This is a genomic window from Mesorhizobium sp. PL10, assembly GCF_053714315.1.
This window is the reverse complement of sequence record NZ_JBSKBR010000003.1, coordinates 221,650-277,685: the sequence shown is the minus strand read 5'-3', so window position 1 is coordinate 277,685 and position 56,036 is coordinate 221,650. Positions and strand designations below refer to the sequence as shown.

The 56,036-nt window shown below is 62.1% G+C and carries 51 protein-coding genes, 2 tRNA genes and 1 pseudogene (1 of these 54 running past the window's edge); 39 read left to right on the top strand and 15 right to left on the bottom strand.

Annotation, left to right across the window (positions count from 1 at the left end; all coding sequences use genetic code 11):
- Nucleotides 1-172: 172 nt before the first annotated feature.
- The 9 genes from ACWGTO_RS07515 to ACWGTO_RS07475 all read left to right on the top strand — a co-directional run bounded on the left by ACWGTO_RS07515 (nt 173) and on the right by ACWGTO_RS07475 (nt 12,003).
- Nucleotides 173-433, top strand: a complete 261-nt coding sequence (locus tag ACWGTO_RS07515; protein WP_454574231.1) for a hypothetical protein — start codon at nt 173-175, stop codon at nt 431-433.
- A 440-nt stretch (nt 434-873) separates the two neighbouring features.
- Nucleotides 874-947 (top strand) — tRNA-Cys (locus ACWGTO_RS07510).
- 109 nt (nt 948-1,056) lie between these two features.
- Entirely contained in the window at nt 1,057-1,731 is a 675-nt protein-coding gene (locus ACWGTO_RS07505) for a protein-L-isoaspartate O-methyltransferase family protein (RefSeq protein ID WP_454574230.1), read from the top strand.
- Between the two features lie 185 nt (nt 1,732-1,916).
- On the top strand, nt 1,917-3,305 hold the full coding sequence (locus ACWGTO_RS07500) for a TolC family outer membrane protein (protein WP_454574229.1): 1,389 nt from the start codon (nt 1,917-1,919) through the stop codon (nt 3,303-3,305).
- 370 nt (nt 3,306-3,675) lie between these two features.
- The gene (locus tag ACWGTO_RS07495) at nt 3,676-4,578 is read left to right on the top strand and encodes a PopZ family protein (RefSeq protein WP_454574228.1); all 903 of its coding nucleotides are present in this window, start codon (nt 3,676-3,678) and stop codon (nt 4,576-4,578) included.
- Nucleotides 4,579-4,802: 224 nt separating this feature from the next.
- Entirely contained in the window at nt 4,803-7,586 is a 2,784-nt protein-coding gene (locus ACWGTO_RS07490; protein WP_454574227.1) for a valine--tRNA ligase, read from the top strand.
- Between the two features lie 358 nt (nt 7,587-7,944).
- Nucleotides 7,945-9,180, top strand: a complete 1,236-nt coding sequence (locus ACWGTO_RS07485; protein ID WP_454574226.1) for an outer membrane protein transport protein — start codon at nt 7,945-7,947, stop codon at nt 9,178-9,180.
- A 287-nt stretch (nt 9,181-9,467) separates the two neighbouring features.
- Nucleotides 9,468-11,192: a dihydroxy-acid dehydratase gene (gene ilvD / locus ACWGTO_RS07480; RefSeq protein WP_454574225.1), complete on the top strand. Its 1,725-nt coding sequence runs from the start codon at nt 9,468-9,470 to the stop codon at nt 11,190-11,192.
- The gene (locus ACWGTO_RS07475; protein ID WP_112564806.1) at nt 11,179-12,003 is read left to right on the top strand and encodes a tetratricopeptide repeat protein; all 825 of its coding nucleotides are present in this window, start codon (nt 11,179-11,181) and stop codon (nt 12,001-12,003) included. The genes ilvD and ACWGTO_RS07475 overlap by 14 nt, the downstream gene beginning before the upstream one ends.
- Nucleotides 12,004-12,200: 197 nt before the next feature.
- Here the strand turns inward: ACWGTO_RS07475 and ACWGTO_RS07470 are convergent, their stop codons facing one another.
- From ACWGTO_RS07470 to erpA, 4 genes are all read right to left on the bottom strand, one after another.
- Nucleotides 12,201-12,455 carry a hypothetical protein gene (locus tag ACWGTO_RS07470; RefSeq protein ID WP_454574224.1) on the bottom strand — a complete coding sequence of 85 codons (255 nt, stop codon included), beginning with the start codon at nt 12,453-12,455 and terminating at the stop codon, nt 12,201-12,203.
- 116 nt (nt 12,456-12,571) lie between these two features.
- The gene (gene xth / locus ACWGTO_RS07465) at nt 12,572-13,366 is read right to left on the bottom strand and encodes an exodeoxyribonuclease III (protein WP_454574223.1); all 795 of its coding nucleotides are present in this window, start codon (nt 13,364-13,366) and stop codon (nt 12,572-12,574) included.
- An 8-nt stretch (nt 13,367-13,374) separates the two neighbouring features.
- On the bottom strand, nt 13,375-13,767 hold the full coding sequence (locus ACWGTO_RS07460) for a VOC family protein (RefSeq protein WP_454574222.1): 393 nt from the start codon (nt 13,765-13,767) through the stop codon (nt 13,375-13,377).
- A 4-nt stretch (nt 13,768-13,771) separates the two neighbouring features.
- Nucleotides 13,772-14,119, bottom strand: coding sequence for an iron-sulfur cluster insertion protein ErpA (gene erpA / locus ACWGTO_RS07455; RefSeq protein WP_027050337.1), 348 nt, complete (start codon nt 14,117-14,119; stop codon nt 13,772-13,774).
- A 76-nt stretch (nt 14,120-14,195) separates the two neighbouring features.
- Between erpA and ACWGTO_RS07450 the strand changes: the two genes are divergently transcribed.
- From ACWGTO_RS07450 to ACWGTO_RS07390, 13 genes are all read left to right on the top strand, one after another.
- Complete coding sequence (locus ACWGTO_RS07450; RefSeq protein WP_454574221.1) at nt 14,196-15,410, top strand: deoxyguanosinetriphosphate triphosphohydrolase; 1,215 nt, start codon at nt 14,196-14,198, stop codon at nt 15,408-15,410.
- 62 nt (nt 15,411-15,472) lie between these two features.
- Nucleotides 15,473-17,236 carry an arginine--tRNA ligase gene (gene argS, locus ACWGTO_RS07445; protein WP_454574220.1) on the top strand — a complete coding sequence of 588 codons (1,764 nt, stop codon included), beginning with the start codon at nt 15,473-15,475 and terminating at the stop codon, nt 17,234-17,236.
- Nucleotides 17,237-17,339: 103 nt separating this feature from the next.
- Nucleotides 17,340-20,642, top strand: a complete 3,303-nt coding sequence (locus ACWGTO_RS07440) for an SPOR domain-containing protein (protein WP_454574219.1) — start codon at nt 17,340-17,342, stop codon at nt 20,640-20,642.
- A 132-nt stretch (nt 20,643-20,774) separates the two neighbouring features.
- On the top strand, nt 20,775-21,794 hold the full coding sequence (gene nagZ / locus ACWGTO_RS07435; RefSeq protein WP_454574218.1) for a beta-N-acetylhexosaminidase: 1,020 nt from the start codon (nt 20,775-20,777) through the stop codon (nt 21,792-21,794).
- Nucleotides 21,795-21,857: 63 nt separating this feature from the next.
- Entirely contained in the window at nt 21,858-22,661 is an 804-nt protein-coding gene (locus ACWGTO_RS07430) for a segregation and condensation protein A (protein ID WP_454574379.1), read from the top strand.
- A complete protein-coding gene (gene scpB / locus ACWGTO_RS07425; RefSeq protein WP_454574217.1) occupies nt 22,658-23,431 on the top strand; it encodes an SMC-Scp complex subunit ScpB in 774 nt (257 codons plus the stop codon). Before ACWGTO_RS07430 ends, scpB begins: the two co-directional genes overlap by 4 nt.
- 180 nt (nt 23,432-23,611) lie before the next feature.
- Nucleotides 23,612-23,833 (top strand): twin-arginine translocase TatA/TatE family subunit, encoded by a 222-nt coding sequence (locus tag ACWGTO_RS07420; protein WP_023667688.1) that lies wholly within the window; start codon nt 23,612-23,614, stop codon nt 23,831-23,833.
- Nucleotides 23,834-23,918: 85 nt separating this feature from the next.
- On the top strand, nt 23,919-24,665 hold the full coding sequence (tatB, locus tag ACWGTO_RS07415; RefSeq protein WP_454574216.1) for a Sec-independent protein translocase protein TatB: 747 nt from the start codon (nt 23,919-23,921) through the stop codon (nt 24,663-24,665).
- Nucleotides 24,662-25,537 carry a twin-arginine translocase subunit TatC gene (tatC, locus tag ACWGTO_RS07410; RefSeq protein WP_454574215.1) on the top strand — a complete coding sequence of 292 codons (876 nt, stop codon included), beginning with the start codon at nt 24,662-24,664 and terminating at the stop codon, nt 25,535-25,537. Before tatB ends, tatC begins: the two co-directional genes overlap by 4 nt.
- Before the next feature lie 99 nt (nt 25,538-25,636).
- Nucleotides 25,637-26,941 carry a serine--tRNA ligase gene (gene serS / locus ACWGTO_RS07405; protein ID WP_454574214.1) on the top strand — a complete coding sequence of 435 codons (1,305 nt, stop codon included), beginning with the start codon at nt 25,637-25,639 and terminating at the stop codon, nt 26,939-26,941.
- Nucleotides 26,941-27,702 (top strand): 5'/3'-nucleotidase SurE, encoded by a 762-nt coding sequence (gene surE, locus ACWGTO_RS07400; RefSeq protein ID WP_454574213.1) that lies wholly within the window; start codon nt 26,941-26,943, stop codon nt 27,700-27,702. The genes serS and surE overlap by 1 nt, the downstream gene beginning before the upstream one ends.
- A 26-nt stretch (nt 27,703-27,728) precedes the next feature.
- A complete protein-coding gene (locus ACWGTO_RS07395; RefSeq protein WP_454574212.1) occupies nt 27,729-28,382 on the top strand; it encodes a protein-L-isoaspartate(D-aspartate) O-methyltransferase in 654 nt (217 codons plus the stop codon).
- Between the two features lie 243 nt (nt 28,383-28,625).
- Nucleotides 28,626-30,125, top strand: a complete 1,500-nt coding sequence (locus tag ACWGTO_RS07390) for a peptidoglycan DD-metalloendopeptidase family protein (protein WP_454574211.1) — start codon at nt 28,626-28,628, stop codon at nt 30,123-30,125.
- Nucleotides 30,126-30,241: 116 nt separating this feature from the next.
- Here the strand turns inward: ACWGTO_RS07390 and ACWGTO_RS07385 are convergent, their stop codons facing one another.
- Nucleotides 30,242-31,117 carry an ATP-binding protein gene (locus ACWGTO_RS07385; RefSeq protein WP_454574210.1) on the bottom strand — a complete coding sequence of 292 codons (876 nt, stop codon included), beginning with the start codon at nt 31,115-31,117 and terminating at the stop codon, nt 30,242-30,244.
- A 272-nt stretch (nt 31,118-31,389) separates the two neighbouring features.
- On the opposite strand from ACWGTO_RS07385, the gene yajC reads away from it, so the two are divergent.
- The 8 genes from yajC to ACWGTO_RS07345 all read left to right on the top strand — a co-directional run bounded on the left by yajC (nt 31,390) and on the right by ACWGTO_RS07345 (nt 39,490).
- Nucleotides 31,390-31,737 (top strand): preprotein translocase subunit YajC, encoded by a 348-nt coding sequence (yajC, locus tag ACWGTO_RS07380; RefSeq protein ID WP_454574209.1) that lies wholly within the window; start codon nt 31,390-31,392, stop codon nt 31,735-31,737.
- 53 nt (nt 31,738-31,790) lie between these two features.
- Nucleotides 31,791-32,816 carry a SecDF P1 head subdomain-containing protein gene (locus ACWGTO_RS07375; protein ID WP_454574208.1) on the top strand — a complete coding sequence of 342 codons (1,026 nt, stop codon included), beginning with the start codon at nt 31,791-31,793 and terminating at the stop codon, nt 32,814-32,816.
- Nucleotides 32,817-32,994: 178 nt separating this feature from the next.
- Nucleotides 32,995-34,044, top strand: coding sequence for a SecDF P1 head subdomain-containing protein (locus ACWGTO_RS07370; RefSeq protein WP_454574207.1), 1,050 nt, complete (start codon nt 32,995-32,997; stop codon nt 34,042-34,044).
- A gap of 185 nt (nt 34,045-34,229) precedes the next feature.
- Nucleotides 34,230-36,779 carry a protein translocase subunit SecDF gene (gene secDF, locus ACWGTO_RS07365; protein WP_454574206.1) on the top strand — a complete coding sequence of 850 codons (2,550 nt, stop codon included), beginning with the start codon at nt 34,230-34,232 and terminating at the stop codon, nt 36,777-36,779.
- Nucleotides 36,780-36,790: 11 nt separating this feature from the next.
- Nucleotides 36,791-37,180, top strand: coding sequence for an Mth938-like domain-containing protein (locus ACWGTO_RS07360; RefSeq protein ID WP_454574205.1), 390 nt, complete (start codon nt 36,791-36,793; stop codon nt 37,178-37,180).
- 25 nt (nt 37,181-37,205) lie between these two features.
- Nucleotides 37,206-38,027 carry a phytoene/squalene synthase family protein gene (locus ACWGTO_RS07355; protein WP_454574378.1) on the top strand — a complete coding sequence of 274 codons (822 nt, stop codon included), beginning with the start codon at nt 37,206-37,208 and terminating at the stop codon, nt 38,025-38,027.
- An 81-nt stretch (nt 38,028-38,108) separates the two neighbouring features.
- Nucleotides 38,109-38,540: a hypothetical protein gene (locus ACWGTO_RS07350; RefSeq protein WP_454574204.1), complete on the top strand. Its 432-nt coding sequence runs from the start codon at nt 38,109-38,111 to the stop codon at nt 38,538-38,540.
- Nucleotides 38,540-39,490 (top strand): sterol desaturase family protein, encoded by a 951-nt coding sequence (locus ACWGTO_RS07345; protein ID WP_454574203.1) that lies wholly within the window; start codon nt 38,540-38,542, stop codon nt 39,488-39,490. Before ACWGTO_RS07350 ends, ACWGTO_RS07345 begins: the two co-directional genes overlap by 1 nt.
- 4 nt (nt 39,491-39,494) lie before the next feature.
- Here ACWGTO_RS07345 and trmFO read toward each other — a convergent pair whose 3' ends face one another.
- The 4 genes and pseudogenes from trmFO to ACWGTO_RS07325 all read right to left on the bottom strand — a co-directional run bounded on the left by trmFO (nt 39,495) and on the right by ACWGTO_RS07325 (nt 43,195).
- Nucleotides 39,495-40,913 (bottom strand): methylenetetrahydrofolate--tRNA-(uracil(54)-C(5))-methyltransferase (FADH(2)-oxidizing) TrmFO, encoded by a 1,419-nt coding sequence (trmFO, locus tag ACWGTO_RS07340; protein ID WP_454574202.1) that lies wholly within the window; start codon nt 40,911-40,913, stop codon nt 39,495-39,497.
- Nucleotides 40,914-41,129: 216 nt separating this feature from the next.
- A complete protein-coding gene (locus tag ACWGTO_RS07335) occupies nt 41,130-42,158 on the bottom strand; it encodes a mechanosensitive ion channel family protein (protein WP_454574377.1) in 1,029 nt (342 codons plus the stop codon).
- Between the two features lie 69 nt (nt 42,159-42,227).
- On the bottom strand, nt 42,228-42,650 hold the full coding sequence (locus ACWGTO_RS07330; protein ID WP_454574201.1) for a cupin domain-containing protein: 423 nt from the start codon (nt 42,648-42,650) through the stop codon (nt 42,228-42,230).
- Nucleotides 42,651-42,717: 67 nt separating this feature from the next.
- Nucleotides 42,718-43,195 (bottom strand): annotated as a pseudogene (locus ACWGTO_RS07325) (carboxymuconolactone decarboxylase family protein).
- Nucleotides 43,196-43,324: 129 nt separating this feature from the next.
- Between ACWGTO_RS07325 and ACWGTO_RS07320 the strand changes: the two are divergent.
- Together ACWGTO_RS07320 and ACWGTO_RS07315 are read left to right on the top strand one after the other, a co-directional pair.
- Nucleotides 43,325-44,224, top strand: coding sequence for a LysR family transcriptional regulator (locus ACWGTO_RS07320; RefSeq protein ID WP_454574200.1), 900 nt, complete (start codon nt 43,325-43,327; stop codon nt 44,222-44,224).
- Nucleotides 44,225-44,451: 227 nt separating this feature from the next.
- Nucleotides 44,452-45,225: an FkbM family methyltransferase gene (locus ACWGTO_RS07315; RefSeq protein ID WP_454574199.1), complete on the top strand. Its 774-nt coding sequence runs from the start codon at nt 44,452-44,454 to the stop codon at nt 45,223-45,225.
- 480 nt (nt 45,226-45,705) lie between these two features.
- Here the strand turns inward: ACWGTO_RS07315 and ACWGTO_RS07310 are convergent, their stop codons facing one another.
- Both ACWGTO_RS07310 and ACWGTO_RS07305 read right to left on the bottom strand, forming a co-directional pair.
- Nucleotides 45,706-45,849: a DUF1127 domain-containing protein gene (locus ACWGTO_RS07310; protein WP_142865062.1), complete on the bottom strand. Its 144-nt coding sequence runs from the start codon at nt 45,847-45,849 to the stop codon at nt 45,706-45,708.
- Nucleotides 45,850-45,899: 50 nt separating this feature from the next.
- Nucleotides 45,900-46,040, bottom strand: coding sequence for a DUF1127 domain-containing protein (locus tag ACWGTO_RS07305; RefSeq protein WP_006335194.1), 141 nt, complete (start codon nt 46,038-46,040; stop codon nt 45,900-45,902).
- Between the two features lie 235 nt (nt 46,041-46,275).
- Here ACWGTO_RS07305 and ACWGTO_RS07300 point away from each other — a divergent pair, with 235 nt between their 5' ends.
- The 3 genes from ACWGTO_RS07300 (at nt 46,276) to ACWGTO_RS07290 (ending at nt 49,493) form a co-directional block, all read left to right on the top strand.
- Nucleotides 46,276-47,391: a DUF2157 domain-containing protein gene (locus ACWGTO_RS07300; protein ID WP_454574198.1), complete on the top strand. Its 1,116-nt coding sequence runs from the start codon at nt 46,276-46,278 to the stop codon at nt 47,389-47,391.
- Nucleotides 47,388-47,972: a GDYXXLXY domain-containing protein gene (locus ACWGTO_RS07295; protein WP_454574197.1), complete on the top strand. Its 585-nt coding sequence runs from the start codon at nt 47,388-47,390 to the stop codon at nt 47,970-47,972. Before ACWGTO_RS07300 ends, ACWGTO_RS07295 begins: the two co-directional genes overlap by 4 nt.
- A gap of 72 nt (nt 47,973-48,044) precedes the next feature.
- Complete coding sequence (locus ACWGTO_RS07290; RefSeq protein WP_454574196.1) at nt 48,045-49,493, top strand: aromatic amino acid lyase; 1,449 nt, start codon at nt 48,045-48,047, stop codon at nt 49,491-49,493.
- Nucleotides 49,494-49,593: 100 nt separating this feature from the next.
- On the opposite strand, the gene ACWGTO_RS07285 is transcribed toward ACWGTO_RS07290, so the two are convergent.
- A tRNA-Leu gene (locus ACWGTO_RS07285) sits at nt 49,594-49,676 on the bottom strand.
- Nucleotides 49,677-50,015: 339 nt separating this feature from the next.
- On the opposite strand from ACWGTO_RS07285, the gene tig reads away from it, so the two are divergent.
- From tig to ACWGTO_RS07265, 4 genes are all read left to right on the top strand, one after another.
- Entirely contained in the window at nt 50,016-51,491 is a 1,476-nt protein-coding gene (tig, locus tag ACWGTO_RS07280) for a trigger factor (RefSeq protein ID WP_454574195.1), read from the top strand.
- 263 nt (nt 51,492-51,754) lie between these two features.
- Entirely contained in the window at nt 51,755-52,135 is a 381-nt protein-coding gene (locus ACWGTO_RS07275) for a c-type cytochrome (protein WP_454574194.1), read from the top strand.
- Between the two features lie 47 nt (nt 52,136-52,182).
- Nucleotides 52,183-53,115, top strand: a complete 933-nt coding sequence (gene cyoE, locus ACWGTO_RS07270; protein ID WP_454574193.1) for a heme o synthase — start codon at nt 52,183-52,185, stop codon at nt 53,113-53,115.
- 378 nt (nt 53,116-53,493) lie between these two features.
- On the top strand, nt 53,494-54,312 hold the full coding sequence (locus ACWGTO_RS07265) for a DUF2189 domain-containing protein (protein ID WP_454574192.1): 819 nt from the start codon (nt 53,494-53,496) through the stop codon (nt 54,310-54,312).
- A gap of 55 nt (nt 54,313-54,367) precedes the next feature.
- Here ACWGTO_RS07265 and ACWGTO_RS07260 read toward each other — a convergent pair whose 3' ends face one another.
- The 3 genes from ACWGTO_RS07260 to ACWGTO_RS07250 all read right to left on the bottom strand — a co-directional run.
- On the bottom strand, nt 54,368-54,841 hold the full coding sequence (locus ACWGTO_RS07260; RefSeq protein ID WP_454574191.1) for an aminoacyl-tRNA deacylase: 474 nt from the start codon (nt 54,839-54,841) through the stop codon (nt 54,368-54,370).
- Between the two features lie 196 nt (nt 54,842-55,037).
- Nucleotides 55,038-55,436, bottom strand: coding sequence for a cytochrome C oxidase subunit IV family protein (locus tag ACWGTO_RS07255; protein ID WP_454574190.1), 399 nt, complete (start codon nt 55,434-55,436; stop codon nt 55,038-55,040).
- Between the two features lie 9 nt (nt 55,437-55,445).
- A protein-coding gene (locus tag ACWGTO_RS07250) for a heme-copper oxidase subunit III family protein (RefSeq protein WP_454574189.1) crosses the window boundary here: on the bottom strand, nt 55,446-56,036 show its 3' portion. Its footprint extends 132 nt past the window's final position; 591 of the gene's 723 nt are visible here — the last part of the coding sequence; its start codon lies beyond the right edge, outside the window — the gene reads right to left on this strand; it ends in the stop codon at nt 55,446-55,448.

Here is a 56,036-nt window from a genome sequence, read left to right as displayed (position 1 = left end):
AAGCATTTCGCATTTTTTAGCGCTTTTTCATGCAATGGTTTCTGGCAATCGTCTGAGAACACCACATATGAGCCGTCTGGGCTGCCGCCTGGCCTTGGTCGGCGGAACCAAAAGGTGATGGCAGCCTTTACGACGTATGGCTTTACTGACGGCAACCGGATCGACTTTCGACATGACTACAGCAGGCGAAAACCAGGCAGCGGCGCGCAAAATCTCGGTGTTCGGCCGCGAGTTTACCATGCCGCGCTCACGCGGCCTCAGGATCGCGATCGGTATCGTCCTGGTGTTTTTCGGCATTCTCGGCTTCCTGCCGATTCTCGGCTTCTGGATGATTCCGCTCGGCCTTTTGGTGCTTTCCTACGAATTTTCCGCGGTGCGCCGCCAGCGGCGGCGGTTCGTCGTCTGGTGGGAACGGCGGCGCCGACCGAACTGAAAAGCGTTGGGGGGCCGGCTCAGCGGCCGCTGCGCCTTTCCAGCCCCTCGCAGATTTCCTTGAGGACGGCGGCGGCGGAAGCCAGTCGCGCGATCGTGCGGCGAAAGCCGGTTTGCTCCCTCGATGGAGAGGCGGTCGAGCGCGTATCGCACAAGCTATTCGCAGCGCAACAGCGACAATCTGCGCGAAACGCTGTTGTCCAGTCCGCCGCGGCCTTGGCATGGGCTACCTCCATATCCCGCTAAGTAAAGGTGCAGGTGGGAGTTTCGCCTGCCAGGCAGTCGTGCTTAGTGGGCCGCTGATATACCGCTCCGCCAAGCGGTTAAACCGCTCGGGAACCACGTTAGGGAGGCTGACGCGGAAAGCGCGCCGGAATGCTGCACGAACGCTTGACGACCTTTCGTCGCCACCATATTGAGTTCGCTCGCCGGGAGCGACGAGGCCTCGTGGCGGAGTGGTTACGCAGAGGACTGCAAATCCTTGCACCCCGGTTCGATTCCGGGCGAGGCCTCCAGTTGCTTCAGCTCCCGCGCGGCGGGGGCTTGAGTTCCGGTCGAATGCGCCGCAGTGTTGGCGCGGCAAGCGCATTTCAGCGCATTGGTTTTTGACGGATTGGTTGGGACATGAGCGCTGATTTCTCCGAACTTCGCGTCAAGATGGTCGACGGCCAAGTCCGCACCACCGATGTGACCGACGCAGCATTGCTCGATGCCATGCTTGCGGTTCCGCGCGAGGCCTTTGTCGGGGCAACGCAACAGCCTCTTGCCTATATTGACGAGGATATCTGCATCTCCGACGGCGGCGATGGCAGCGGTGCGCGCTTCCTCATGGAGCCTTCGCCGCTGGCCAAGCTTTTGCAACTGGCCGAGATCAGCGCCGGCGATTCGGTGCTCGATGTCGGTTGCGGCACCGGCTACTCCGCGGCGCTGCTGTCCAGACTGGCAAAGTCCGTTATTGCGCTGGAAAGCGATACCGGATTGGCAGAAACGGCCAAGGCCGCACTCTCGGCGCAGGGCTGCGACAATGTCGCCGTGGTCACCGGGCCACTGCCCCAAGGTCATGCCGCCAAGGCGCCATACAATGTGATTCTCGTTGGCGGCAGCGTCGAGGAAGTGCCGGCGGCACTGCTAGGCCAACTCGCCGAAGGCGGCCGTCTGGTGGTTGTCGAAGGGCAGGGCAATGCGGGTGTGGCCCGGCTTTTTTTCAAAGCAGGGGGGGTTGTAACCGGAAGACGGGCATTTAATGCGGCAATTAAGCCACTACCGGGATTTGAACGCATTCACGCGTTCGAATTCTAAGTGATTTTGCCTTGCAGCAAAGACGCTGTCATGTTGGCTTGCGATTGGACAATCGTTGCTGATTTGGTTAACCGGTGTTTCGGGAGGCCGTCAGCGGGGGAACGATAATCGACGCGGCGCTGGCTGATCCCTTGGGATGGGCTGGCGTGGCGTGGTTCCCGTGCAAAACGAATGAGGGATTTAAAGTGCCGTCCTTAGCCAAGAGCTTTTTTGTTACCGTCCTCATTTCCGCGACAGCGCTCTCGCCGATAGCCGCCTCCGCGGAAACCATTCTCGGCGCGCTTTCCAAGGCCTACCAGAACAATTCGTCACTGAACTCCGCTCGTGCGGGCGTGCGCGTCACCGATGAGGGCGTGGCGATCGCCAAGTCGGGATACAGGCCGGTCATTACCGGGAGTGCGGACGTCGGCTACGCCAGCCGGCACCTCAACGGTTCAAACGCCGGCACTCGTCTGACAACAGGGAGCTTCGGCGTCGCCATCAATCAGATGCTATTTGACGGGTTTCAGACCAAGAACAACGTCGCGGCAGCCGAGGCGCAGGTCAAGGCGTCGGTCGAGAGCCTGCGCAACACCGAAGAGAATACGTTGTTCAACGCGGCAAGCGCCTACATGGATGTCATCCATGACCGTCAGGTGGCGGTGCTCACGGAACAGAATTTGCAGTTCCTGACCGAGCAGGCGCGCGCGGCGCGCTCGCGCTTCGAGGTCGGCGAAGGTACGCGCACCGACGTGGCGCAGGCCGACGCCTCGCGCTCGGCCGCGGTGGCGCAGTTGAGTGCTGCCCGCGCACAGGCGCTGGCCAGCGCCGCTACCTACCGCCAGATCGTCGGCGACGATCCGGGCAAGCTCAAGGCGGCGTCCCCATTGGCGAAGCTTTTGCCGAGGAGTCTCGATGCGGCGATCGACATCGCGGCGACCGAACATCCGGCCATTCTTTCTACCGAGCATCTGGTCGACGCAGCCGCATTTCAAGTGAAGTCGCACGAAGGCGCGCTGCTGCCGCAGCTTTCCGCTTCCGCCGGCGTTTCGGACGACTACTCCAAGAACTCGCCGGAAACCTTGACGTCACAGAATGGCACCACCCGTTCCGCCAACATCGGTGCGACACTGACCATTCCCATCTATTCGGGCGGCCGCACCTCGGCCCTGGTCCGCCAATCGAAGGAATCGCTTAGCCAGGCTCGGATCGAGGTCGACGTCAGCCGTGATCAGGTCCGCCAGGCCGTCACTTCGGCATGGACGCAGTACACCTCGGCGCAGGAAAGCGTTGACGCCAACCGTCAGGTGATCGCCGCCGCGCAATTGGCGCTCAACGGCGTCATCGAAGAGCGCAATGTCGGCCAGCGCACCACACTCGACGTGTTGAATGCGCAGAACGCCGTCATCTCGGCCAAGATCGACCTCGCCAGCTCCGAGCGCGATGTGGTGGTCGCGAGCTACGCCATCCTTTCGGCCATGGGCCGACTGTCGGTCGATCGCCTGGCTTTGCAGGTGACGAAGTACAAGCCTGAAGAGCACTATATCGCCGTCAAGGACAAGTGGATCGGCCTGCGCACGCCTGACGGCCGCTGATCGCGTCCAGACGGATTAAATCCCCCAGGATTGAAGTGTTGCAGCGCCGCGCATCCACAGGGATGCGCGGCGCTATCCTTTCGTACCGACAGATCTTTTCCGAAAGAAGGGCTTTGGTTCGGAGCCATGTCTAAATTGTTGAAATCCCGCGTCTCCTGAGATTGGGGATTCTCGGATGGCAATCCGTCGGCTACGCTATCGCCATGATTCGTGCCCGGCTTTGCCGGACAAGGAATCTTGGAACGGGTCACTACAGCGCCGCGCGTCCGATTGGACGCGCAAGGACGCTGTAGCACTTGGATTTTGCGCATGATCCTGTCCGAAAATCGAACCGATTTTCGGGGTCATGCGCGGGGCGGCGGATGTGACGATGGCGACGGCAAGCAGCGCGCAGCGCGAACCTTCCATGGAAGAAATACTGGCTTCCATCAGGAGGATCATCGAAGACAGCGACACCGGCCGCAAACAGCCGGGTGACGGCGATGAGTTGCGCCAGGACCTAGCGCCCGCCGCCGGGTCGGCCTCGGATGTCGAGGCCTTCCGCAGCGAGCTGCACAGCGCGGCAGAAAGCAAGAAGCCGGTGACGCTGGCCGAGGTGCACGCCCAACTGGCCGAACCTGTAGTGACGCGGCTGGAGCCGCGTTCCGAGCCCGCTCCGGTGAAGCCCGCCACGCCGGTAAATCCTGGTCCTACGACCGTCGCGCCCCCCGCGCATGCACCGATGACCCTGGCGGAAGTGAGCGCCAGAATCGCCAGCGAGTCTGCTCCGGCGGCCACAGCAGAAGCGCCGGCCGGGCCGAAGGCGGAAACCACCGATACGATTGTTACCGATTGGCGGCGCGAAATTGCCGCCGTCGGCAGCCAGCCAAAGCCCGCCGATGTGGCCAAGCCGCTGGAAAACAGTCCGCAAGAGATCAAGCCGCAAGAGACCGGGGAGCGGCAGGCTGCAGCAGCCGAGATCGAGGCTTTCGAGGACGATCTCGCGACCGAGCCGACTTTCGAGCATAGTCCTTCGCGCGGCGAGCAGGCGAACCAGGCAGATGCACTGCCGGTTCGCCCGGCGATCGTTTCGGAACACACAGGACGACAGGTCGCCGCAGCCTTCGGCGAGCTCTCCGACGCCTTTGCCAGCCGCAGCAAGAAGACTTTCGACGAGATGGCAGAGGAGATGTTGCGGCCGATGCTGCAGGATTGGCTGGACAATAACCTGCCGACGCTGGTCGAGCGCCTGGTGCGCGAGGAAATCGAGCGCGTCGCGCGCGGCGCGCAGTAGGGATCGCAACCTACTCCGGATCAAAGCGCTGCCCTTGGGCGGCGCTTTTTCGTTGCGGTCAGGTAGAGCCTGGCCTTGTGGCCAAGGCGGCACCCGGACCTGTTGCCTCGATCCATGCCGCCCTATCTAATGGCTGGTACCGTTGGCCGCCCGCGGTTGACTTGGCCAAAACCTTCCGATTTACACCGAACCAGCAAAATCCCGACAGCGCGGACCATTTTCCCATGCTTGAAAAGACCTACGACGCCAAGACCGTCGAGCCGAAGATCGCCAAAATCTGGGAAGAGGCGGACGCCTTCCGTGCCGGGGCAGGTTCGGAGGAGGGGGCCGAGGCCTTCACCATCGTCATCCCGCCGCCGAACGTCACCGGCTCGCTGCATATGGGGCATGCGCTCAACAACACGCTGCAGGACATCCTCGTGCGCTTCGAACGCATGCGCGGCAAGAACGTGCTGTGGCAGCCCGGCATGGACCATGCCGGCATCGCCACGCAGATGGTGGTCGAACGCCAGTTGATGGAAAAGCAGATCCACCGCCGCGATCTCACCCGTGAACAGTTCATCGAAAAGGTCTGGGAGTGGAAAGCCGAGTCCGGCGGCGCCATTTTCAACCAGTTGAAGCGGCTCGGCGCCTCGGCGGACTGGTCGCGCGAACGCTTCACCATGGATGAGGGCCTGTCGAAGGCCGTGCTCGAAGTGTTCGTCACGCTCTACAAACAAGGGCTGATCTACAAGGACAAGCGCCTTGTGAACTGGGACCCCAAGCTCTTGACGGCGATCTCCGATCTGGAGGTCGAGCAGCAGGAGGTCAACGGCAACCTCTGGCATTTCCGCTATCCCGTCGAAGGCGAGACGTACGATCCGGAAAACCCTGCGACCTTTATCACCGTGGCGACGACACGCCCGGAGACGATGCTGGGCGACACGGCGGTTGCCGTGCATCCCGATGACGAACGCTACCGGCATCTGGTCGGCAGGAATGTCGTGCTGCCGATCGTCGGCCGGAAAATCCCAGTCGTGGCGGACGAGTACTCCGATCCGGAAAAAGGCTCCGGCGCGGTCAAGATCACGCCGGCGCACGACTTCAACGATTTCGAAGTCGGCAAGCGCCACAAGCTGCCGGCAATCAACATCCTGACCGTCGAGGCCGCCATCAAACTGAGGGATAATGAGGACTTCCTCGCCGGTCTTGAGGTGACGCCGGAGCGCCAGGCCGTCTGGGATGAGCTCGACGGCCTTGATCGTTTCGTTGCCCGCAAGAAGGTTGTCGAGCTGATGGAGGCCGGCGGCTTTCTCGACAAGGTCGAGCCGCATCGCCACGCCGTGCCGCATGGCGACCGCGGCGGCGTGCCGATCGAGCCGTTCCTGACCGAGCAATGGTATGCCAATGCCGCCGAGCTGGCCAAGCCGGCGATCGCCTCGGTGCGCGAGGGCCGTACCAATTTCGTGCCGAAGAACTGGGAAAAGACCTATTTCGACTGGATGGAGAACATCCAGCCTTGGTGCATTTCGCGCCAGCTGTGGTGGGGTCACCAGATCCCGGCCTGGTACGGGCCGGACGGGCGCGTCTTCGTCGAGAAGACCGAGGAAGAGGCGCTGGGCGCCGCTATCGAATATTACCTGGCGCTGGAAGGGCCTTGGAAGGCCTGGGTCGAGGAAAAGCTCGAGAATTTCGAGCCGGGCGAAATCCTGACCCGTGACGAGGATGTGCTCGACACCTGGTTCTCCTCGGCGCTGTGGCCGTTCTCGACGCTGGGCTGGCCGGATCACACGCCCGAGTTGAAGACCTATTACCAGACCGATGTGCTCGTGACCGGCTTCGACATCATCTTCTTCTGGGTCGCCCGGATGATGATGATGGGCCTGCACTTCATGCACGAGGAGCCGTTCCACACCGTCTATGTGCACGCGCTGGTGCGCGACAAGAACGGGCAGAAAATGTCGAAGTCGAAAGGCAACGTCATCGATCCGCTCGACCTCATCGACGAGTTTGGCGCCGACGCGCTGCGCTTCACCCTGACGGTGATGGCCGCACAAGGGCGCGATGTGAAGCTCGATCCGGCGCGCATTGCCGGCTACCGCAATTTCGGCACCAAGCTGTGGAACGCGACGCGCTTTGCCGAGATGAACGAGGTCGCGCGCAATGATGATTTCTGGCTGAACGACGCCAAGCTGGCGGTCAACCGCTGGATCCTGACAGAGCTGACCAGGGCGTCGCACGCGATCACCGAGGGCATCACCTCATACCGCTTCAACGAAGCTGCGGGCGCTGCCTACCGCTTTGTCTGGAACCTGTTCTGCGACTGGTATCTGGAACTGTTGAAGCCGGTGTTCATGGGCGCCGACGAGGCGGCCAAGGCGGAAAGCCGCGCCTGCGTCGCCTTCGTGCTCGACGAAATCTACAAGCTGCTTCACCCGATGATGCCGTTCATGACCGAGGAATTGTGGGCGCAGACGGCAGGCGAGGGCAGGACGCGCGACTCGCTGCTTTGCCACGCCGCCTGGCCGTCACCGGATTTCGAGGACGCCGATGCAGCCGCCGACATCAACTGGCTGGTTGATCTCGTCTCCGGCATCCGCTCCGTGCGCTCGGAGATGAACGTGCCGCCGGCGGCGATCGCGCCGCTGGTGGTGGTCGGCGCCAGCGCCGAGACCCACCAGAGGCTGGAACGCCATGCCTCCGCCATCAAGCGGCTGGCGCGGGTCGGCGATATCTCGCTGCAGGACGCCGCACCCAAGGGCTCGGCCCAGATCGTGCTCAACGAGGCGACAATCTGCTTGCCGCTCGGCAGCCTGATAGATCTTTCCGCCGAGGCGGTGCGGCTGCAGAAGGAACTGGCCAAGGTGACCGAGGAGATCGCGCGGCTGCACAAGAAGCTGTCGAACGAACGATTCGTCGCCAGCGCGCCGGAAGAGATCGTCGCAGCCGAGCGCGAAAAACTCGACGAATACCGCGATCAGCAGGAGAAGCTCTCGGTGGCGTTGACCAGGGTGCGCGACGCCGGTTGAGCACCGGATTCGCGGGGCGCCGACAAGCGCTTCGCGACGGCTCTTTTGCCCAAAAAACAGGCATTCCGTTGCGTTAATATTGACGTAAACGGAAAGTTTCAGCCCCATTGTTGCCATAATGTAACAATCGGGAGGAATGCCGGCAAAACAGCCGGATTTCGTGCCGTTTTAAGCGTTTCTTTCTGATTTCTTTCCTAATGTGCCTCCCAAATGGCCATTTTTGGACCTGCTGGCCAGGCCGCCACTGTGTTCGAAATGCGGTCCGCAAGAGTGTACGTGTACGCTATGTGATTTCATTGTTGCACCGTTAACCTGAATTGGTTCTAGCTTGACGCACTCGAATTCGGGGAGGACATCCATGAACAATTTGCGTTTGAAAACACTGCTGGGGGCGGGGTGTTTTTCGCTGGGCTTGATCGGTTCCGTGCATGCCGGCGGCATTGAGCGCGGTGGCTACGACATAGACCTTCTGTTTGATCCAGCTCCGTTCGCCACGGAAGCCGAGGCGACTTATGTGATGCCAGAGCGCAAGCTCAAGAACGCGGTCGATACCGATCCGAGTGACGGCAATCTTACATTCCTGGGCAGCACTGCGAAAGACAGCAAGAGCTACTGGGTGCCGCGAATCGGCGTCAAGGCCGAGGTCGTCAAGGGGGTCGACTGCATGTTCGACTATTCCCAGCCGTGGGGCGCGCACACAAATCCGGGTCTGTGGGCTGGTGCCGAGTCCAACATGGAAACGGACATCAAGAGCAACAACTACGCCGGCACTTGTTCTTACAAGATGGATGCCGGCAAAGGCCAGGTTCGCTTCATAGGCGGCGTCTATTACCAGGAAGTCTATGGCTTCAAGGAAGACCTGGTGTCACCGCTGGTGCCGGGTTTCCAGGGAACCGGCCGTGTTGATCTCAAGGGGACCGGCTGGGGCTGGCGCGCCGGCCTTGCCTATGAAATCCCAGAAATCGCGCTGCGCGCCAGCCTCGTCTACAATTCGCGGGTCAAGCTCGACAACATCTCGGGCACGCTGGACTTGACGCATGTTGGCCTTGTCGTGCTGCCGATCTACGGCGCGACGGAGTACATGCCGGACACGGTCGAATTGAAGTTGCAGTCGGGCATTGCGCCCGGCTGGCTCGCCTTCGGCTCGCTCAAGTGGGTCAACTGGAGCCTGCTGCAGAGTGTTCCGATTTGCGTCCAGGGCACTCCCTCTGCGCTGTGCGTTACCGGTGATGCCCTGCATTCAGCCCAGATCACCTCGCTGGACCTGATGTATCGTGACGGCTGGACCGTCACCGGCGGCATTGGCCACAAGTTCAACGATGACTGGAGTGCGGCCGGCCAGCTTTCCTGGGATCGCGGCACCTCTCACGGCTATGGCTCGCAGACCGATACCTGGACAGTCGGCGGCGGCGTCGCCTACACGCCCAAGCCCAACATAGAGGTTCGTCTGGCCGGTGCGATCGGCGTGCTGACCAGCGGCCATTCGGGAACAGTGAATGGCGAAAACGGCTATGTGGCAGGCGAGGAAGTCAGCTACGACTTCGGCAACGATCTGGTCACGGCGATTTCGGGCGGCCTCAAGATCAAGTTCTAAGCCTCTGGAAAGTCGAATGAAAAGGCCGGGCAATGCCCGGCCTTTTTCTTTTGGATTGGCACTGCCGATGCCTCCGTCATCCAAGCTGCGTTGCATATAACCGCACTAATGCCCCTCTCGCGATTGTGACGTTTTGGCAACAGTTTCTGAACAACCCCCGCGCTACGGTTCCTCCCGACCAAATTGCCCATTTCCCGCCATAAACCCGGCGCACCTCGAATTTGTCTCGGGACACGCGCCAGAAGGCTCGGCGATGAGGCAGGCCGCACCGCCCGGCAAGGAAGAGTATGGACGCCAGAGTCATTTCCAAGGCCAAGCTGCCTAGCCGCCATGTGACCGTCGGCCCGGCGCGTGCGCCGCACCGTTCCTATCTCTATGCCATGGGCCTTTCGGCAGCCGAGATCGCGCAGCCGCTGGTCGGTGTCGCCTCCTGCTGGAACGAAGCCGCGCCCTGCAACATCTCGCTGATGCGACAGGCACAAGTGGTCAAGAAGGGCGTCGCGGCCGCCAACGGCACGCCACGTGAATTCTGCACTATCACCGTCACCGACGGCATTGCCATGGGCCACCAGGGCATGAAGTCGTCGCTGGTGTCGCGCGATGTCATCGCCGATTCGGTCGAACTCACCATGCGCGGCCATTGCTACGATGCGCTGGTCGGCCTTGCCGGCTGCGACAAGTCGCTGCCCGGCATGATGATGGCCATGGTTCGGCTCAATGTGCCATCGATCTTCATCTATGGCGGCTCGATCCTGCCCGGCAGCTATCGCGGCCGGCAGATCACCGTGCAGGATGTGTTCGAGGCGGTCGGCCAGCACTCGGTCGGAGCGGTCAGCGATGCTGAGCTGCTTGAGATCGAACAGGCGGCCTGTCCGTCGGCCGGCTCCTGCGGCGCCCAGTTCACCGCCAACACCATGGCCACCGTCGCCGAGGCGATCGGCCTGGCGCTGCCCTATTCCTGCGGTGCGCCGGCGCCTTACGAAATGCGCGACCGCTTCAATTTCGCCTCCGGCGAAAAGATCATGGAGCTGGTCGCCAAAAACATCCGGCCGCGCGACATCGTCACGCTGAAGGCGCTGGAAAACGCGGCGACGGTGGTGTCGGCCACCGGCGGCTCGACCAATGCGGCGTTGCACCTGCCGGCGATCGCGCATGAGGCAGGCATCAAGTTCGACCTGTTCGACGTCGCGGCGATTTTCGAGAAGACGCCCTACATCGCCGACCTCAAGCCGGGCGGCAAATATGTCGCCAAGGACATGTTCGAGGCCGGCGGCATTCCGCTGCTGATGAAGACACTGCTCGACCACGGCTATCTGCATGGCGACTGCCTGACCGTGACCGGCCGTACTTTGGCCGAAAACATGGAGCACGTTGTCTGGAATGATAGCCAGGATGTGGTCCGTCCCGCCAACCGACCAATCACCCAAACCGGCGGTGTCGTGGGCTTGAAGGGTAACCTTGCCCCCGAGGGTGCGATCGTGAAGGTCGCGGGCATGACGGAGCTGAAATTCTCAGGCCCGGCACGCTGTTTCGATTCGGAAGAGGAATGTTTCGAGGCGGTCACGCACCGCAACTACCGGGAAGGCGAGGTTCTCGTCATCCGCTACGAAGGTCCGCGCGGCGGCCCGGGCATGCGCGAGATGCTGTCGACGACGGCGGCTCTCTACGGCCAGGGCATGGGAGGCAAGGTGGCCCTCATCACCGACGGCCGGTTTTCGGGCGCGACGCGCGGCTTCTGCATCGGCCATGTCGGACCCGAAGCTGCCGTTGGCGGACCGATCGGGCTGTTGAAAGACGGCGATGTGATCTCGATCGATGCAACCAAAGGCGCGATCGAGGTCGATCTGTCCGAGGCTGAACTGGCAACGAGGGCGAAGACCTGGAAGGCGCGCACGACCGATTATCAGTCGGGCGCGATCTGGAAATACGCACAGACGGTGGGGCCCGCCCGCGACGGCGCGGTCACCCATCCCGGCGGTGCCAAAGAAACACATTGCTATGCGGATATCTGAGTTGTTGAGGTCGTCTGTCCTTCCGGCACTGGTCGCTGTTGCGATCTTTGGCGCCGTGGGCCAGGCCATGGCCTTCGACGACAAGGTGTTCGACGACAAGACCGGCGTAAAGCCGCAATCGAGCCCGTGGGCCGTGTTCCAGTTCGGCTTCTCCGCCTACAAGAGCGGCCACAAGGAACAGGCGGTCGAGGCGTATAAATACGCCGCCGAGAACGGCCAGATAGGCGCCACCTGGAAGCTCGCGCGCATGTATGCAGAAGGCGACGGCGTGACCCGCGACGACTATGCGGCTTTCAAATTCTTCTCCGAGATCGTAGACCAGGATGTCGAGCCGGGATCGCCGGAGGAAAGCTATGTCTCCGACGCGCTGGTGGCGCTGGGCGACTATCTCAGGACGGGCATTCCCGGCAGCCCGGTCGAGGAAAACGAGGTCGCAGCGCAGGAATATTACATGCGCGCAGCCGCCAACTACCGCAATCCGAACGCCCAGTTCGAGATGGGCCAGATGTTCCTGAAGGGCGAGGGCGGCGTGAAGGCCAGCGTCAAGCAGGCCGGCCGCTGGTTCCAGCTCGCCGCCGAAAAAGGCCATGCCGGCGCCCAGGCGACGCTCGGCAATCTTTTGTTCCAGAGCGGCAAGATCGTGCGCGGGCTGGCCATGATGACGGCCGCGCTCGAACGCGCCTCGCCGGCCGACCAGCCGTGGATCCGCGGCATGCAGGAAGAGGCGTTTGCCGCCGCCGGCGAAGCCGACCGCCGCACCGCCATATCGCTGGCTGACGACATCCTGACCAAGGGCGGCGGCGACCAGTGAAATAGCCATCTCCCCCCTTGTGGGGGAGATGCCCGGCAGGGCAGAGGGGGGCGCTGTCCCGCCGGCTTTTCAAGCTATTGCAAGTTGCAGTTGGGTAGTGCTCGGCACTTTGTAGGCTGGACGAGAAGTAGCATTTCTTCACGCCCCCCTCTGGCCTGCCGGCCATCTCCCCCACAAGTGGGGAGATCAGCAGCTTCTCAGTTCTCGGTGGGTTCCGCCCGCGCCGCTCTGTGTATCGGCATCGAGATCGGCGTGACGTGCAGGTGAGGCTTCATCGTGCTGTCAGGACAGGTGTCGCCAATCTTCGTCCAGGAGGTGTTGTTGAGCACCAGGTCGCAGCGGGCCATGTGGCTCTGGTCGGAAACCGTCAGGCATGCGACCTGGCCTATCTGGTAGGACTTGCCATTGGCCAGGCACTCCTGGTCGGCCAGGGCGGCTGCAGGTGCAGCCATGGCAATTGCCAGGCCGATCGGACAAAGAAGGAATCGTATGGTCATGGAACCCCAGCCGCCATGCTGATGTCCGACTGAATGGCGCGATTGTGGCGATATCAGGGTTTCGGCTGATCTCAGGCCGGCTGCAGCGCCAGATCGATCGCCACCGGCACATGGTCGGAGGGTTTTTCCCAGGCGCGCACGTGCTTTTCGATCGAGGCCGAGGAAAAGCGGTTGGCGGCCTCGGGCGACAACAGCAGATGGTCGATGCGAATGCCGTTGTTCTTCTGCCAGGCGCCGGCCTGATAATCCCAGAAGGTGTAGACATCGGCCGTGTCGGTGACGGCGCGCACCGCCTCGGTGAAGCCGAGGTTCTTCAGTCGGCGGAAGGCCTGCCGGGTCTGCGGCTGGAACAGCGCATCGCCCAGCCAGTTCTCGGGGAAGCGTGCGTCGATCGGCTCGGGGATGACATTGTAGTCACCGGCGAGCACCAGCGCCTCTTCCAGAAGCAGGCGCTGCTCGGCCCAGCGATGCAGCCGGTCCATCCACGACAGCTTGTAGGGGAATTTCTTCTCGTCATCGATCGGATTGCCGTTCGGCAGATAGAGCGAGGCGACGCGCAGCGCGCCCTGGTCGGTCGAGAACACGCCCTCGATGAAGCGCGCCTGCTCATCCGCGTCGTCGCCCGGCAGGCCCCTTATGACCTCGTCGAACGGCAGCTTCGACAGCAGAGCGACGCCATTGAAACCCTTCTGGCCATGGGTTTCGACATTGTAGCCCAGCGCCTCGATCTCGGCGCGTGGGAACTGCTCGTCGACCGTCTTGATCTCCTGCAGGCAGACGATGTCGGGCTGGCTCTCGGTCAGCCAATGAGTGAGGTTGCCGATGCGGGCGCGAACGCCGTTGATGTTCCAGGTGACGATTTTCATGGGCAGCCTCAGAGGTGTTCAGGCGGGAGACGTTCGACAAGTCCGATCGTATTGCCTGCCGGGTCCTTTAGAAAGGCCATCCACTCGCTTTCCCCCGCTGGACCGAACGTGCCTTCGGCATCGTTGTGGACGAGTGCAGGCGGTGCGGTGAAGGGAACGCCGGATGCTTTCGCCTCGGCGTGGAAGGTTTCGAGGCCCACAATATCGAGATAGACGGTTCCTGCCGGCACGCCATCGGTGAACAGCAGGCGCACGTCGCCGGCCATAATAAAGGCCATTCCGGGCGGATCGTATCGGGCGTGAACTCCCAGGCCGAGCACATCGCGCCAGAATGCCAGCGTGACATCGAGATCGCGCCCGGCCGACAGGGCGACCTGACGGACCGCGCCGATGGCAGGCATCTGACTAGATGGAAAAGCTGGTGCCGCAGCCGCAGGAGGCGACTGCATTGGGGTTGCGGATCTGAAACGACTGGCCCATCAGATCGTCGACGAAGTCGATGACCGAGCCTCCCATATAGACCAGCGACAGATCGTCGATCAGCACGGTGGCGCCGTCCTTCTCGATGGCGACGTCGTCGTCATTGCGCGTGTCGACCAGATCGAACTTGTAGGAAAAGCCGGAGCAGCCGCCGCCTTCGACGGAGACGCGCAGGGCCGTCTTGCCGGCTTCGCCAGAGACGATTTTCGCGATCCGCCTGGCGGCGGACTCGGTCATTTCGACTTTCATGGCAGTCTTGGCATCAGCGCCCATGGGCGTCACCTTGCTTTCGGTTTCACATGATAGGTATGAAGCGGGAAGGGGCAAGTCAACTGCGGCGGCATCAGCCATGACAAATGAGCTTGGCGACATTGGGTTCGGCTATCGGCCGCGCGCAGCCTATGCCAGCGATCCCGCCAAGTCGCGCGGGCGGCTCTATGACGAGGTCGAGAGTCCGACGCGCACACCGTTCCAGCGCGACCGCGACCGCATCATCCATTCCACCGCGTTCCGCCGGCTGAAGCACAAGACACAGGTGTTCGTGGCGCATGAAGGCGACCACTATCGCACCCGCCTGACGCATTCGATCGAGGTGGCGCAGATTGCGCGCGCTCTGGCGCGGGCGCTGCGCGGCGATGAGGATCTGGCCGAGGCGGTCGCCCTGGTCCACGATTTCGGCCACACGCCGTTCGGCCATACCGGCGAGGACGCGCTGAACGAGCGAATGACCCAATGGGGCGGCTTCGACCACAATGCCCAGTCGCTGCGCGTGGTGACGCGGCTGGAACGGCGCTATGCCGAGTTCGACGGGCTGAACCTGACCTGGGAAACGCTGGAAGGCCTAGTCAAGCACAATGGCCCGCTGACCGACGCCAAGGGAAAAGGCCTCAAAGGCCCGGTGCCGCAGGCGATCCGGGACTATTCGCAGCTGCACGACCTCGAACTCGACCGTTTCGCCGGTATCGAGGCGCAGTGCGCGGCGATCGCCGACGACATTGCCTACAATACCCATGATATAGATGACGGCCTGCGCTCCGGCTTCCTGACGCTGGACATGCTGGAGGAGGTTGCCCTGCCGGGATCGATCCTCGCGGGCGTGCGTGCGCGCTATCCCGGCCTTGACGATGTGCGCACCGGCCATGAGCTGATGCGCCGGCAGATCACTATGATGGTCGAGGACGTCATCGTTTCGACCACCGCCAATTTGGAGCGCATCAAGCCTGACAGCGCTGAAGCGGTGCGGGCGGCGGGCGAGACGATGGTGACGTTTTCCGCCGGGATGGCGGCGACCGAGAAGGAATTGAAGGCGTTTCTCTACAAGCACCTCTACAGGCATGATGAGGTGATGCGCGTGCGCGGTGATGCCGAGCAGATCGTGCGCGACCTGTTCGACGTCTATTTCGCCGATCCACGCGCCATGCCGGATGGCTGGCGTGAGGGGCTCGACCGGGCCGAAGACCGTATCAAGGCGCGCAGCGTTGCCGATTTCCTGGCGGGGATGACCGACACCTACGCCTTGAAGGAACACCGCCGTCTGTTTGACCATACGCCCGATTTAAGCTAGGGCGGGCGCGATTTGCCGGCCAACGAGCCGGTTCTCCTGCACAGTCCGCCAGAGCAAGACCCATGAATATCTTCGCCGATTTCAGCGCGCGAATCACAAAAGCCGTCGAAGCGCTTGATTTGAAAGACAGTAATGGCGCTACGCCCGACCTGTCGCGCATTGCCGTCGAGCCGCCGCGCGACGCCAGCCATGGCGATCTCGCCACCAATGCGGCGATGGTGCTGGCCAAGCCCACCGGGCAGAACCCGCGCGCGCTGGCCGAGCGGCTGGTGGAGGTGCTGCGCAGCGACGCCGATGTTGTCGGGGCCGACGTCGCCGGTCCCGGCTTCGTCAATCTCAAGCTCAAGGACGCTTTCTGGCAGGCGCATCTGACCGCGCTGCTCGGGCAGGGCCGCAACTATGGCCGCTCGACCATCGGTGGTGGCCGCAAGACCAATGTCGAGTATGTCTCGGCCAACCCCACCGGGCCGATGCATGTCGGCCATTGCCGGGGTGCGGTGGTCGGCGACACGCTGGCCAATCTGATGGCCTTCGCCGGCTACGACGTGACCAAGGAATACATCATCAACGACGCCGGCTCGCAGATCGACGTGCTCGGGCGTTCGGCCTTCCTGCGCTACCGCGAAGCGCTCGGCGACGACATTGGCGAGATACCGGCTGGTCTCTACCCCGGCGATTATCTGGTTCCGGTCGGCGAGGCGCTGGTTGCTGAATTCGGCCGCAAGCTGTTGCAGATGCCGGATGACGAGGCGCTGGCCATCGTCAAGGACCGTACCATCGATGCGATGATGGCGATGATCCGCTCGGATCTGGCGCTGCTCAACGTGCATCACGATGTGTTCTTCTCCGAGCGCACGCTGCATGCTGACAACGCCAGGAAGATCCGCTCGGCGATCAACGATCTGACGCTGAAGGGCCATATCTACAAGGGCAAGCTGCCGCCGCCCAAGGGCGAAAAGCCGGACGACTGGGAAGACCGCGAGCAGACTCTGTTCCGCTCGACCGCGGTCGGCGACGACATGGACCGGGCGCTGGTCAAGTCCGACGGCTTGTTCACCTATTTCGCCGCCGACGTCGCCTATCTCAAGGACAAGGTCGATCGCGGCTTTGTCGACCTGATCTATGTGCTGGGCGCCGACCATGGCGGCTATGTCAAACGGCTGGAAGCCTTGGCGCGGGCGATTGCAGGTGATGATCTCAAGCTCAAGCTGACCGTGCTGCTGTGCAATCTGGTGAAGCTGTTTCGCGATGGCGAACCGATTCGGATGTCGAAGCGCTCGGGCGACTTCGTCACACTGCGCGAAGTGGTGGAGGAGGTCGGTCGCGATGCGATCCGCTTCATGATGCTTTACCGCAAGAGCGATGCGCCGCTCGACTTCGACTTCGCCAAGGTGACCGAGCAGTCGAAGGATAATCCGGTGTTCTACGTGCAGTACGCCTCGGCGCGCTGCCATTCGGTGTTCCGGCAGGCGAGCGAGCAGCTGGGCGAGGCCAATTTCGACCGCAAAAGCCTGGCGGAGGCGTCGGCGTCGCTGACCGATGAGGGCGAGATCGGGCTGATCCGGAAGCTGGCCGAATATCCCCGGCTGATTGAATCAGCGGCTCTTGCGCTGGAGCCGCACAGGCTGGCATTCTACCTCTACGATCTCGCCTCCAGCTTCCATGGGCACTGGAATCGGGGCACCGAGAATCCAGACTTACGTTTTGTTAAGGTTAACGACCGACAATTGACTCATGCCAGACTAGGGCTGGTGCAGGCTGTTTCGGATGTTTTGACCTCCGGCCTGACGCTGATTGGGGCTGATGCGCCCGCCGAAATGCGTTAGGTTTGACTAAAACACCTGTCACCATTTGCCCACATTGCGCTGGTAAGGGCCAACCCTACGCGACGTCCATGGCGTCCGAATGAGTGCGAGTTCGGGAACAATAATGGCAGACAGAACCCAGCTGAGAGCAGCCGACAACAACGACATCGACCAGGATGATCCGTTCGCGGAACTGACCAGGATCATGGGTTTCGATCCGCGCCAGCCGGTCAAGCCACAGGCGCCAGCCGTCGAGAAGGCTGCGGACGAGGGTGATTTCGAAATCGACCTCGAGAAGGAGTTGATGGGCGAATTCGGCGACGACCTCACTTCCATGGAGGTCAGCCAGCCGGCTCCCGAGGTTCACCAGCCTGCCGCCGAGATTCGCGAGCCGGCTTTCGAAACCGCCGATGCCGCGATGGACGATGCGCTCGCCGCTTCGCTGGACCATGATTTCGTGTTCGACGATGCTGCGGATCATGATTTTGGCGTTCTCCCGCAGGCTGCGGCGGTTGCCGTCGAGCCCGCGTTCGAAGAACCTGTATTCGATGACGATTTCGACACTGCTGTCGCCAGGTCGCTGGAAAACGTGTCACCGCTCGAAGACGACCTGCCGATGGACGACGAGCTTGCCGCTTCGCTCGAGCAGGGATTGCTGCTCGACGACGATGCGACGGGTGATGTAGCCCATGTCGCCGAAGTTGCCGCGCCTGCCGACGACGTCGCATTCGACGATGATTTCGACAATGCCGTCTCGCTGTCGCTGGAAGACGAGTTGACGCTGGACAGAAATGTGCCGGCGCAGGAGCACTATGCCGTTCCGGCAGCCGAGGCCCCGGTTCATGTCGTCGACGCCGGCGACCACGCGGTTGCCGATGAGGGCTTTGCCGGTCATTTCGAAGACGCAATGGCCGACGTCGACATGGATTTCGCCGCCCAGGATTTCGAGCCTCAGGCGTTCGAAGCTCAGCCCGTTGAAGCCGAGGATCCGGAAGAGCGCGATCTGGATGTCAGTGATCTCGAGGCCAGCGCGCCGGTTGAGATGGACGCGCCGGAAGCCGATGAGACGCCGGCGTGGACTGCGGAGGCCGGCCCCTCCCATGAGGCCGAACATGAGGCATTCGACGATTTCGATCTGAGCATCGACGATGCGGTTGCCGACCAAGAGCCGGTTGCCGAGGTCGTCGCCGCTCCGGTGCAGCCAGCCCCAGTCGCGCCCGCTTATGTGGCGCCCGCTGTTGTGGCGCCAGTCGTTGAGGCGACCCCGGCCGCGCCGGCCGCTGACGAGCGGACTTTGGAAGATGAACTCAACGCGCTGCTTGGCGCGATGACCACACCAAGGCCGGTGCCAGTCATCGAGCCCACAAGAGCCCATGAGCCTGTCGTGCCGGTGCAGCGGTCCGCTGCGGCTCCCGCGGCTCCAGCCGATAATCTCGATTGGGATCTGGACGAACACGCCCCTGCGCAGGCTCCTCAGGCCGACGCGGCCCGGAACGATGCCGATTTCGGTGATCTGCTTGCGGGGGAACTTGAGGGCCAGGAGCCCGAGATCGAGTTCGACGATCATGCCTTCGATGCGGCCTTGGCCAAGGGCATAGATCTCGGTGATGACGACACAGCCGCACCGGTTACTGGCGACTGGCGCTCGACACCGCCGGAGCCGGCGCGTTCGTGGAGCCGCGTGACCCCGACCCCCGCCAACCCTTCTTTCGCAGAGCAGCCGCAACCTTCTTTTGCAGCGCCGCCTCAAGCTTCGTTTGAAGAAAAGCCTTCGATGCCGCCGGCGGCAGCGCCAACCTATCGCGACCAGCCCGTCGCTGCCGCCTTTGTGGCGCCGGCGCCAACGCGCGAGGCGCCGCTTTCGGCTTATGACGAGATGCCGGATGTCGAGACGGTCGATGTGCCGGAGCGTGTGGTGGCGATCGCCGACGACCTCGACATTCCCGAGCTCAGCTTCCAGGAAGACGAGCCGGCGGCCTACGACGATATCGACGCCGAATTCGCCGGTCTGCTCACCGACATGAATGCGGTGGAAGCGGCGCCGCCGCCTGCGGCCACGCGCAGCGCTGCTTATGACGACGAGTCCTACAGCTCCGGCTTCAGTTCTGGCCACGAGCTCGACCAGCGCGCCTATGCGGCGCGGCCGGCAGAAGCGCCTGTGGCCGCAGCGCAACCTGCCTATACTGGTGCCGCCGGCGGCTTCGATATGAAGGATCTGCCGGGCAACCGGCCGGTTTTGCAGGCTGACGATTTCGCGGTCGACGAGCTCGACTATGATCCGGACCTGGACGAGGCGATGGCGGTGCCGGGCCTGGCCGAGCAGGAAGCTGCAAGGCCGCGCAGGAGCGGCCTGCTGGTCGCCGGGATCGTTGCTGCGGTGGCGATTGCAGGTGGCCTTGGCGCCTTTGCCCTGTCCTTTGGCGGCAAGGGCGGCAGCGACGCTCCGGTGATCGTCAAGGCCGACAACACACCGATCAAGGTCAAGCCGGAAAATCCCGGCGGCGCCGTGGTGCCGAACCAGGACAACAAGGTCTATGACGCGGTCGCCAAGGGCACCAAGCCGGCCGAGCCGGTGCAGGAGAAGCTGGTCACCAACACCGAAGAGCCGGTCGATGTGAAGGCGCAGGAGCCGGAAAGCCGCGTCGTCGATCTTTCACCCGACGATACCGATGCTGCCCCTGGCACCGACGCCGCCGGCAACCCCGACGCGGCTGTGGCACCGGCACCCAAGTCCGAGGACCGCATCGCGCAGGTTCTGCAGGAAGCGGACAAGAACCCCGATACGGTCGCCGTTGCCCCGCGCAAGGTGCGGACCATGGTGGTCAAGCCCGACGGCTCGCTGGTGGCACGCGAGGATCCGACGCCGGCCGCACCGCAAATTGCGGCGGCCGAGCCGCTTGACCCGGCGCCGCAGCACGTCGCACCGTCAGGTGATGCCGAGCAGACCGGCACCGTGGCGCCGGCCGCCGATCAGGCAAATGGCGACCAGGCTGGTGCCGAAACCGCCAAGCCGGTCAAGCCGGTGAAGCCGGCGGCTGCACCGAAGGTTGAGACGCAGTCCGCCAACACGCCGCAGACGGTTGCAGTGGCGCCGCAGCGCCCGTCCGATCAGCCGGTCGACGTGGTCGGCGAGGTCAAGCCGGACCAGGTTGCCTCTATTCCGGCGACGGCTGCGACATCAGGCGGTTCGTGGTCCATGCAGATTGCTTCGCAGCCGACGGTCGAAAGCGCCCAGGCCAACTATGCCGACCTGCAGCGCCGCTATGGCAATGTGCTCGCTGGTCGCACCGCCAACATCGTCAAGGCGGAGATCGCCGGCAAGGGCACTTTCTACCGTGTCCGCGTCCCGGCGCAGTCGCGCAACGATGCGATCAATCTGTGCACCAGCTACAAGGCTGCCGGTGGCAACTGCTTCGTGTCGCGCTAAGACCTGACCAATCATCGAAGCCGGCACGTTCCCAAGGGGCGCGCCGGCTTTTTCATGTGGATGGACGAGGGGTTCAGGCGCTTACGGCCCGGGGTGATTCCCTTTGACCGCGCGAAGCCCTAAACTCAGGGAATGACCGAATCAAAATCCATGATCCTCGGCTGTGCCGGGAAATCGCTCACCCGCGACGAAATCCGTTTCTATCGCAATGAATGCCCGTGGGGCTTCATCCTGTTTGCGCGCAACATCGGCGAAACCGAGCAGATCCGCGATCTGGTTGCCGAGATGCGCGACTGTATCGGGCGCCCCGACGCGCTGGTGTTCATCGACCAGGAAGGCGGGCGGGTGCAGCGCCTGCGGCCGCCGCTGGCGCCGAACTATCCTGCCGGCGGCGCGCTCGGCGCACTATGGCGCAAAGATCACGACGCCGGCACACGCGCCGCCTGGCTGATGGCGCGGCTGCATGCCTTCGACCTTTTGCGCTACGGGATCTCAGCCGACTGCCTGCCGGTGCTGGATGTGCCGATCGAGGGCGCCAGCGATGTCATCGGCGCGCGCGCCTACGCCAAGGAGCCGCGCCCAGTCATCGAACTCGGCCGCGCGGCGGCGGAAGGGCTGATGTCGGGCGGCGTGCTGCCGGTGATGAAGCACATTCCGGGTCATGGACGCGCCTTTGCCGACACGCATTTCGAACTGCCTGTCGTCGATGCCTCGCTGAGCGAGCTGCAGCGGCATGATTTCGCCCCGTTCCGGGAGCTTAGCCATCTGCCGATGGCGATGACGGCGCATGTCGTCTACAGCGCCATCGATCCGAACAACCCGGCGACCACGTCGGGCAAGGTCATCGACGAGATCATCCGCCGCGAGATCGGCTTCGACGGGCTGTTGATGAGCGACGACACCTCGATGAAGGCACTTTCTGGGGATTTCCCGACAAAGGCGGCCTCGATCCTTGCGGCGGGCTGCGATCTGGTCCTTCACTGCAATGGCGTTTTCGAAGAGATGGCGGGCATCGCATCGCGAACCACGGGACTTGAAGGAACGTCGCTCGAACGCGCCAGGCGGGCGCTGACCTATATAAGGGATCGCGACCGGGCCGACGAAATCGAAATACGCGCCGAGTTTGCCACCTATTTCGACGCGGTGGCCTAGACCAAGAGGAAGCAGAAGTAAGTGGCGGAAACATTGGACAGCAAGGCTGCGAAGGCCGCACCGATGGACCGTCTGTGGGCCGAGAACGACGATTCACGCGTCACGGGCGATCCGTCGCTGGTTGTCGATGTCGCCGGCTTCGAAGGTCCGCTTGACCTTCTGCTGCACCTTGCCCGCACCCAAAAGGTCGACCTGGCGCGCATTTCCATCCTGGCGCTGGTCGAGCAATATCTGACCTTTGTCGAGACGGCGAGGGCGCTGAGGCTCGAGCTTGCCGCCGACTATCTGGTGATGGCGGCGTGGCTGGCCTTCCTCAAGTCGAAGCTTTTGATCCCGAAACAGCCCGGCGAAGAGGGCGAAAGCGGCGAGGAACTGGCGGCGGTGCTGCAGTTCCGGCTGAAGCGCCTGGAAGCCATGCGCGACGCTTCGGCAAGGTTGGTCAACCGCAACCGGCTCGGCCGCGACGTGTTTGCGCGCGGCATGCCGGAAATGGTCATCGTCGAAAAGCGCAACGCCTATTCTGCCTCGCTCTACGATCTGCTCACCGCCTATGTGCAGCAGCGCCAGAAACAGGCGATCACCAATGTGACGATCGCCAGGCGCGGCGTCTGGTCGCTCAAGGACGCGCGCGACATCCTGGCCCGGCTGATCGGGTCGCTGCGCGACTGGACGGCGCTCGACAGCTTCCTGATCGCCTATATGACCAGTCCGGAAGAACGCCGCACGGCCATCGCCAGCTCGTTCGCCGCAACACTGGAAATGGTGCGCGAGCGGCAGATCGATGTGCGGCAGGACCAGGCGTTTGCGCCGATCTATCTGCGCGACCACCGGGAGCCGGCAATCAAAGCAGTCGAGGTGGCATCATGAGCGAACGCGCCAACGCTTCGGTCATCCCGTTCAAGGTCGAAGAAGAGACGGAGGAGGGCATTATCGCCCAGGACCCGACTGAGACCCAGAACTCGCCCATGAATCCTGGCGAACGGCTGCATATGGCGGAAGCCGTGCGCATGGCCGAGGCGATCGTATTCGCCAGCGCCGAACCGGTCAGCGAAAAGCAGCTCGCAGCCAGACTGCCTGATGGCATCAACATAGCCGCTGCCATGGCCGAGCTGCAGCAGATCTATGCGCGGCGCGGAGTCAATCTGCTGCGGGTCGGCGACGCCTGGGCATTCCGCACGGCCGGCGATCTCGCCTTCCTGATGAGCCGCGATACGGTCCAGCAGCGCAAGCTTTCCCGCGCGGCGCTCGAAGTGCTGGCGATCATCGCCTACCACCAGCCGGTGACGCGCGCCGAGATCGAGGACATCAGAGGCGTCGAGACCTCGAAGGGCACGCTCGACATGCTGCTCGAAACGGAATGGGTGCGGATGCGCGGCCGCCGCCGCACGCCCGGCCGTCCGGTCACCTACGGCACGACGGACACTTTCCTCGACCATTTCGCGCTCGAGGAGATCCGTGATCTTCCCGGCATGGACGAGTTGAAGGGAGCGGGGCTGCTTTCCGGCCGCATGCCGTCGAATTTCGCCATCCCGCTACCGCCGGCCGATCCGGATGCGCTGACCGAGGACGAGGATGCGCTGACCGACATCGACCTCGAGGAACTCGGCCTGCTGACGCCGCGCGTCACGGAAGATTGACCGCAAACCGCTGTCAAAAAGCTGCATTGCGGATGTAGATGCGCCGATTGGTAGCGGGCAGCCTTGCCGAAAATGCGTGACATAAGCCGCGCCTTCATAAACTTTGTCGCTGTTGTGTTTGAATCCCAACGCGAAAACGCATAGATCATCGCCAGGGAAAACATTCGAGAGAGAGTTACAATGGGTTCATTTTCGATTTGGCACTGGATGATCGTGCTGGTGATCGTGCTGCTGGTGTTCGGCCGCGGCAAGATTCCCGAGCTGATGGGCGACATGGCCAAGGGCATCAAGAGCTTCAAGAAGGGCATGGCCGACGACGATACCGCCGATGACAAGCGCACCGTCGAGCACCGTCCCGACGAGACCGTTTCGGCAGTGAAGGAAAAGGCCAGCAAGAGCTGAGCCCAAGGTTGTTGCTTTTGTGCAGGTCGTTGTCCCAAAACCGCTTCGCACTTTGGGCGACAAGCACTAGTCGGAACTGATTGCCATGTTTGAAGTCGGCTGGACCGAAATGCTGGTGATCGCGATCGTCATGATCGTGGTCGTCGGGCCAAAGGATTTGCCAAATATGCTGCGCACCTTCGGCCGCACGACGGCGAAGCTGCGCGCGATGGCCTCCGATTTCCAGAAACAGTTCAACGAGGCGCTGAAGGAAGCCGAACTCGACGACGTCAAGAAGTCGGTCGATACGCTCAGGAGCCTCAATCCGGCGGCCGAGATCCGCAAGCAGATCAATCCATTCGAACAGGCGGCAGCCGACGTGCGCTCCGGCGTCGATGCGGTGATGAAGCCGAAGCCGGCGGTCGATCCCTCAACGCCGGCGGCAGAGACCCCGCAGGCAGCCGAGCCGCTCAAGAACGGCGCGACGGTGATGCCCGGTGTCAACGGACCGGATATAGCGCCGGCTGTGCCGATCTTTCCGGCCATGACCGACGAGTCCGTGGTCACGCCGGCTGTTGCAACAGCAACGCCCCAAAAAGCGCCTGCAAAGACGGCAGCGACGGCCAGGCAAGCCAAGGCGCCGGCAACCACGATGGCGGCATCCAAGGCAGCACCGGCAAAGGCTACACCTGCCGCCAAATCTTCGGCCAAGCCGTCAGCAGCGACCGCCAAGGTGGCGCCGGCGAAGGCCGCCAAATCAGTTGCTGCACCAAAGGCGACTACAAGGGCTGACCCGCAGCCTGCCCCAGCCAAAAAGCCGGCAGCCAGGAAGACGGCGGGAGCCGCCAAGTGAGCATTACGGACAGCGAAAAGGACGAGATCGAAAAGTCGTCGGCTCCGCTGATGGAGCATCTGATCGAACTGCGGCGGCGGCTGATCTGGTCGATCGGCGGCTTCTTCGTCGCTTTCCTCGTCTGCTTCTTCTTTGCCAAAAAGCTGTTCAACCTTTTGGTCATCCCCTTCAAATGGGCGACGCAATGGGCAGGGCTCGATCCGCACAAGGTCGAGCTGATCTATACGGCGCCGCAGGAATTCTTCTTCACGCAGGTCAAGCTCGCCATGTTCGGCGGCATGGTCATCGCCTTTCCGCTGATCGCCACGCAGATCTACAAATTCATCGCGCCCGGCCTCTATAAGAACGAACGCAACGCCTTCCTGCCGTTCCTGATCGCCTCTCCGATCCTGTTCCTGATGGGCGCGTCGCTGGTCTATTTCTTCTTCACGCCGATGGTGATGTGGTTCTTCCTCGCCATGCAACAGGCCGGCACCGACGACCAGGTGCAGATTTCGCTGCTGCCTAAAGTGTCGGAATATCTCAGCCTGATCATGACGCTGATCTTCTCCTTCGGCCTAGTGTTCCAGCTGCCGGTGGTGACCAGCCTGATGACGCGCGTCGGCATGCTGTCGTCGAAGGCGCTGGCCGAAAAGCGCAAATGGGCGATCGTCATCGCCTTCGTCGTCGCGGCCGTGCTGACGCCGCCGGATCCGATGAGCCAGATCGGCTTGGCTATCCCGACCATCCTGCTTTACGAGGTTTCGATTTGGGCGGCTCGGTTCATCGAGCGCGACCAGGTCAAGCAGAAGCTGGCGCGCGAAAAGCAGGAAGCTGCCGAAGCGGTGGCCGAAAAAGCAGCGAAGGCGTCCTCAACGCAGGCTCCTTCCTAGGCCGGCGCTTTCGCTAGCGGAAAAACGCGACAGTCGCCGTCTTGCATCGATCAAGGATGCGGTTTACCCCCTCAGACCTTACCTGAGGACGGACCAACCATGCTTGACATCAAATGGATTCGCGACAACCCGAAGGCCCTTGTCGAGGCGCTGGCCAAGCGCTCGTGGTCGGCTGACGAGGCGCAGTCCACGGTCGACGAGTTGATCAAGAAGGACGAAGCGCGGCGCGAGCACGTCACCGAACTGCAGACCAAGCAGGAGCGCCGCAACGCCGCCTCCAAGGAGATTGGCAACGCCATGCGCTCGGGCGACGCGGCACTCGCCGAGAAGCTCAAGGCCGAAGTCGGTGACATCAAGACCTTCATCCAGAATGGCGAGGCGCGCGAACGCGAGCTCGACAAGGCGCTGAACGACGCGCTTGCGGTGCTGCCCAATGTCCCGCTCGACGATGTCCCGGTCGGCAAAGACGAGCACGACAATGTCGTCAAACACATTATCGGCAAGGCGCCGACGCGGCCGAACTGGGTGAAGGAGCATTTCGAAATCGGTGAAGCGCTCGGCATGATGGATTTCGAGCGTGCGGCAAAGCTGTCGGGCTCGCGCTTCACTGTGCTGAAGAGCGGGCTGGCGCGGATGGAGCGTGCCATCGGCCAGTTCATGCTCGATTTGCACACGACCGAGCACGGCTATGAGGAAATCATCCCGCCACTGATGGTCAAGGACGAAGTCCTGTTCGGCACCAACCAGCTGCCGAAATTCGAGGACGATCTGTTCTTCACGCCGCATGGCGATGGCCGGCTGGGTCTGATCCCCACTGCCGAAGTGCCGCTCACCAATCTTGTGCGCGAGGAAATCACGGCGCATGAAAAACTGCCACTGCGCTATACTGCGTTGACGCCCTGCTTCCGCTCGGAAGCGGGTTCGGCCGGGCGTGACACACGCGGCATGCTGCGCCAGCACCAGTTCTACAAAGTCGAGCTGGTATCGATCACCGACCAGGAGTCTTCGCTCGCCGAGCATGAGCGGATGACGCAATGCGCGGAAGAGGTGCTGAAGCGGCTGGAGCTGCCGTTCCGCACCATGGTGCTGTGCACCGGCGACATGGGGTTTGGCGCGCGCAAGACCTACGACATCGAGGTCTGGCTGCCCGGCCAGAATGCCTACCGCGAGATCTCGTCCTGTTCGGTGTGCGGCGATTTCCAGGCCCGGCGCATGGATGCCCGCTACAAGGACAAGGACGGCAAGGGCAACCGCTTCGTCCATACACTCAACGGTTCGGGTACCGCCGTCGGCCGCGCTCTCATAGCTGTCATCGAAAACTACCAGAATGAGGATGGCAGCGTAACCATTCCTGAAGTGCTGCGGCCTTATATGGGCGGTCTGGCGAAGATCGAATCGAAATAATGCGCATTCTTCTGACCAATGATGACGGCATCCATGCCGAGGGCCTGGCGTCGCTCGAACGCATCGCCCGCACGCTGTCGGACGATGCCTGGGTGGTGGCGCCGGAGCAGGACCAGTCCGGATACGCGCATTCGTTGTCGATCTCGGAGCCGCTGCGCCTGAGGAAGATCGGCGAAAAACATTATGCCGTGCGCGGCACGCCGACCGACTGCGTCATCATGGGCGTCAAGAAGATCCTGCCCGGCGCTCCTGACCTGATCCTGTCGGGCGTCAATTCCGGCGCCAACATCGCCGACGACGTCACCTATTCCGGTACGGTCGCCGGCGCCATGGAAGGCGCGCTGCTCGGCATCCGCTCGATCGCGCTCAGCCAGGGCTATTCCTATGTCGGCGAGGACCGTGTTGTCCCCTACGAGACCACCGAGACGCTGGCGCCGGCACTGCTGAAGAAGCTCGTGGCCATGCCGCTGCCGGACGGCGTGCTGCTCAACGTCAATTTTCCGAACTGCCTGCCTGACGAGGTAGCCGGCACGGTCGTCACCTCGCAAGGCAAGCTGGTGCACAGCCTGTGGGTCGACGAGCGCCGCGATGGGCGCGGCCTGCCTTACTACTGGCTGCGCTTCGGCCGCGAGCCGGTCGAGGGCAAGCAAGGCACCGATCTCCACGCTTTGCGCAACCGGCTGGTGTCGGTAACGCCGCTGCAGCTCGACCTCACCGCGCATGAAATCCGTGACCAATTGACCAAGGCTCTGTCTGATTAAGGCTTTGGCATGAACAAGGTTTTTGCATGAACTTGCCGCTCGACGACCGCGAGGGTTTTGCCGCTTTCCTGCTGCGCCTGCGTGGTGGCGGCGCGGTGCCGAAGGCACTGATCGCGGCCTTCGAGGCGACGCCGCGGCGCGGCTTCCTCAACGGACAGTACCATTCCATCGCCTGGTCGGACGGCATGCTGCCGATCGAGTGCGGTGAGGCGATCGAGGGCGCCGACCTGCAGGCGGCGGTGATTGCCGCCTTGGCAATAGAGTCGGGCAACCGAGTGCTCGAAATCGGCACCGGTTCGGGCTACACGGCGGCGGTAATGTCGCGGCTGGCGGCGCGCATCGTCAGCATCGACCGCTACAAGACGCTGGCCGAGCAGGCGAGGCAACGCTTCGAGGCGCTCGGCATCGGCAATGTCATCGTGCGCCAGGCCGACGGTTCCAACGGGCTCGCCAATGAAGGGCCGTTCGATCGCATCGTCGCCTGGGCGGCTTTCGACAGCCTGCCGCGCTTCCTGCTCGACCAGTTGTCGAGCGGCGGCATCGTCATTGCGCCGATCGGGCCGGAAGAGGGCGAGCAGGTGCTTGCCAAGCTGACCAAGGTCGGCAGCCGTTTCGAGCGCGAGGATATCGGCACAGTGCGCCTGCAGCCAATCCTGCGCAGCGTCGCGGCGGTCATCTGATCCGCGCGCCTCGCGCGCAGAATTCTGCACCGCTGCACTCCACGGCAACAGTCATGGCATGGATCCCAGGGTCTTCGCGACGGCGCTCTGCGCCTGCTTCACCCAGGGATGACGACGTCGGTGAAAGCGCCATAGAAAATGTTTTAAGAAAATTTGCGTCTGATTCTATGGGGTTAACCCGCCAGTAACATTAACGCGCTTTAATCATGACCAGTGTGTACCGGGTCTGTGCGGGTTAGTGCGATGCAATTCAGTGTTTTGAAGGCAAACGGGCGTACTCTGTCGCGGGGTTGCGCCGTTCTCATGCTAGCCGGAGTGGCGGCGGGATGTAGCTCCCAGGCTTCGCGGTTCAATGGTGTCGACGATGTCTTCACCTCTTCGACCAACAATCAGCGCGCCATTATCGACAAGCAGAGCACTGCGCAGCCCTATCCGGGCGATGTGGCGCCCGCACCGATCGCCGCCGCGCCCGTCGATGGCAGCCATAGCCAGTCGGTCAGCCGTTCCAGCCTGGAGCCGGTCACCGTCCAGGAGCTGCCGCCGCCGAGCCAGCCGACGGCGGCCCCGATGCGCACCGCTTCCGCGCCGGCGCTTGCGCCCGCACCGCATGTCGACCGGACGACCACCGGCACCGTTCAGCCGGCAAGGCCGTTCAAGAATGCTGGTGAGTCCGATGCGACAAGACCGGCTGTTGCCGGCACGCCGCATGCGACCGAGATCGTGGTCAGGGATGGGGAGACCATTTCCGGCATCGCCCAGCACTATCACGTGCCGGCCGACGTGATCATGAAGGTCAACGGCTTAAGCGCCACCAAAGGATTGAAGACCGGCCAGAAGCTGGTCATCCCGGCCTATGCCTATTCGAGCAAGGGTACCGAACCGAAACTAGCCGACGGCAAGCCGGCGAACAGCCCCAAGGCGCCGGCGCCGGAGAAGGTCGCCGTGCTGCCGCAGCAGCCGAAACTCAAGGACAGCAAATCCGCGGCGCAGGTGGACGCTTCGGCGGCCGCGAACAAGCCGAAGACCGACAAGCCAGCGCCGACGGCTGCGGCCGCGCCGAGTGCCGGCACCTATACGGTCCAGTCAGGCGACACGATGTCCTCCATCGCCAGGAAGACCGGCGTCGGCGTCGTGGCGCTCAAGCAGGCCAACGGCATGAAGGACGGGTTGCTCAAGATCGGCCAGACGCTGAAGGTCCCGGCCGGCGGGACCGCGACTGTTGCGGCCGCCAAGCCGGCCAAGGTCGATCCGGTGACGACGGCCACCACCCAGCCGGCGGCAAAGCCGACGGAGACGCTCGCCACCTACACGCCGCCGAAGAAGGACGCCAAGGTCATCCAGCAGGCCGAGGACGACGACGCTGTCGCGCCGGACGCCACCGGCATCGGCAAGATGCGCTGGCCGGTGCGCGGCCGTGTGATCTCCAGTTTTGGCGGCGGCAAGGACGGTGTCGACATCGCCGTGCCAGAGGGGACGCCGGTCAAGGCGGCCGAGAACGGCGTGGTCATCTATGCCGGCGACGGCCTCAAGGAATTCGGCAACACGGTGCTGGTGCGCCACGAAAACGGCCTGGTCACAGTCTACGGCCACGCCAGTTCGATTGAGGTTCAGCGCGGCCAGAAGGTCAAACGCGGCCAGGAAATCGCGCTGTCGGGCATGAGCGGGACCACCGACTCGCCGAAACTGCACTTCGAAGTGCGCAAGAACTCGGCCCCGGTCGATCCGTCTGGTTACCTAGAATAGAGCGGGCTATCTCGAATAGAACAATAAAAGATGCAGGCCGTCTGACCTCCAGTCCGGCCCGCCGGCTCAGCCCGCTCCGAAAAGGGGCGGGCTTTTTCAGCTTTGCCGGATCGACGTCAGTCGTTGAGCGGCTTGCCGAGGCGGCCGGCGAGATCCTGGGTGAACTGCCAGGCGACGCGGCCCGAGCGGCTGCCGCGCGTTGTCGCCCATTCCAGCGCTTCGGCGCGCAGCTGTTCCGGGTCGATGGTGAGCCCGTGATGGCTGGAATAGCCATTGACCATGTCAAGGTATTCGTCCTGCGAACATTTGTGGAAGCCGAGCCACAAGCCGAAACGATCGGACAGGGAAACCTTTTCCTCGACCGCCTCGGACGGATTGATGGCGGTCGAGCGCTCATTGTCGATCATGTCGCGCGGCAACAGGTGCCGGCGGTTCGACGTCGCATAGAAGATGACGTTGGCCGGGCGGCCCTCGACGCCGCCTTCGAGAGCTGCCTTCAGCGACTTGTAGGACGTGTCGTCATGGTCGAATGAGAGATCGTCGCAAAACAGGATGAAGCGGAAGGGCGCCGCCTTCAACTGGCCCATCAGCCTGGGCAGCGTATCGATGTCCTCGCGGTGGATCTCGATCAGTTTGAGCGGCAGGTCGGATTTGGCTTTGGCATTAATCTCGGCATGCACGGCCTTGACCAGCGAGGATTTGCCCATGCCGCGCGCGCCCCACAACAACACATTGTTGGCGGCGTGACCGGCGGCGAAGCGCTCGGTGTTTTCGACCAGAATGTCGCGCACGCGATCGACGCCGCGGATCAGGCCGATGTCGACGCGGTTGACCTTGCGCACCGGCTCAAGATAGCTGGGATCGGCCTGCCAGACGAAGCAGTCGGCCACGGCAAGATCGGTCTGCGGCACTGCTGGCGGGGCGAGGCGGGTGACCGCCTCGATCAGGCGGTCGAGCTTTTCGTTCAGGGTCTCGATGGTGCTGTCGGTCATGTCTCGGTCTTTTGTTTGTTCTGCACGAACGTGCGCGGGGGCGGAAATCGTCCTGATCCGGGCGAGATAGAAACGGTTCCAAGCTTTTGTTTGAGCATGATCTTTTGCGAAAACCACGCCCGCTGTCCGGGAGCATGCTCTAACACGGGTCAACCGGCCGGAAAAGCAGCCGAAAGCCGGGCCGTCCAGTTGCATTGGCAACTTTACCCACTATATTCCGGCCAAATTTGGCGAGGCCGCCTTATGGCCTTCTTCGTAACCAGGAGTTCTTGATGTTCGTCACACCGGCATACGCCCAAGCCACCGGAACTCCGCTTGGTCCGTTCGGGGATATCGGCATGATACTCCCGTTCGTGCTGATCTTTGTGATCATGTATTTCCTCATCATCCGGCCGCAGCGTGCTCAGCTGAAGAAGCGCCAGGAGATGATCTCGGCAATTCGCCGGGGCGACACGGTCATCACCGGCGGCGGTTTTGTCGGCAAGGTGACCAAGGTGATCGACGACCATGAGCTTGAGATCGACCTCGGCGGCGGCACCAAGGTGACGGCGCTGCGCTCGACGATTGCCGATGTGCGGGTCAAGGGCGAGCCGGTGGCGAATCAGAACGCGAAGAAGTAAGCACCGTCCAAGGTTTGAGGATCTGCGGGCAGCGCTCTGACGAACGACGGCATATGGTCCATTTTGCGCGCCTGAAAATACTCCTGATCTGGCTTGCAGTGGCCACAGTGTTGGCTGACGCATCCAGCCTTCAAGCTGCTGGTTCAGGCCTATTGCTTCAATTGGACACGGCCGATGTAGTCAGTAGGCGGCTGGACGTAACTCGTGACAAAATCCGAACGCTGCTGCGCGATGCCAGAATTGGCTATTCCGGCCTTGCTATCGTGGGGCCGGCCGTCCAGGTGCATGTCACCGAGTCCGGTCTAATCGACCCTGCCAAGGCAGCATTGAAAACCCTGACTGACCCAGTGGTCACCAACGATTCGATCCAGGAAACAACACTAGACGAGCCCGAACCAGGGTTGCTCAAGTTTACTTTGACCGATTCCGGAATAAAATATTGGACGTCGGCGGCTCTGGGGGAGTCAACAAAAGTCATCGAACGCCGTGTTCGAGGGCTAAGCGACAGCGAATCTAGTACTGCCGAGGGGATTGTTCGGCAACAAGGCGACGGTGAGCTTCTGGTTCAAGTACCCAGCGGGCTGGACTCGACGAGACTTAAGGGAATTGTGGCGCGCACTGGCATGCTAAGTCTCCAGATGGTTGATATGTCGATGCCTGTGCAAGACGCGCTGAATGGTCGTCCGCCTGCGGGCTCGTTGGTCCTTTATTCGCAGGACGAACCACCCGTCCCGTATCTGGTTGAACACCGGATAATCGTTTCGAACGAAGATTTGTTGGTTGCAAAAGCAGTTTTGCAAAACAATCAACCGATCGTGATATTTCGTCTTGATCTCAAAGGTACGGCGCGTTTTGCCCAAGCGACATCGCAGAATGTCGGCAAGTCGTTCGCTATCGTCCTCGACAACCAAGTGATTTCCGCGGCGACGGTTCGCGAACCTATACTTGACGGCTTGGTGCAAATATCGGGCAATTTTACCATTCAGACCGCCAACGATCTCGTCACCCTATTGAATGCCGGCCCCTTGCCTGCAAAATTGACAATTGTTGAAGAAAGCCCGATGGCAGCACCAAGGTGACTACCTTGTGCCGCAACCACAAATGTGCTGACCAAAAGGTAAGCCAGCGGCAAACCAGAATGCCAAGAAGCAGGCACCAGACAACCGATCTCGGCCTTCCTGTCGACCAGCAACGGGCAAACGCCATATGCAGTTTTCGCGCCTTACGAAGATCCTGATCTGGCTGGCGGTTGCGATCGTGGTGGTGTTCGGCGTGCTGTTCGGCGCGCGCTCCCTGAAGCCGGACGGCACACTCGATGATCTTCTTGCCTGGATGCCCAAGCGGCACGCGAGCTTTGAGCAGCTGGGCGGTTCGCAGTTGCTGCTCGAGGTGGACAAGGACGAGCTGATCAAGTCTCGTCTCGTGACGGTGCTTGCCGACATTCGCACGCTGCTGCGCGACGCTCGGGTTGGTTACAAGGGGCTTGGTCAGTCGGGCCGCGAGGCACATCTCGAGATTAGAGATCCAGCACAAGTCGATGCCGCTAAGGCGGCCCTGAAGATATTCACCGATCCGGTCGCCGGGGATAATCCGGTCAAGGAGATGCTGCTTGATGAGCCGGAACCAGGACTGCTCAGGCTCACGCTGACGGATGAGGGCGTGAAGCTGCGGACGTCGATGGCGTTGGCGCAATCGATGGAAGTTGTCAAACGCCGGGTCAGCGACGGCATCGGCGTTGAACCGATCTTGAAGCCGCAAGACGGTGACCGAATCCTGGTTCAGGTGCCGGGCTTACAGACGCCAGCTCGGCTTACCGACATTCTTGGGAAGCCCGGCAATTTGACCTTCCAGATGGTCGATACGACGATGTCGGTACAGGACGCCATCAATGCCCGCCCGCCGGCAGGCTCTTCGGTGCTTTATTCGCAGGATGATCCGCCGGTCCCATATCTTGTCGAAAACCGCGTCATTGTTTCCGGCGAAAGCATCGTCAATGCTCAGGCAACCTACAGCTCGGCTATGAATGAGCCGGTTGTATCGTTCACCTTCGACTCCAAGGGCAAGACGCGTTTTGCCCAGGCGACTTCGCAGAATGTCGGTAGGCCCTTTGCAATAATCCTCGACGATCACGTGATTTCGGCGCCCATTATCCGCGAACCTATCCTTGGCGGCTCCGGTCAGATATCGGGCAACTTCACCAAGGAGGGCGCGAACGATCTAACCCTGCTTCTGCGTTCGGGTCCGATGCCGGCAAAGCTCAATATAGTCGAGGTACGCACGATAGCGCCGGGCGGCGTTCAGAATTAGAATAGGGCCGGACTTCAACCAATTGCCGCGGAAACCGATCCGGCGGCAGCGCCAAATTGACCTTGTCGCGCTCGACAATCGACGATGTGCAGGTTAAGGGCGAGCCAGCGGCGAACCAGAACGCCAAGAAATAACCGAATTGTCGGCGGAACGATCCGCCGGTACGCCCTGACGGACAACGCCATATGCTTTATTTTTCGCGCGTGAAGATGATCCTGATCTGGCTGGCCGTGGCCGCCACGTTCATCCTTGCCGCGCCCAATCTCTTCCCGGCCAGCACATTGGCCCAGCTGCCCAGCTGGGTGCCGAAGCGGCAGATGACGCTCGGTCTCGACTTGCAGGGCGGTTCGCACATCCTCTTGCAGATGGACCAGAACGATCTGGTCAAGGCGCAGCTGGAGACGACCCGCGACGAGATTCGCACGCTGCTGCGCGATGCCAAGGTGGGCTACACCGGCCTCGGCGGCACCGGCAGGACCGTGCAGGTGCGCATCACCGACCCGGCCCAGATCGATGCCGCCAAGACGGCGCTGCAGCCGCTGACGGCTCCTGTTGCCGCCGGCCTGTTCACCGGCGGTTCCATCCAGGAAATGTCGCTGGACGATTCCGAAGTCGGCCTGCTCAAATTCACCGTCACCGACGCCGGCATCAAATACCGCACCTCGGCCGCACTGGCGCAGTCGATCGAAGTCGTCGAGCGTCGCGTCAACGAACTCGGCACCACCGAGCCGATCGTGCAGCGGCAGGGCGACGACCGTGTGCTCGTCCAGGTGCCGGGCCTGCAGGATCCGCAAAGGCTGAAGGAGATCATCGGCCAGACCGCCAAAATGACCTTCCAGATGGTCGATACGTCGATGTCGGTGCAGGATGCGCTGAATGGCCGTCCGCCGGCAGGCTCGTCGGTGCTTTATTCGCAGGACGATCCGCCTGTTCCGTATCTGGTCGAGAACCGGGTCATCGTTTCGGGCGAGGATCTGGCCAAGGCGACGGCAACCTACAACTCGCAGACCAACGAGCCGGTGGTTTCGTTCACCTTCAATTCGCGCGGCGCGACCCGGTTCGGCCAGGCGACGCAGCAGAATGTCGGCAAGCCATTCGCCATCATCCTCGACAACCAAGTGATTTCGGCGCCGGTGATCCGCGAACCGATCCTCGGCGGCAGCGGCCAGATATCAGGCAATTTCACCGCCGAAAGCGCCAACGACCTCGCGGTGCTGCTGCGCGCCGGCGCGTTGCCGGCAAAGCTCACCGTGATCGAAGAACGCACCGTCGGCCCAGGCCTCGGCCAGGATTCGATCCATGCCGGCAAGGTCGCCGGCATCATCGGCTCCATCCTCGTCGTCGCCTTCATGTTCGTGGCTTACGGCTTCCTTGGCTTCCTCGCCAATATTGCGCTCGCCGTCCATGTGGCGATGATCGTCGGGCTTTTGTCGCTGCTTGGCGCGACGCTGACCTTGCCCGGTATTGCCGGTATCGTGCTGACCATCGGTATGGCGGTCGATTCCAACGTGCTGATCTATGAGCGCATCCGCGAGGAGCGACGGCTTGGCCGCTCGGTGATCCAGGCGATCGATACCGGCTTCACCAAAGCGCTGGCGACGATCGTCGATTCCAACGTGACGTCGCTGATCGCCACCGTGGTGCTGTTTTATCTCGGCACTGGTCCGGTCAAGGGTTTTGCCATCACATATGCGATCGGCATCCTGACCACGGTGTTCACCGCCTTCACCTTCACCCGTCTGCTGGTGTCGATCTGGCTGCGCCGCGCGCGTCCGAAGGAATTGCCGCGCGCGCCGGTGACCTTCATCCCGCCGGGCACGAAAATCCCGTTCATGGGTATTCGCCGCTGGACATTCGCGTTGTCGAGCGCGTTGTCGATCCTGTCGGTCGTCGGCTTCCTGACCCTTGGCATCAACTACGGCATCGACTTCAAGGGGGGGTCGATCATCGAGGTGCAGTCCAAGTCCGGCGACGCAAATCTTGGCGATATCAGAAGCCGGCTGTCGGAGCTCAACATCGGCGAGGTGCAGGTGCAGCAGTTCGGCGCCCCCAATGACGTGCTGATCCGCGTCGGCACCCAGGATGGCGGCGAGAACGCCGAGCAGACCGTCATCGACAAGGTGCGCGGCGAGCTGCAGGATACCTATGATTTCCGTCGCGTCGAAGTGGTGGGGCCGACGGTTTCCGGCGAACTGGCCAAGCAAGGTACTCTCGCCATGCTGATCGCGCTGATCGGTATCCTGGTCTATGTCTGGTTCCGCTTCGAATGGCAGTTCGCCGTGGGCGCCATCGTGGCGACGGTGCACGATGTGGTGATGACGCTGGGGTTCTTCGTCATCAGTGGGCTCGAGTTCAACCAGTCGTCGCTGGCGGCGATCCTGACCATCATCGGCTATTCGCTGAACGATACGATCGTCGTCTACGACCGCGTCCGCGAGGATCTGAGGAAATACAAGAAGATGCCGCTGCCGCAATTGCTGAACAACGCCATCAACGAGACGCTGTCGAGGACGACACTGACCTCGGTGACGACGACGCTTGCGCTGCTAGCGCTGGTGCTGTTCGGCGGCGAGGTGATCCGCTCGTTCACCATGGCGATGCTGTTCGGTGTCGTCTTCGGCACGTATTCGTCGATCTTTATTGCCGCTCCGCTCCTGATCCTGTTCCGGCTCAGGCCGCAGGCGACGGCCGACGAAGAGAAGCCGGTTGGTGGCGGCAAGGCCGTGGCGACCTGACGGCCACCCCGGTGGCAAAAGGCATTGTCATTCGCGAAGCGCATTTCCCCGGACGCGCGCCGATCGAGGCCTATGGCAATGGCGGTTTCCGCTTCGCCGACATGTCTCATCGCGGCTCGCTTCTGTGCCTGCCCTCCGGCATCCATGGCTGGGAACCGGCCGATCCGCTGGCGCTGACGGCGGCGGATTTTGACCTGCTGCTGGCCGAGGCCAGCAAGGTCGAGATCCTGCTGGTCGGCACCGGCAAGGATTTGCGGCCCTTGCCGACAGCACTTCGGGCGGCCCTGAAAGCGGCCGGCATTGCCTCCGACCCGATGTCGACAGGAGCGGCGGTGCGGACCTACAATGTGCTACTTGCCGAAGACCGCGCCGTGGCTGCAGCGCTCATCGCCGTCGACTGAGGTGACCGACGCCGCCAACATCGTCATGGAGGCGGTACGGGCCGGCGACCATGACCGCTATGTCAGCGCACTCTACGCACCGGCCGACAAGCGCGAAGCCTTGTTCTCGCTGTACGCCTTCAATGCCGAGATCGCATCGGTTCGTGATCGTATCCATGAGGCGCTGCCGGGCGAAGTGCGGCTGCAGTGGTGGCGCGACGTCATCGCCACTGAGGCAGCAGTCTCCGGCAACCCGCTTGCCGACGCGTTGAAGGCGACTATCTCCGGCCATGGGCTGCCGAAAGCTGCTTTCGACAACATGCTCGAAGCCCGCATCTTCGACCTCTACGACGATCCGATGCCATCGCGTACCGATCTCGAGGGATATTGCGGCGAGACGGCGGCGGCGCTGATCCAATTGGCGGCAATGGTGCTTGACCCCGTCGAGGCGCCGCGTTTTGCCGAACTGGCGGGCAGGGCCGGCTGCGCCCAGGCGATGACCGGCCTTCTGCTTTTGTTGCCGCTGCATCGCCGGCGCGGCCAATGCTTCGTGCCGGCCGATATTCTGGCGGCAGCGGGCTCGTCGCCGGCAGAGTTTGTCAGCGGCGATGGCGGACCGGGTGCTGCTCGGGCGGTGGCCGCTATGGCGGCGCTGGCACAGGAGCATCTCAGTGCTTTCGAGCAAGGCGCGTCTGCGCTGCCGGAAACGCTGCGCCCGGCATTTCTGTCGCTGGCGCTGACCAGCGCCTATCTCGGCAAGATGGCGAGTGGTCGTAGCGCACCGCTAGCGGGCACAGCACGGCTCTCGGCCTTGCGCCGGCACTGGCTGCTGTTCAGGCGCGCTACGCGCGGCTGGTCGCCCATTTGACGTAAACGTCAATCGTGCTAGGACTCCGTCGGACTGAAATTGCCGCCGAAGACGCGGCCGGTCCGGAGGAGACACCTGTTCATGAGCCTGCCCGTTCTGGTAGCCCTCGTCACAGTCGGCATTGCGCTGTCGGTGCTTGCCGTGCACTTCACCGGCGGCAGCAAGATTGCGACGCTTGCCGGCGCCGATCAGGCGCTCAGCCGATTTGCCGATGATTTTCCTGACGAAAAGGTGGCGGCGGTGCGCCTGACGGCGGATGGCAGGACTGCTTTCCTCGATCTCGGGCAAGGGCGCTGCGGCATCGTCCACAGCGTTGGCGACTGCTTCTTGACGCGCATCGTCACGCCGCATGACATCCTGGCTCTCGACCTCGAAGCCGGCGCGATCTCGCTCAGGCTGGCCGACTTCACCTGGAAGGGTGGACGTTTCGCCTTTGCCGACAAAGCCGACGCCAGTGCCGCTGCCGAGACGCTCGGGCTGCGCAATCCAGATCTTGCCAGGGAGGCGGCGTGATGGACGACTACAATTTCCCGCAAGTGACGCAGCTTGCCATCCCGTTCTTCGTAGCCGCCATCCTGATCGAGCTCTGGCTGGTGCGCACCGGCCGCGCCAAGGGATCGTTCGAAACGCGCGACACGCTGACCAGCCTGATGATGGGCACCGGCAATGTCGTTGCCGGCCTATTGCTCGGCGTCGTCTCCTATTGGGCGTTGCTGTGGCTGTGGCAGTTCCGCTTCTTCAATCTCGGCCTGTCGGTCTGGGTGTTCCTGGCGGCCTTCCTGCTCGATGATCTGCGTTACTATGTCTACCACCGCATCGCTCACCGGGTGCGCTGGGTGTGGGCCGAGCACGTCAACCACCATTCCAGCCAGCACTACAATCTGTCGACTGCGCTCCGGCAAAGCTGGACCGGGCTGTTCACTTTCATGTTCGTTTTGCAGGCGCCGTTGGTGCTGCTCGGCTTTCATCCGGCGGTCATTGCCTTCACCTTCGGCTTCAATCTGGTCTGGCAGTTCTGGATCCACACCGAGGCGATTGGCAAGATGTGGGGCTGGTTCGAATTCATCTTCAACACGCCTTCGCATCACCGGGTCCACCACGCCACCAATCCGCGCTATCTCGACGCCAACTATGCCGGTACGCTGATCATCTGGGACCGCATGTTCGGCACTTTTGTCGAAGAGCTGGAAGAGGACCGGCCGCGCTATGGCATCGTGAAGAATCTCGGCACCTTCAATCCGCTGAAAGTGGCGTTTCACGAATGGATCGGCATGTTCAGGGATGCGTTCGCGCCGGGGCTGACGACGCGCGACCGGCTCAACTACCTGATCAAGCCACCCGGTTGGAGCCACGACGGATCGCGCGAGACTTCGGAGACGCTGAAGGCGGCCTATGTCAGGCGAAATCCGGGGGAGGCGGGCAAGCCGGGGTTGCCGATGGCGAGGGCTGAGTTGGCCGAGTAGGGGTTTACTCTGCGGCTTCGGCAGTTTCTGGTTGCGCCGGCAATCCCAGCCACTCCCTGCAATCGGCCCGCGCGCGCGAGGTGATGGCGTGGCGCTTGGCGACCGTCTTGTCCTTGCCGCGCAGGCGTTTGCCTTCGATCTTCGGCGCCTCGACCGGCGGGAACAGGCCGAAATTGACGTTCATCGGCTGGAAGGAGCGTTTGCCCGGCTCGTCGTCGGAGATGATGTGGCCACCGGTTATGTGATTGAGCAGGGCGCCGAAGGCGGTGGTGAGCGGTGGCAGCGAGGGCACATGACCGAGCCGCTCGGCGGCGGCGAAACGACCGGCGAGCAGGCCGATGGCGGCGCTCTCGACATAACCCTCGCAGCCGGTGATCTGGCCGGCAAAGCGCAGGCCGGGCCGCGATTTTAGCTGCAGCGAGGCGTCGAGCAGGGTCGGCGAATTGATATAGGTGTTGCGGTGCAGGCCGCCGAGGCGGGCGAAATCGGCGTTTTCCAGTCCCGGTATGGTGCGGAAGACGCGCACCTGTTCGGCGTGCTTCAGCTTGGTCTGGAAACCGACCATGTTGTAGAGCGTGCCCAGTGCATTGTCCTGGCGCAACTGCACGACGGCATAGGCTTTGACAGTCGGATTGTGGGCATTGGTCAGCCCCATCGGCTTCATCGGCCCATAGCGCAGTGTTTCGACGCCGCGCTCGGCCATGATCTCGATCGGCAGGCAGCCGTCGAAATAGGGCGTGCCTTCCCATTGCTTGAATTCAGTTTTCTGGCCGTCGACCAGCGCCTGCACGAAGGCAAGGTACTGCTCCTTGTCCATCGGGCAGTTGATGTAGTCCTTGCCGGTGCCGCCGGGCCCGACCTTGTCGTAGCGCGATTGGAACCAGCAGGTGTCCATGTCGATCGTGTCGAAATGGATGATCGGGGCGATGGCGTCGAAGAAGGCCAGCGCATCGGCGCCGGTCGCCTCGGCGATCGACTGGGCGAGCGAAGGCGCGGTCAGCGGGCCGGTGGCGATGATCGCCTGATCCCATTCCGTCGGCGGCAGGCCGGGCACTTCCTCACGCTCGACTGATATCAGCGGATGCGCTTCGAGCTTCTTCGTCACCGCGTCGGAGAAGCCGTCACGGTCGACGGCCAGCGCGCCGCCGGCCGGCACCTGGTTGGCGTCGCCGGCGCTCATGATCAGCGAGCCGGCCAGCCGCATTTCGGCGTGCAGCAGGCCGACGGCGTTGTTGTCGGCATCGTCGGAGCGGAAGGAATTGGAGCAGACGAGCTCGGCCAGCCCGTCGGTCTTGTGGGCGTCGGTGCCGCGCACCGGGCGCATTTCGTGCAGGATCACCGGCACGCCAGCCTGCGCTGCCTGCCATGCGGCTTCGGAACCGGCGAGGCCGCCGCCGACGATGTGGATGGGATCTTTGCTCATGAGCGCCGGAATAATCGCTTGGCTCGGCGATTGCAATTGCCGAGCGGGTTTTGGGCCTTTGTGAACCCACCGCGCCCGCGCCGGATGTCGCGCATCATGTAGGAAGCCGACGAGGCCTGGCGTGCAAAATCGCGGAGCGTCAGGCTTTCCGACCTCACCGCTGCCCGGGCGCAGGAGATCCCGGCAGACCTCTGGAGGAACAGCTTCGAGTGGGTGCTAGAGCGCGCCGGATGAACGCGAACGTGTGGCAGTCTTCGGTGGCAGGCCGTTCATCGCGGACATTATGCCGGCATAACTTTGCGGCGGCATCGCAAGCGACAGACCGTTCGCCTCGCAGTGGCTGTGGACAAGGTCGATCACTTCATTCCTGGCCGGTATGCGGTCAGTCAGGCTTGCCACGCAGAAGGACAGATCAATCCCGATGGCCGTGGCATCGATGTCCTTGAGCGCGACGAGCGGTGCCGGCTCCTGGACGATCCGTTTGCAGTTCCGGAGCACCGCAGACATGGCCTCCTCGATGAAGTGTGGTGCGCGCGTGGCCGCAATCCTTACAGTCAGGGTCATCATCTGCATGGCGTCGGGGAAGCTGACACTGGTCAGGCTGAGCTTCGCCAACACACTGTTGGGGACGACGACGATGTTGTAGGCAGCAGTCAGCAGATGCGTGGAGCGCCAGTTTGTTTCGACGACGCGTCCTTCCGTGCCGTCGCCCAACATGATCCAGTCACCGAGAGTGTAAGGCCGCCCCAGCGTCAGCGCGATGCCGGAGAAGGCGTCACCAAGGGTGTTTTGCAGCGCAAGGCCGCCAATGATCGCAACCACGCCCGACGTTGCCGTCAGCGTTCCGATGGGCGCTCCGAAGACGAAGCCTGTTATCGATAGCGTCACGCCGAGATAGATGACAGCAACGACCAGATCCTGAAGCATGCGCGCTTCTCGCGGCCGGTGTTCGAGGACGATGTAGAGGCGCACAAAGCCGACAAGCGTCCAGGCGAGGTGCATCCACCAGAGGACGCGCGCGGACCTCGCCAAAAACGCTGCGACACCTTGCAGGTCTGTCTCCGCCATCCGGTACGGCAGGATACCGTAGAGGCAAAGCACCGCGGTCATGCCGGCGAAGAACATGAGCGGCACGATCAGGCGCGCCATCGGACGCCCACGACCCTGGAAATACCACACGACAATGCCGGCGAGGCCAAGAACGTTGATCAGGACCAGAGCCAGGAAGTGATGATCGCCAAACATGGACACCGAGAGGATCTCTGAGCTTGCTGGCCCGGCCGGACGCCAAGACGGCGTCCGGCCCTGTCCGGCCTACTTGACGGGATAAGTCAGTTCTTTCTGGGCGGTATCGACGACGAAGACGGCCAGCAGCTTTGCCGGTTCCGTCTCGCTGCCGTTCTCGCTCACGCTGTGGCGATCGCCCGGCAGCTCCGAAAAGCTCTCTCCGGCCTTGTAGATCGTGGCCGGGCCGTCATTGACCTGGCTGCGGATGGAGCCTTCCAGAACCGTCGCATAGATGAAGGCCGAGCTTGGATGGGTGTGCGCCTCCGAGTAGCCGCCGGAGCCATATTCGACCAGGATGCCCTTGATGCTCTTGCCGGGAACATTCGGCAGTTCATGCTCATAGACGAGCGTGACCTTGGCGGCCTTCTCGCCGGAGCGGGTCTCGGCGGCTGAGGCGGGGCCGGCCAGTGATGCGCTCGCGATGAGGGCAGCGACGATTGACTTGATCATTTCGAAACTCCTTTTTGATCTCCGTTTGCGGCCGGGCGCCGCACCGATTGATGCCTGAGGGAGGGGGTTAATTCAGGCCGGCCTTGTCGAGGCCATAGAACTTGTCCGCAGAGCCGGGCACGGCCTTGAAGGCGACGATAAGGCGATTCAGGCATTGATGTTCATGATCGAGAAGGTCAGGTCGGAGATTTCCTTTTCCGACAGCTGCCCGCGCACACGCTCATAGATTTCGTCCGGAATACCGCCCTCGGGAAGTTTGGTGACGGCTTCGGTCCAGGCAAGCGCTGCGCGTTCACGGGGAATGAAAAGGGTCGATTCCCGCCAGACGGCGACATGGTAAAGCCGCAGCTCGCTCTCGCCGTGGATCTTTGCTTCCTTGACATGCATGTCGAGGCAGAAGGCGCAGCCATTGATCTGCGATGCCCGGATATGGACGAGATCGCGGACTTTCTCCTCGATGGCGCTCTGTGCCTCCGCCATGCTGAGGTCGGAAAGTTTCTTGAACAGCTCGGGCGATTGTTGGCTGCGTTCAGGCGCTGTGTCATTGCTTGTCCCCTTTTTGAGGATATTTTATGTCCTTAAGGACAATTAATATCCATAAAATCTGGACAGTAAAGCGCCGCGCACATAGGATGCGGACATAAGGCTTATGTCGAAAAGGAATGAGGGCAAGGATGGACGTCGTATCGGCATTGCGGGCGTTCCTGCGGGTGGCGCAGGCAAGGTCCTTCTCCGCCGCGGCGATCGACCTCAATCTGACGCAGCCGGCCGTATCCCGGCAGATTTCCGCGCTGGAGGCGCATCTTAAGACGCGCCTTCTGCATCGCACGACGAGCGCATTTGCCCTGACGGTCGAGGGTGAACAGATGCTGCCAATGGCGCTGCGCGTCATCGAAGCGGTCGAAGCGCTGAGCGAAGCCGGCGGCGCTGAAGGCGCGACCGTGTCGGGAAAAGTGCGGCTTAGCCTGCCCACGCCGCTCGGGCTGTTTGTCGGCGACCGCCTGACCGGGCTGCTGGAGAGCCATCCATTCCTTGCCGTCGACCTGATCTTGCGGGAAGAACCGTCAGATCTGGTCGCCGATGCCATCGATCTCGAGGTACGCCTCGGGCCGGTCAGTGACAGCAGCCTGATCTGTCGCCGGATCGGCTGGACGACCGCCTTTCTGGTGGCCTCGCCCTGTTATCTCAAGGTACGGGATCCACCGCAAGCGCCGCAAGACATCAAGGATCATCGCTGCATTTGTTACAGCCGCGCCGGCGACGGCCGGTCATGGTCGTTCTCCGACGGGGCGGATGAAGTGGTGATGCGGGTTGAGCCCCGACTGGTCGCCAACAATTCAATGGCTGTCCATCGCGCAGGGCTGGTCGGGGCCGGGCTTGCAGTGCTGTCCCATATCCTGGCCGGCCCGGACATCGAAGCCGGCAGGCTGGTCAAGGTGATGCCGGATTTCCCACCGACGCGGCTGCCGATCAACGTCGTCTATCCATCGCGCAAGAACATACCGCTACGGGTTACAACGGTGCTCGACTTTCTTGTCCAGTCCGTCCGCGAGGATGCTTTGATGGCGGCATAGGCGCCTTGGACGACTGCCTGCTCAGTTGAAAGCCTGCCCAGAAACAACAACACCCGCCGGGGGAGGAGGTCCGGCGGGTGTCGTTTTGGGGGGCCGATCCTCGGGAAGAGGTGGGGATCGGCCGTATGGTGATGGTCGCCAAGACGCACCCGCCTACTCCCAAGGGCGAAATTCGCTTTGTTTGGCAGTCATGCTAAATTCTACGCCGGCGCATTCGGGGGGAGGGTATGCTCAAAGATATCGCGAGACGTCTGGTTCGAGGGCTGGGCTATGATGTGATCCGCTATGAAACATATGACGAACGGAGTGTGACGCCGGGCAAATTGGTTTCGTGGAAGCTGAAAGGTATCACGGTCAACTTCTTCATTCTTGACGAAGGCGATCTAATTCAGCGAGAGCACTTGCATCAGCGATTCTATGAGCCCGATGAACTTGGGATTATTGGTAATTATTTCAATGGCGGCGTTTTTCTCGACGTTGGAGCAAATGTGGGCAATCACACGCTCTATGCAGCGCTTTTTCTTGGCGCTTCCAAAGTTGTCGCTGTCGAACCGAACCCCGCTGCCCAGCGTATTCTACGATTGAACATCGCGCTGAATGGTCTCGGCGACAAAGTCATGAACTACCCGGTTGGGCTGTCGGATGCACTCGGCAGTGCGTCGATCAGTGCATCGACCTTGGCAGCGGTGGCCAACCTGCACAATCTCGGCCAGATGCAGCTTGATGCGAACTCCGGCGGCACAATAGACCTCATAACAGGTGACGATCTGATGCGGGGCCTGAACGTCGACTTCATCAAGATTGATACAGAGGGCATGGAGATAAAGGTCCTCAAAGGTCTATCGAGGACAATCGACAAGGACCGTCCTGGACTGTTCGTCGAAGTCGACGAACGGAATGAAATCGAGTTCGCTGCCTTCGCTGAGCAGCATGGCTATGCCGTGAGGCAACGCTATAGGCGCTATCCCACAACAGAGAATATTTTGGCGATGCCAAGGTGATGAGAGCCACGCGACGACGATCTGGCGCTGGCGAAGGAGCGGTCGCAGGCTCATCGTAACGCACTCGTCACAAACAATCCCGTGAACTCCAACGAGAAAGCCGTAAACGATTAAGGAGCAATGATAGATGCGACAACACCCGCCGGGGGAGGAGGTCCGGCGGGTGTCGTTTTGGGGGCCGATCCTCGGGAGGAGGTGGGGATCGGGCCGTATTCGTCATCGCCGGGGAGGAGGTCGGCTTTGACGAAATTCAGTTCGCCGGATCAAGGGGGGCGAAACCCCTGGGAGACGAACCTCGTTCGCTCCGGAAAGACGAACTGCGTTCGCTTTGGAAAGACGAACTGCGTTCGCTTTGGAAACAGCGCCCGCCGCGGGAGGAGGTGCGGCGGGCGCCGTTTTGGTGGTCAACCCTTGGGAGGAGGTAAGGGTTGGCCGTATTCGTCAGGGTCGGGGAGGAGGTCGACCCTGGCGAAATTCTTGTTAAATCGTCGCCTTGCGGGCGATGATCTTGATCTCGTCGCGGACGATGCCGAGATCGTGGAGCTGACGGTTCGAAAGGCGACCCAGCTCGGTAACGGTGTCGCGGTAAACGCGCCAGTTACGGTAGTTGCGGATCAGGTTCATTGTCGTTCTCTTTTTCAAAACTGGTTCGGACCATTCGCGGTCCGAAGAGATTAGACCGCCTTGCGGGCGACGTAGTGGATGTCGCTGCGGCTGATGCCGAGGTCGGTCAGTTCACGGTTCGACAGGCGGCTCAGCTCGGAGACGGTGTCCCGGTAGCGGCGCCAGTTGCGGTAGTTGCGGATCAGGTTCATGGTAGTGCTCGTTTCGTCTTTCGTACGGATCATTCCGTTTGTGTACGAACAGAAAGTAGGTGTGATCATATCGATTTAAAAGCGCTATTGGCGCATGGCAGCAATGCAAATTGTGCAATGCAACATTAACACGCGTTCACGGCTTCGACACAAAGAAACCAGAATCGGAAAATGTCGTAGCGTCAGCGGTTTGACTGGATCGGCTGACATCAGGCTGAACTTGGGGGAGACGACGATGGCGAGCTATTCGTCACGGGTCAGGGCGGATATCGGGCGCTGGCAGCAGGCCGGCCTGATCGATACGCCGACGGCCGATGCGCTGACGCGCGATATCGAGGCAAACGAACGTAAGTCGCTGAGCTTCGGCACCATATTGGCGATGATGGCCGCACTCCTGTTCGGCGCCGCGATCCTGCTCTTCGTCGCCTCTAACTGGGAAGCAATCCCGCGGCTGGTGCGCGTCGCAGCCCTGTTTGCCGTCATTCTCGCCGGCTATGTCGGCGGTGCGGTGTTGAAGACGCGGGACCACGCGGCGATCGGCGAGGCGCTGTGGATCGTGGCGGCCGCGGCCTTCGGCGGATCGATCGCGCTGATTGGCCAGATGTACCACCTCACCGGTGACGAGGCCTCGGCCATCGTCACCTGGGGCATAGGCACGGCGATAGCAGCGGTGGCGTTGCGCTCGAACCCGCTGACCGTCGCTGCCGTCGGCATTGCCATTGCATGGCTGTTCGTGCGGGCGTTCGACTTTTACGACCGGGCAGAATTCCTCAATTTCTTCGTCATCATGGCACTGGTAATGTTCGTCGTCTCGTTCTGGACGCGCAGCCAACCGGCCCGGCACCTGATCCTGATTTCGGTCGTTTTCTATATCGCGGCGCGCGGCATCGACCACAACACGCTGCAATGGGCCATCCCGCTGGTCGTGGTTTCGGCGCTGCTTTTCGCCGCCGGCATCTTCGCTGCCGAGCCGGCCGACAGGATCTTGCAGCTCGGCGGCCGGTTGCCGCTGCATGCCTTGATCGGCTTCCTGACCGGGCTTGCGGCCATCCAGGCCGATCTGGGCGATCACTATAGTTTCAACAGCGGTTTTGCCGTCGCCTCGGTCGTGGCGCTGGCCGGAATTGTCGCGGCGATCGTGCTGGGCGGGCGCGAGAGCAGGGGCCTGCGTTGGGTCGCCTATGCCGGCTTTGCCTTCGAACTCGCCATCATCTACGTGGTGACCTTGCAGTCGATGCTCGATACGGCCGGCTTCTTCCTCGCCGCCGCGGTGCTGTTCGGCATCCTGGCCCTTGTCATCATCCGGGTGGAGAAGCGCATGAAGACTTCCGTGGAAGGAGCGGCGGCATGATGAGCGGGAAGCGACTTGTCGTCTCGGCGCTACTGCTGGCGCTGGTCCAGATCGGCTTCCTGAGCTGGATCATCGCCGGCCGCGCGGCGATTTTGCGCAACGGCAAGGAAGTCTTGCTGAAGATCGAACCGGTTGATCCGCGCGATCTGCTGCGCGGCGACTACATCACCCTCGGCTACGAGATATCGCGCTTGCCGGTGAAGCTGATTGCCAACATTCCAGCCGGCCAGAACACCAGCGACAACACGCCGATCGTGGTTCGGCTGAAACCGGGCGCCGATGGCTACTGGCATGCGACAACGGCCTGGTTCGGCAAGGCTCCGACGCCGCCGGCCGCCGACGAAGCTGATATTGTCGGACAGGTCGCGCCGGGCTGGACGCCTGACGATCCGGAGGCGACGATCGCGCCGCAATACGGCATCGACCGCTTTTACCTGCCGGAAGGCAAGGGCATGGCGATCCAGGATGACATGAGGGTACGGCCGTTCGGGGTGCGCGTCGCGATTGCCAGCGATGGCGAGGCGCAGATCAAGGTGCTGATGGACGGCGACAAGACATTGTTCGAGGAACCGCTCTATTAGATAGACGTCACTCAGGGCATGGATTTCGGTAACGATCGCTTCGCCCAACTGCAACAGAACCGGCGAAGAACCATGACCATTACGCTGACGACGCGCGACCACATCAATCTCGACGCGGTCTTCCGTGTCGCGTGGAAAAACGACACGGTTCAAATCAGCGACAAGGCCTTGCAACGCATAGCTGAATGCCGCGCTTCGTTCTTGAAACTCATCGAATCCGATCCGCCGCCAGTCATCTATGGTGTCACCACCGCCATGGGCGAGCTGGCGAGCCGCAAGCTCGAACGTGACGAGCGCGACCGTCATGCACGCATAAAGGCGTACGCTGCTGCAACCTCCTTCGGCGAGCTGTTGCCGGACCGTGTCGTCAGGGCGATCGTGCTTGCACGGCTGACCAATTTCATCGAAGGCAATGCCGCCACCACGCCGCGCATCGCGCAGGCCGTCGCCGCGATGCTGGACGGCGGACCCATGCCGGCGGTGCCGTCGCAAGGGCAGGGCGGCGCCGGCGAGATCCTGGCGCTCTATCCGCTGTTTGCCGAGCTTACCGCCAGCCTGGAGCTCGAAGTGAAGGAGCGGGGTTCGCTGATCAATGGCTCGCCATGCGCGGCGGCACTGGCCGCCGACGCTGCGCTCGCAGCGCGCCGCCGCATCGACATGGCGCATAAGGTGTTTGCGCTGTCGATCGAAGCGTTTCGCGCCCCGCTCGAGCATTATGATGCAGCACTCGACAGGCTCTGGGGCGACGAACACGAAGCGGCGGCCCTGCGCGGATTGCGGCAGTTTCTGGTCGGCGCCGGCGATGGGCGGCGCAATTATCAGGCGCCGGTCAGCTACCGCATCGTGCCGCGTGTGCTCGGCCACGCGCACCGGGCGCTCGCCGGCGCGGAACGCGCGGCAACCGTGTCGCTAGCCTCGATATCGGACAATCCGGTCTACATTCCACCTGACGACGCGCATCCGCTGGGGCGCTGCATCTCAACCGGGGGCTATCACAATGCCATGGCGACGCCGGCACTCGACGATCTGGCGGCGATCTGGACTGATCTGTGCCTGCTCTGCGACCGCCACGCCTCCAAACTTCTGAACGGCAAGGTGTCGCTGCTGCCGGACCTGTTGATGGCCGGGCGGCACTGGGCCGACAGCGACGGCCACGGCAATGTCGGCTATGTGCCGATGGCGATCACCGGCTATCTTGAACAGGCCAAGCTCGCGGCGCAACGCACCTTCATTCCGGGAACTGAGTCGGCCGGCGCCGGCCAGGACGACGTCGCCACCACGGCGTTCTTCGCCTGGACCAAGGAGGCGACCGCCGGCCGCTGCCTCGACGCGGCGATGGCGATGCTGGCGATGATCGCCTCGCAGGCGCTGTATGTGACCGAACGCGCCGCACCGCCGGCACTGCAGGGCTTTGTCGCCGATATCAGGAAGGTCGTGCCGCCCGTCGAGGCCGACCGCGTGCTGGGGCCTGAACTGGCCAAGCTTGCGGAGTGGTTCACCGGGCAGGTGTTTGAAGTATAGGGCGTCGCGCCAGTCCTCCTACGCCAAGGCTTCGGAGGACACCCTTAGCTCTATCAAGCTCCCGGGTGGCCTGCCACCCGAAGCTCGATAGAGCGAAGGGTGGTGCGGGTAGAGGGACTCGAACCCCCACGATCTCTCGCCAGAACCTAAATCTGGTGCGTCTACCAATTCCGCCATACCCGCGCCGGCCGGCAATCCCATGTAGCCATCATTCTGTCAATGTCGGGGCGAAAATGGCAGTCATTCGCTGCAACGCGAAGATGGTTGAAAATTGGCCTCGCCTGTGACAAAAGGCGTGTCAAATGTGACGGGACGCGCCGATCCGCTTCTGCAGAATGTGAAAAGAAGTAGGAAAAACAAGAACTTATTCACATCTTGGAACGCAGTTTGGAAGAATTTGAGCCGTAATTTCGGTCAAATCGCCAGGTTCCGTACCAAAAGCCATTCCCGGCAAGATTGTACCGGCAGGCTGTGAACGGCAGAAGCCGTGGCAGTCTCATTGGTGAAGATAAAGGTTTTACGATGCAGGTCACCGAAACGCTCAACTCCGGTCTCAAGCGCGAGATCAAGATCACCGTGCCGGCCGGTGATATGGAAGCCAAGCTGATGGCGCGGCTGTCCGACGCCAGGGACAAGGTCCGCATCAACGGCTTCCGCCCCGGCAAGGTGCCGGTCCAGCATCTGCGCAAGGTCTACGGCAAGTCGTTCATGGCCGAAGTGGTCAACGAGATCCTCAACGATTCGACCCGTTCGATCATCACCGGCCGCGGCGAGAAAGCCGCCATGCAGCCCGAAGTGATCATGACCGAGGACGAGAAAGAGGCCGAGAAGATCCTGGCCGGCGGCGCCGACTTCGAATTCCGCCTCAACTATGAGGTCATCCCGGCGATCGAGATCAAGGACTTCTCCGACATCAAGGTGACGCGCCAGGTGTTCGAAGTGCCGGACTCAGAGATCGACGAGCAGGTCCAGCGCGTTGCCGAATCGGCGCGCAGCTTCGAGCCGAAGACCGGCAAGGCGGCCGAGGGCGACCGCGTTTCGATCGACTATGTCGGCAAGATCGACGGCGAGGCTTTTGCCGGCGGCGCCGGCACCGACCAGCCGCTGGTTCTGGGCTCCAAGGAATTCATCCCGGGTTTTGAGGACCAGCTGATCGGCTCCAAGGCCGGCGACGAGAAGCAGGTCACGGTCACGTTCCCGGAAAACTACCAAGCGGCGCATCTGGCTAGCAAGGAAGCCATCTTCGACGTCACCGTCAAGGAAGTGTCCAAGCCCGGCGCGCTGGAAATCAATGACGAGATGGCCAAGAATCTCGGCCTGGAATCGCTGGAGCGCCTGCGTGACGTGGTGCGCGGCCAGATCGAGAACCAGTTCGGTTCGATGACCCGCCAGAAGGTCAAGCGCCAGCTGCTCGACCAGCTTGACGCGGCTTATTCGTTCGAGGCGCCGTCGAAGCTCGTCGATGCCGAGTTCAACAACATCTGGACCCAGGTCAACCGCGATCTCGAAGCCGCCGGCCGTACCTTCGCCGACGAAGAGACGACAGAAGAAGAGGCACGCGCCGAATATCTGCGCCTTGCCGAGCGCCGCGTGCGCCTCGGCCTGGTTCTGGCCGAGATCGGCGAGAAGGCCGGCGTCACCGTTTCGGACGAGGAATTGCAGCGCGGCCTGTTCGAGCAGGTGCGCCGCTACCCGGCCAACCAGCAGCAGGAAGCCTTCGAGTTCTACCGCAGCAACCCGGAAGCGCTGAACACGTTGCGCGCACCGATGTTCGAGGAGAAGGTCGTCGATCACCTGCTCGGCCAGATCTCGGTCACCGACGTCAAGGTCAGCAAGGAAGAGCTGATGGCCGATGACGAGGAGGCCGACACCGCCAAGGCCAAGCCGGCGAAGAAGGCCGCTGCCAAGAAGGCCGACAAGGCTGAAAAGGCCGACGACGCGGAAGAGCCGAAGAAGAAGGCTGCGTCGAAGAAGAAGGCCGCCAAGGACGCTGAATAAGCGCCTGACGACAAAACCAAAAAAAGGCCGCCCTTGAGGCGGCCTTTTTCGTTGTGGCGGACGTGCCCTGAGCCACCGCAGACCACCTAAACCTTTGTACGGTCGACATGTTCTACCTACCGGCCAGATTCTGTGGTAGGTAGGTTCTGCAATTCCATTTGGGGGAAGAGCGAGAATCCGTTCTACCGTGCAACACGCATGCTGGCGGTATCGGTATGCGCAGATCGTCTCGGGCAAATTTTGACGATCAGGGAGGAAATGCCATGCGCTTTGTTGCGTTTTTCGCTGTCGTGTCTGTTGCAACCTTCATCGCCAATCCATCGCGGGCACAGGATGCTGCGGCAGGCGAGAAGGTCTTTACCAAATGCAAGGTCTGCCACGTCGCAGACCAGGACACGAACAAGATCGGTCCGTCGTTGCACGGCGTTATCGGCCGGACGGCCGGCACACATCCGGATTTCAAATATTCTGAAGCCATGATCGCTGCCGGGGCATCCGGCGTCAAATGGGATGAACCGACTCTGACCACGTACCTTCACGATCCCAAGGCCATGGTCAAAGGGACGAAGATGGCGTTTCCCGGCCTCAAGAAGGACGAGGACATCGCCAACGTCATCGCCTACCTGAAGCAATTTTCCCAGTAGCTTGGCTTTTCGGCCGGCCAGGCTGCCGTTTCCATTGGTCATCTCAAATGTCGGTCAAGGAAAGCCTCAAGGAAACCGGCGTCCGCATCTCGGAAGCGACGGCCGGTGATTTCTTTGCGCTCTTGAAGCCGCGGGTCATGGCGCTTGCCGTCTTTACTGCTTTCGTCGGTCTGATGGTGGCGCCCGGCGCGATGAACCCGGTCATCGCCTTGATTGCAATTGGCTCGATTGCGACCGGAGCGGGAGCGGCCGGGGCCCTCAACATGTGGTACGACTCAGACATCGACGCGCTGATGTCGCGTACGTCAAAGCGGCCGGTTCCGTCGGGCCGCGTCACGCCGGGCGAAGCCCTCGGCTTCGGCCTGGTGCTTTCTGCGTTTTCGGTCATGACGCTCGGCGTGCTGGTGGGATGGCTTGCCGCGTCGCTGCTCGCCTTCACCATCTTCTTCTACGTCGTCATCTACACGATGTGGCTGAAGCGATCGACGCCGCAGAACATCGTCATCGGCGGCGCGGCGGGTGCCCTTCCGCCGATCATTGGCTGGGCGGCCGCCACTGGCACCATCGGCATCGAAAGCCTCATCCTGTTCCTGATCATTTTCCTGTGGACGCCGCCGCATTTCTGGGCGCTCGCGCTGTTCAAGGCCGGCGACTACGCCGCTGCCGGCATCCCGATGATGCCGAACGTGGCCGGCCAGGCCTCGACCAGAAGGCAGATCTTCGCCTATTCACTGCTCCTGGCACCAATCGGCGTGCTGCCTTGGGCGTTCGGGCTCACGAGCGCGTTCTATGGAATTGTTTCGGCTGCGTTGGGCGCGGGTTTCATCTGGCACGCCTGGAGGGCCCTGGTCATCCCCGACAAGGAGATGAAGCCGGCAAAGGCGCTGTTTGCCTATTCGATTTTCTATCTTTTCGCGATCTTTGCCATGTTGCTTGCCGACACAATCGCGATGCGCGCGTTCATCTCAGCTGGAGGTTGACGGCCTAACCGCCGTTCTTGGAACACTTGCCGGATCGAGACGGCAGGTGAGTGATCGCTGCACCGAAAACGTTGCATATCAGGATCGGGTCACGATGGCAGAGCACAGAATCCCAGGATCAGCAGAGCGACGACGCCAAGGCCGAGTAGCAGAATGGTTTTTCTGTCCATGACCGACACCTTCGATTTGAGAGGATATCGAAGAAAGGTCTCAAGAGCCAGCGCATGACCTTGCGAGCCTTTGTGACAAAAGGGCGACAAGTTCCAGGCAATCGAGTATGTTGATTTTGGTGCAGGTCGCGGTTTTGCGTGGCCAGTCATGCAGAACGGCAGCACCGTGAAACCGCGACCTTGCCGGACCTGGTCTGGAGGAACGGGCATGACAAGTTTTCACGTGATTGCAGGCGCCAGCGAAACGCTGGAACACACCAAAATTCGAAAGATCGGTATTTCCGATCTTCTCGATGCGCTCAAGCGCGGGGTTGACGATTTCATGGTCAAACCGTCGCACATCGTTTTTCTTTGCCTGATCTATCCGCTTGTCGGCGTCGTGCTCGCTGCCTGGACTTCGGGCGCCAATGCGTTGCCGTTGTTGTTTCCGCTGGTGTCCGGCTTTGCGCTGATCGGTCCATTCGCGGCGATCGGCCTCTATGAGATCAGCCGCAGACGAGAAGCCGGGCTCGACACCTCCTGGAGGCACGCTTTCGAGGTCAGGAATTCTCCGGCCCTGCCAGCCATCGCGGCGGTCGGGATCATGCTGGTTGCAATCTTCATCGCCTGGCTTTTGACGGCGCAGGTTTTCTACCAATATCTCTTCGGCCCGGCTCCGCCGGAATCGATATCCGGCTTCATCAATGAAATATTCGCCACCGGACGCGGTTGGTCTCTGATTATCATGGGACACGCCATCGGCTTCGTCTTCGCCGCGGTGGTGTTGTGCACAACGGTCGTCGCCTTCCCATTGTTGCTCGACCGCGACGTAGGCGCCTACGAAGCCATCCACACCTCGGTGCGCGTGGTCCTGGCCAACCCGATCGCAATGGCTGCCTGGGGGGTGATCGTCGCCGTCTGCCTGATCATCGGCTCGTTGCCGGTGTTCGCGGGGCTGGCGGTGGTGTTGCCAATCCTTGGTCATGCCACCTGGCATGTCTACCGCAAGGTCGTGGAATCGCCGGCGCCGGTCAGGCCGACGAGTTGACGATATCCGGCTGGGGCTGCACCAGCGAGAGTGCTGGTGCAGACGGTTGATTTTTTCAGTAGGCAGCGTGGCTGAAGCGGGCGTGATGTGCGTCCATGGTCAGGTTGCGGAAATCCTTGCCGCTCACATGCACCAGCGTCCTGTGGTCGCCGCCCTCGAAATAGATGTCGGCGGCTTCGCCAAGGCTGTCGTCGAGGATCACCGGGACATCATAGGCCGCGCCGATCGGTGGGATGGCGCCGGTGTCACAATCGCCGAAGAGCGAGACCACCTCGTCTTCGGAGGCGAGTCCAAGACGCCTGTCCATAACGTCCTGCAGTGTACCGAGCTCGATTCTATGCGTGCTTGGGACCACGGCCAGCGCATAACCGAGTTCGTGGTGAACGACCACCGATTTGGCCATCATGCTGCCGGGCACATGCGCGGCAATGGCGGACTGCCTGCTCGTCGATGTGCGATGATGGGCGACGGTGTCGTAGGAGATTCCTCTCCCGTCAATGTAGTCCTTCAGTCTGTTTGCGATCGTCATCTTCGGCCTCCCTGCTGGAGTTCGCGGCGCATTGGAAACGAAGGCAATCATTCTCCTCCGATCGTTTCCGCTAATAGCAAGATGGATCAGCCGCCGCTGGTTTCAAGGCAGCAGCAGCTCGACCCGGGTCGCAGTCAGGATCCTGCGGTTCCTGACTGGAAATGCCGCGGGCGAAGCCTCAAATCCGGATTGCGCGTCAAGGCCCGGCCCCGAAAAACGACATCCGGGTGAGAAGCGTGTAATCCGCTTCGAAGAGCATCATCGCCACGAACACCAGTATCAGAACCGGCGGCAGGATGATCGCATATGCCAGCGCCAGCCGCTCCCAGGCCATGTGCATGAACACGGCGACGATCAGCCCCGCCTTGAGAATCATGAAGATCAGGATAAGCGACCACCTGAGATAGCCGTGAATGCCTAGATAGTCGACCATGTAGGAGCAAGCGCTGAGGATGAACAGCCACGCCCAGACCACCAGATAGAGCTTGATCGGGTGTTCCTGATGAACCTCCGCGACGCCGGTCGCTGGCGCGTCATGCGCATGACCAGCGTGCAGTGCGGGTTGCCCCAGGCCGTTTGCGGTTGCTTCAGCCATGTCAGCCTCTCACCAAAGATAGAAGAATGCGAAAATGAACACCCAGACCAGGTCGACGAAATGCCAGTAGAGCCCCATGATTTCGACGTTCTCGTAGCGACCCCTGCGGCTGGTGAAGAAACCGGGACGTCCGACGTCGTAATCACCACGCCAGACCTTGCGCGCCACGATGATGAGGAAGATCACCCCGATCGTCACATGCGTGCCGTGGAAGCCGGTGATCATGAAGAAAGTCGAACCGAACTGTGCCGCGCCCCAGGGATTGCCCCAGGGCCGTACCCCTTCGGTGATCAGCTTGGTCCATTCGAAGGCTTGCATGCCGACGAAGGTCGCGCCGAGCGCCGCCGTCAGAAGCATGAGGATTGCCGTTTTGCGGCGGTCGCGGCGATAGCCGAAATTGACGGCCATGGCCATCGTTCCGCTGCTCGAGATAAGCACGAAGGTCATGATGGCGATGAGGATCAATGGAATGTCCGAACCGCCGATACGAAGCGCAAAGACCTCGCTCGGATTGGGCCACGGCACGCGCGTGGAGATGCGGGCGGTCATGTAAGAGAGCAGGAAGCAGCCGAAGATGAAGGTGTCGCTGAGCAGGAAGAT

Excerpts from the sequence above, each read along its gene's own strand:
- tig (WP_454574195.1), top strand. The coding sequence starts at position 50,016 with ATGCAGGTCACCGAAACGCTCAACTCCGGTCTCAAGCGCGAGATCAAG.
- ACWGTO_RS07330 (WP_454574201.1), bottom strand. The coding sequence starts at position 42,650 with ATGATCAAGTCAATCGTCGCTGCCCTCATCGCGAGCGCATCACTGGCC.
- ACWGTO_RS07430 (WP_454574379.1), top strand. The coding sequence starts at position 21,858 with ATGGACCGTCTGTGGGCCGAGAACGACGATTCACGCGTCACGGGCGAT.
- ACWGTO_RS07350 (WP_454574204.1), top strand. The coding sequence starts at position 38,109 with ATGAGCCTGCCCGTTCTGGTAGCCCTCGTCACAGTCGGCATTGCGCTG.
- ACWGTO_RS07320 (WP_454574200.1), top strand. The coding sequence starts at position 43,325 with ATGGACGTCGTATCGGCATTGCGGGCGTTCCTGCGGGTGGCGCAGGCA.
- xth (WP_454574223.1), bottom strand. The coding sequence starts at position 13,366 with ATGAAAATCGTCACCTGGAACATCAACGGCGTTCGCGCCCGCATCGGC.
- ACWGTO_RS07300 (WP_454574198.1), top strand. The coding sequence starts at position 46,276 with ATGGCGAGCTATTCGTCACGGGTCAGGGCGGATATCGGGCGCTGGCAG.
- yajC (WP_454574209.1), top strand. The coding sequence starts at position 31,390 with ATGTTCGTCACACCGGCATACGCCCAAGCCACCGGAACTCCGCTTGGT.
- serS (WP_454574214.1), top strand. The coding sequence starts at position 25,637 with ATGCTTGACATCAAATGGATTCGCGACAACCCGAAGGCCCTTGTCGAG.
- ACWGTO_RS07265 (WP_454574192.1), top strand. The coding sequence starts at position 53,494 with ATGACAAGTTTTCACGTGATTGCAGGCGCCAGCGAAACGCTGGAACAC.
- tatB (WP_454574216.1), top strand. The coding sequence starts at position 23,919 with ATGTTTGAAGTCGGCTGGACCGAAATGCTGGTGATCGCGATCGTCATG.
- ACWGTO_RS07295 (WP_454574197.1), top strand. The coding sequence starts at position 47,388 with ATGATGAGCGGGAAGCGACTTGTCGTCTCGGCGCTACTGCTGGCGCTG.
- trmFO (WP_454574202.1), bottom strand. The coding sequence starts at position 40,913 with ATGAGCAAAGATCCCATCCACATCGTCGGCGGCGGCCTCGCCGGTTCC.
- ACWGTO_RS07505 (WP_454574230.1), top strand. The coding sequence starts at position 1,057 with ATGAGCGCTGATTTCTCCGAACTTCGCGTCAAGATGGTCGACGGCCAA.
- argS (WP_454574220.1), top strand. The coding sequence starts at position 15,473 with ATGAATATCTTCGCCGATTTCAGCGCGCGAATCACAAAAGCCGTCGAA.
- ilvD (WP_454574225.1), top strand. The coding sequence starts at position 9,468 with ATGGACGCCAGAGTCATTTCCAAGGCCAAGCTGCCTAGCCGCCATGTG.
- ACWGTO_RS07305 (WP_006335194.1), bottom strand. The coding sequence starts at position 46,040 with ATGAACCTGATCCGCAACTACCGCAACTGGCGCCGCTACCGGGACACC.
- ACWGTO_RS07395 (WP_454574212.1), top strand. The coding sequence starts at position 27,729 with ATGAACTTGCCGCTCGACGACCGCGAGGGTTTTGCCGCTTTCCTGCTG.
- ACWGTO_RS07390 (WP_454574211.1), top strand. The coding sequence starts at position 28,626 with ATGCAATTCAGTGTTTTGAAGGCAAACGGGCGTACTCTGTCGCGGGGT.
- ACWGTO_RS07440 (WP_454574219.1), top strand. The coding sequence starts at position 17,340 with ATGGCAGACAGAACCCAGCTGAGAGCAGCCGACAACAACGACATCGAC.
- ACWGTO_RS07335 (WP_454574377.1), bottom strand. The coding sequence starts at position 42,158 with ATGTTTGGCGATCATCACTTCCTGGCTCTGGTCCTGATCAACGTTCTT.
- surE (WP_454574213.1), top strand. The coding sequence starts at position 26,941 with ATGCGCATTCTTCTGACCAATGATGACGGCATCCATGCCGAGGGCCTG.
- scpB (WP_454574217.1), top strand. The coding sequence starts at position 22,658 with ATGAGCGAACGCGCCAACGCTTCGGTCATCCCGTTCAAGGTCGAAGAA.
- ACWGTO_RS07460 (WP_454574222.1), bottom strand. The coding sequence starts at position 13,767 with ATGCCTGCCATCGGCGCGGTCCGTCAGGTCGCCCTGTCGGCCGGGCGC.
- ACWGTO_RS07385 (WP_454574210.1), bottom strand. The coding sequence starts at position 31,117 with ATGACCGACAGCACCATCGAGACCCTGAACGAAAAGCTCGACCGCCTG.
- ACWGTO_RS07420 (WP_023667688.1), top strand. The coding sequence starts at position 23,612 with ATGGGTTCATTTTCGATTTGGCACTGGATGATCGTGCTGGTGATCGTG.
- ACWGTO_RS07260 (WP_454574191.1), bottom strand. The coding sequence starts at position 54,841 with ATGACGATCGCAAACAGACTGAAGGACTACATTGACGGGAGAGGAATC.
- ACWGTO_RS07485 (WP_454574226.1), top strand. The coding sequence starts at position 7,945 with ATGAACAATTTGCGTTTGAAAACACTGCTGGGGGCGGGGTGTTTTTCG.
- ACWGTO_RS07490 (WP_454574227.1), top strand. The coding sequence starts at position 4,803 with ATGCTTGAAAAGACCTACGACGCCAAGACCGTCGAGCCGAAGATCGCC.
- ACWGTO_RS07275 (WP_454574194.1), top strand. The coding sequence starts at position 51,755 with ATGCGCTTTGTTGCGTTTTTCGCTGTCGTGTCTGTTGCAACCTTCATC.
- cyoE (WP_454574193.1), top strand. The coding sequence starts at position 52,183 with ATGTCGGTCAAGGAAAGCCTCAAGGAAACCGGCGTCCGCATCTCGGAA.
- ACWGTO_RS07495 (WP_454574228.1), top strand. The coding sequence starts at position 3,676 with ATGGCGACGGCAAGCAGCGCGCAGCGCGAACCTTCCATGGAAGAAATA.
- ACWGTO_RS07355 (WP_454574378.1), top strand. The coding sequence starts at position 37,206 with ATGGAGGCGGTACGGGCCGGCGACCATGACCGCTATGTCAGCGCACTC.
- ACWGTO_RS07290 (WP_454574196.1), top strand. The coding sequence starts at position 48,045 with ATGACCATTACGCTGACGACGCGCGACCACATCAATCTCGACGCGGTC.
- ACWGTO_RS07255 (WP_454574190.1), bottom strand. The coding sequence starts at position 55,436 with ATGGCTGAAGCAACCGCAAACGGCCTGGGGCAACCCGCACTGCACGCT.
- nagZ (WP_454574218.1), top strand. The coding sequence starts at position 20,775 with ATGACCGAATCAAAATCCATGATCCTCGGCTGTGCCGGGAAATCGCTC.
- ACWGTO_RS07450 (WP_454574221.1), top strand. The coding sequence starts at position 14,196 with ATGACAAATGAGCTTGGCGACATTGGGTTCGGCTATCGGCCGCGCGCA.
- secDF (WP_454574206.1), top strand. The coding sequence starts at position 34,230 with ATGCTTTATTTTTCGCGCGTGAAGATGATCCTGATCTGGCTGGCCGTG.
- ACWGTO_RS07310 (WP_142865062.1), bottom strand. The coding sequence starts at position 45,849 with ATGAACCTGATCCGCAACTACCGTAACTGGCGCGTTTACCGCGACACC.
- ACWGTO_RS07470 (WP_454574224.1), bottom strand. The coding sequence starts at position 12,455 with ATGGCTGCACCTGCAGCCGCCCTGGCCGACCAGGAGTGCCTGGCCAAT.
- ACWGTO_RS07315 (WP_454574199.1), top strand. The coding sequence starts at position 44,452 with ATGCTCAAAGATATCGCGAGACGTCTGGTTCGAGGGCTGGGCTATGAT.
- ACWGTO_RS07475 (WP_112564806.1), top strand. The coding sequence starts at position 11,179 with ATGCGGATATCTGAGTTGTTGAGGTCGTCTGTCCTTCCGGCACTGGTC.
- erpA (WP_027050337.1), bottom strand. The coding sequence starts at position 14,119 with ATGGGCGCTGATGCCAAGACTGCCATGAAAGTCGAAATGACCGAGTCC.
- ACWGTO_RS07515 (WP_454574231.1), top strand. The coding sequence starts at position 173 with ATGACTACAGCAGGCGAAAACCAGGCAGCGGCGCGCAAAATCTCGGTG.
- ACWGTO_RS07375 (WP_454574208.1), top strand. The coding sequence starts at position 31,791 with ATGGTCCATTTTGCGCGCCTGAAAATACTCCTGATCTGGCTTGCAGTG.
- ACWGTO_RS07345 (WP_454574203.1), top strand. The coding sequence starts at position 38,540 with ATGGACGACTACAATTTCCCGCAAGTGACGCAGCTTGCCATCCCGTTC.